The 57,671-nt window shown below is 49.8% G+C and carries 43 protein-coding genes and 1 pseudogene (1 of these 44 running past the window's edge); 7 read left to right on the top strand and 37 right to left on the bottom strand.

Annotated features, from left to right (window positions below):
- Positions 1-874 carry the 5' portion of a M20 family metallopeptidase gene (locus A0U42_RS06570; RefSeq protein WP_065360356.1) on the bottom strand. The gene continues 311 nt to the left of window position 1, outside the view, so only the first 874 of its 1,185 coding nucleotides appear in the window; the start codon lies at positions 872-874; the stop codon falls past the left edge of the window.
- A gap of 197 nt (positions 875-1,071) precedes the next feature.
- Between A0U42_RS06570 and A0U42_RS06565 the strand changes: the two genes are divergently transcribed.
- Complete coding sequence (locus tag A0U42_RS06565; RefSeq protein ID WP_065360355.1) at positions 1,072-2,439, top strand: aminopeptidase; 1,368 nt, start codon at positions 1,072-1,074, stop codon at positions 2,437-2,439.
- Positions 2,440-2,556: 117 nt separating this feature from the next.
- Here A0U42_RS06565 and A0U42_RS06560 read toward each other — a convergent pair whose 3' ends face one another.
- Positions 2,557-3,111 (bottom strand): PadR family transcriptional regulator, encoded by a 555-nt coding sequence (locus A0U42_RS06560; RefSeq protein WP_065360354.1) that lies wholly within the window; start codon positions 3,109-3,111, stop codon positions 2,557-2,559.
- 186 nt (positions 3,112-3,297) lie between these two features.
- Here A0U42_RS06560 and A0U42_RS06555 point away from each other — a divergent pair, with 186 nt between their 5' ends.
- Positions 3,298-3,828 carry a phenolic acid decarboxylase gene (locus tag A0U42_RS06555; protein WP_218055531.1) on the top strand — a complete coding sequence of 177 codons (531 nt, stop codon included), beginning with the start codon at positions 3,298-3,300 and terminating at the stop codon, positions 3,826-3,828.
- A gap of 78 nt (positions 3,829-3,906) precedes the next feature.
- Here the strand turns inward: A0U42_RS06555 and rarD are convergent, their stop codons facing one another.
- Entirely contained in the window at positions 3,907-4,797 is an 891-nt protein-coding gene (gene rarD / locus A0U42_RS06550) for an EamA family transporter RarD (RefSeq protein ID WP_065360352.1), read from the bottom strand.
- Positions 4,798-4,937: 140 nt separating this feature from the next.
- Positions 4,938-5,621: a Crp/Fnr family transcriptional regulator gene (locus A0U42_RS06545; protein ID WP_065360351.1), complete on the bottom strand. Its 684-nt coding sequence runs from the start codon at positions 5,619-5,621 to the stop codon at positions 4,938-4,940.
- A 57-nt stretch (positions 5,622-5,678) separates the two neighbouring features.
- Between A0U42_RS06545 and A0U42_RS06540 the strand changes: the two genes are divergently transcribed.
- Complete coding sequence (locus A0U42_RS06540) at positions 5,679-6,071, top strand: TIGR04076 family protein (RefSeq protein ID WP_065360350.1); 393 nt, start codon at positions 5,679-5,681, stop codon at positions 6,069-6,071.
- Positions 6,072-6,194: 123 nt separating this feature from the next.
- Here the strand turns inward: A0U42_RS06540 and A0U42_RS06535 are convergent, their stop codons facing one another.
- Genes A0U42_RS06535 through A0U42_RS06525 form a run of 3 tightly spaced genes read right to left on the bottom strand, consistent with a single transcriptional unit; the run spans position 6,195 to position 9,149 of the window.
- Positions 6,195-7,187: an electron transfer flavoprotein subunit alpha/FixB family protein gene (locus A0U42_RS06535; RefSeq protein ID WP_065360349.1), complete on the bottom strand. Its 993-nt coding sequence runs from the start codon at positions 7,185-7,187 to the stop codon at positions 6,195-6,197.
- A gap of 15 nt (positions 7,188-7,202) precedes the next feature.
- Positions 7,203-7,994 (bottom strand): electron transfer flavoprotein subunit beta/FixA family protein, encoded by a 792-nt coding sequence (locus tag A0U42_RS06530; RefSeq protein WP_065360348.1) that lies wholly within the window; start codon positions 7,992-7,994, stop codon positions 7,203-7,205.
- Between the two features lie 18 nt (positions 7,995-8,012).
- Positions 8,013-9,149 (bottom strand): acyl-CoA dehydrogenase family protein, encoded by a 1,137-nt coding sequence (locus A0U42_RS06525; protein ID WP_065360347.1) that lies wholly within the window; start codon positions 9,147-9,149, stop codon positions 8,013-8,015.
- A gap of 261 nt (positions 9,150-9,410) precedes the next feature.
- Here A0U42_RS06525 and A0U42_RS06520 point away from each other — a divergent pair, with 261 nt between their 5' ends.
- Positions 9,411-10,010: a TetR/AcrR family transcriptional regulator gene (locus A0U42_RS06520; RefSeq protein WP_065360346.1), complete on the top strand. Its 600-nt coding sequence runs from the start codon at positions 9,411-9,413 to the stop codon at positions 10,008-10,010.
- Positions 10,011-10,082: 72 nt separating this feature from the next.
- Here A0U42_RS06520 and A0U42_RS06515 read toward each other — a convergent pair whose 3' ends face one another.
- The 3 genes from A0U42_RS06515 to A0U42_RS06505 all read right to left on the bottom strand — a co-directional run bounded on the left by A0U42_RS06515 (position 10,083) and on the right by A0U42_RS06505 (position 12,380).
- Positions 10,083-11,429, bottom strand: coding sequence for an acetyl-CoA hydrolase/transferase family protein (locus A0U42_RS06515; RefSeq protein WP_065360345.1), 1,347 nt, complete (start codon positions 11,427-11,429; stop codon positions 10,083-10,085).
- A gap of 180 nt (positions 11,430-11,609) precedes the next feature.
- Positions 11,610-11,825, bottom strand: coding sequence for a twin-arginine translocase TatA/TatE family subunit (tatA, locus tag A0U42_RS06510; protein ID WP_065360344.1), 216 nt, complete (start codon positions 11,823-11,825; stop codon positions 11,610-11,612).
- Positions 11,826-11,870: 45 nt separating this feature from the next.
- The gene (locus A0U42_RS06505) at positions 11,871-12,380 is read right to left on the bottom strand and encodes a cyclophilin-like fold protein (protein ID WP_255304119.1); all 510 of its coding nucleotides are present in this window, start codon (positions 12,378-12,380) and stop codon (positions 11,871-11,873) included.
- A 234-nt stretch (positions 12,381-12,614) separates the two neighbouring features.
- Between A0U42_RS06505 and A0U42_RS06500 the strand changes: the two genes are divergently transcribed.
- Positions 12,615-13,529 (top strand): DMT family transporter, encoded by a 915-nt coding sequence (locus A0U42_RS06500; RefSeq protein WP_065360342.1) that lies wholly within the window; start codon positions 12,615-12,617, stop codon positions 13,527-13,529.
- Positions 13,530-13,684: 155 nt separating this feature from the next.
- On the opposite strand, the gene A0U42_RS06495 is transcribed toward A0U42_RS06500, so the two are convergent.
- The 9 genes from A0U42_RS06495 to iorA all read right to left on the bottom strand — a co-directional run bounded on the left by A0U42_RS06495 (position 13,685) and on the right by iorA (position 22,614).
- The gene (locus A0U42_RS06495; protein ID WP_049917365.1) at positions 13,685-14,170 is read right to left on the bottom strand and encodes a hypothetical protein; all 486 of its coding nucleotides are present in this window, start codon (positions 14,168-14,170) and stop codon (positions 13,685-13,687) included.
- A gap of 202 nt (positions 14,171-14,372) precedes the next feature.
- Positions 14,373-14,858 carry a hypothetical protein gene (locus A0U42_RS06490; protein ID WP_065360341.1) on the bottom strand — a complete coding sequence of 162 codons (486 nt, stop codon included), beginning with the start codon at positions 14,856-14,858 and terminating at the stop codon, positions 14,373-14,375.
- 38 nt (positions 14,859-14,896) lie between these two features.
- Positions 14,897-15,382 carry a chitin-binding domain-containing protein gene (locus A0U42_RS06485; protein WP_065360340.1) on the bottom strand — a complete coding sequence of 162 codons (486 nt, stop codon included), beginning with the start codon at positions 15,380-15,382 and terminating at the stop codon, positions 14,897-14,899.
- 196 nt (positions 15,383-15,578) lie between these two features.
- Positions 15,579-16,064 carry a hypothetical protein gene (locus tag A0U42_RS06480; RefSeq protein WP_065360339.1) on the bottom strand — a complete coding sequence of 162 codons (486 nt, stop codon included), beginning with the start codon at positions 16,062-16,064 and terminating at the stop codon, positions 15,579-15,581.
- A 193-nt stretch (positions 16,065-16,257) separates the two neighbouring features.
- A complete protein-coding gene (locus A0U42_RS06475; RefSeq protein ID WP_065360338.1) occupies positions 16,258-17,595 on the bottom strand; it encodes an acetyl-CoA hydrolase/transferase family protein in 1,338 nt (445 codons plus the stop codon).
- Between the two features lie 6 nt (positions 17,596-17,601).
- Positions 17,602-18,798, bottom strand: a complete 1,197-nt coding sequence (locus tag A0U42_RS06470) for a pyridoxal phosphate-dependent aminotransferase (protein ID WP_065360337.1) — start codon at positions 18,796-18,798, stop codon at positions 17,602-17,604.
- Between the two features lie 28 nt (positions 18,799-18,826).
- Positions 18,827-20,107 carry a hypothetical protein gene (locus tag A0U42_RS06465; RefSeq protein WP_065360363.1) on the bottom strand — a complete coding sequence of 427 codons (1,281 nt, stop codon included), beginning with the start codon at positions 20,105-20,107 and terminating at the stop codon, positions 18,827-18,829.
- Positions 20,108-20,255: 148 nt separating this feature from the next.
- Positions 20,256-20,831, bottom strand: coding sequence for an indolepyruvate oxidoreductase subunit beta (locus A0U42_RS06460; protein WP_044505196.1), 576 nt, complete (start codon positions 20,829-20,831; stop codon positions 20,256-20,258).
- A gap of 1 nt (position 20,832) precedes the next feature.
- Positions 20,833-22,614, bottom strand: coding sequence for an indolepyruvate ferredoxin oxidoreductase subunit alpha (iorA, locus tag A0U42_RS06455; protein WP_065360336.1), 1,782 nt, complete (start codon positions 22,612-22,614; stop codon positions 20,833-20,835).
- A gap of 233 nt (positions 22,615-22,847) precedes the next feature.
- Between iorA and A0U42_RS06450 the strand changes: the two genes are divergently transcribed.
- Positions 22,848-24,728, top strand: a complete 1,881-nt coding sequence (locus A0U42_RS06450) for a sigma-54-dependent Fis family transcriptional regulator (RefSeq protein ID WP_065360335.1) — start codon at positions 22,848-22,850, stop codon at positions 24,726-24,728.
- 5 nt (positions 24,729-24,733) lie between these two features.
- Here the strand turns inward: A0U42_RS06450 and rpoN are convergent, their stop codons facing one another.
- The 14 genes from rpoN to A0U42_RS06380 all read right to left on the bottom strand — a co-directional run bounded on the left by rpoN (position 24,734) and on the right by A0U42_RS06380 (position 40,054).
- Positions 24,734-26,011 carry an RNA polymerase factor sigma-54 gene (gene rpoN / locus A0U42_RS06445; RefSeq protein WP_083122371.1) on the bottom strand — a complete coding sequence of 426 codons (1,278 nt, stop codon included), beginning with the start codon at positions 26,009-26,011 and terminating at the stop codon, positions 24,734-24,736.
- Between the two features lie 52 nt (positions 26,012-26,063).
- Complete coding sequence (hydF, locus tag A0U42_RS06440; RefSeq protein WP_065360334.1) at positions 26,064-27,269, bottom strand: [FeFe] hydrogenase H-cluster maturation GTPase HydF; 1,206 nt, start codon at positions 27,267-27,269, stop codon at positions 26,064-26,066.
- A 16-nt stretch (positions 27,270-27,285) separates the two neighbouring features.
- Positions 27,286-28,032 carry an AAA family ATPase gene (locus A0U42_RS06435; RefSeq protein WP_065360333.1) on the bottom strand — a complete coding sequence of 249 codons (747 nt, stop codon included), beginning with the start codon at positions 28,030-28,032 and terminating at the stop codon, positions 27,286-27,288.
- A 14-nt stretch (positions 28,033-28,046) separates the two neighbouring features.
- Positions 28,047-29,273, bottom strand: a complete 1,227-nt coding sequence (locus tag A0U42_RS06430; RefSeq protein WP_065360332.1) for a nitrogenase component 1 — start codon at positions 29,271-29,273, stop codon at positions 28,047-28,049.
- Positions 29,270-30,628 (bottom strand): hypothetical protein, encoded by a 1,359-nt coding sequence (locus A0U42_RS06425; RefSeq protein ID WP_065360331.1) that lies wholly within the window; start codon positions 30,626-30,628, stop codon positions 29,270-29,272. Before A0U42_RS06425 ends, A0U42_RS06430 begins: the two co-directional genes overlap by 4 nt.
- A 15-nt stretch (positions 30,629-30,643) precedes the next feature.
- Positions 30,644-31,648 (bottom strand): hydrogenase expression/formation protein HypE, encoded by a 1,005-nt coding sequence (gene hypE / locus A0U42_RS06420; RefSeq protein WP_065360330.1) that lies wholly within the window; start codon positions 31,646-31,648, stop codon positions 30,644-30,646.
- Positions 31,641-32,699, bottom strand: a complete 1,059-nt coding sequence (hypD, locus tag A0U42_RS06415; protein WP_065360329.1) for a hydrogenase formation protein HypD — start codon at positions 32,697-32,699, stop codon at positions 31,641-31,643. Before hypD ends, hypE begins: the two co-directional genes overlap by 8 nt.
- Positions 32,699-32,908, bottom strand: a complete 210-nt coding sequence (locus A0U42_RS06410) for a HypC/HybG/HupF family hydrogenase formation chaperone (RefSeq protein ID WP_044505205.1) — start codon at positions 32,906-32,908, stop codon at positions 32,699-32,701. Before A0U42_RS06410 ends, hypD begins: the two co-directional genes overlap by 1 nt.
- Before the next feature lie 21 nt (positions 32,909-32,929).
- The gene (gene hypF / locus A0U42_RS06405) at positions 32,930-35,221 is read right to left on the bottom strand and encodes a carbamoyltransferase HypF (protein WP_065360328.1); all 2,292 of its coding nucleotides are present in this window, start codon (positions 35,219-35,221) and stop codon (positions 32,930-32,932) included.
- Position 35,222: 1 nt separating this feature from the next.
- Positions 35,223-36,257: a nitrogenase component 1 gene (locus A0U42_RS06400; RefSeq protein ID WP_065360327.1), complete on the bottom strand. Its 1,035-nt coding sequence runs from the start codon at positions 36,255-36,257 to the stop codon at positions 35,223-35,225.
- Positions 36,254-37,558: a nitrogenase component 1 gene (locus A0U42_RS06395; RefSeq protein WP_065360326.1), complete on the bottom strand. Its 1,305-nt coding sequence runs from the start codon at positions 37,556-37,558 to the stop codon at positions 36,254-36,256. The genes A0U42_RS06400 and A0U42_RS06395 overlap by 4 nt, the downstream gene beginning before the upstream one ends.
- Before the next feature lie 2 nt (positions 37,559-37,560).
- The gene (locus tag A0U42_RS06390) at positions 37,561-38,316 is read right to left on the bottom strand and encodes an AAA family ATPase (protein ID WP_065360325.1); all 756 of its coding nucleotides are present in this window, start codon (positions 38,314-38,316) and stop codon (positions 37,561-37,563) included.
- Between the two features lie 9 nt (positions 38,317-38,325).
- Complete coding sequence (locus A0U42_RS06385) at positions 38,326-38,577, bottom strand: TM1266 family iron-only hydrogenase system putative regulator (RefSeq protein WP_065360324.1); 252 nt, start codon at positions 38,575-38,577, stop codon at positions 38,326-38,328.
- Positions 38,578-38,797: 220 nt separating this feature from the next.
- On the bottom strand, positions 38,798-40,054 hold the full coding sequence (locus tag A0U42_RS06380; protein ID WP_044505211.1) for a dicarboxylate/amino acid:cation symporter: 1,257 nt from the start codon (positions 40,052-40,054) through the stop codon (positions 38,798-38,800).
- A 170-nt stretch (positions 40,055-40,224) separates the two neighbouring features.
- Here A0U42_RS06380 and A0U42_RS06375 point away from each other — a divergent pair, with 170 nt between their 5' ends.
- The gene (locus tag A0U42_RS06375) at positions 40,225-40,431 is read left to right on the top strand and encodes a zinc-ribbon domain-containing protein (protein ID WP_062412384.1); all 207 of its coding nucleotides are present in this window, start codon (positions 40,225-40,227) and stop codon (positions 40,429-40,431) included.
- A 1-nt stretch (position 40,432) separates the two neighbouring features.
- On the opposite strand, the gene A0U42_RS06370 is transcribed toward A0U42_RS06375, so the two are convergent.
- The 4 genes and pseudogenes from A0U42_RS06370 to A0U42_RS06355 form a co-directional block, all read right to left on the bottom strand.
- Positions 40,433-40,681 (bottom strand): hypothetical protein, encoded by a 249-nt coding sequence (locus tag A0U42_RS06370; protein WP_065360323.1) that lies wholly within the window; start codon positions 40,679-40,681, stop codon positions 40,433-40,435.
- Positions 40,682-40,915: 234 nt separating this feature from the next.
- Positions 40,916-51,169, bottom strand: a complete 10,254-nt coding sequence (locus A0U42_RS06365) for an ESPR-type extended signal peptide-containing protein (protein ID WP_065360322.1) — start codon at positions 51,167-51,169, stop codon at positions 40,916-40,918.
- A 467-nt stretch (positions 51,170-51,636) separates the two neighbouring features.
- A complete protein-coding gene (locus A0U42_RS06360; protein WP_255304118.1) occupies positions 51,637-56,538 on the bottom strand; it encodes a YadA-like family protein in 4,902 nt (1,633 codons plus the stop codon).
- A gap of 98 nt (positions 56,539-56,636) precedes the next feature.
- Positions 56,637-57,671, bottom strand: a pseudogene (locus A0U42_RS06355) (hypothetical protein); the annotation flags it as partial.

Below are 57,671 nucleotides of genomic sequence, written 5' to 3'. Positions count from 1 at the left end.
CCGTCCCGTACATGGCGTCCATGCCCTTCAGCGTATCCTGAAGATACGTTTCGACAGCATCTTGTGCTTCTTCATGATAGGTCCGGCAAGTCCCTTCAATTTCCACGGTGTCGGCAACGACGTTGTACCGCGTACCGCCGGTGATCTTACCGAAGGTCAAGACCGCCGGATACAATGGATTTACCCGACGGCTGACGATGGTCTGGGCCGCTGTCAGGAACTGAGCTGCCGCAACGATGGTATCTACCCCTTTATGAGGCATGGCGGCGTGACTGGTCTTGCCTTTCATGACGATGCGAATGTGATCCGATGCAGCCATCATCGGCCCCGGCAAGACGCCAATCGTGCCGCTGGGCAAGGTCGGCCAGACGTGGAGGCCGTAGACGGCATCGATGCCGTCGAGAGCCCCGGACGCAATCAACCCCTTAGCACCGCCGACAGGTGATTTTTCTTCAGACGGCTGGCAAATGAAGACGACCGTCCCCGAAAGGTCGTCCTTTATCCGGCTCAGCACTTCCGCTGCCCCGAGGAGAATGCTCATGTGGCCGTCGTGGCCGCAGGCATGCATCTTACCGGGAGACTTCGAAGCAAAGGGAAGTCCCGTTTCTTCCGTCATCGGCAGGGCGTCCATATCGGCCCGCAAAGCGATGACCGGGCCCGGCTTTCCCCCTTTTAAATAGCCCAAAACAGCCGTCGTACCGGCGACGTGTTCCTCGACCTCCACGCCGAAAGAGCGGAGTTTTTCCGCCATAAAGGCCGCCGTATTCACTTCTCCACCGGATAGCTCTGGATTTTCATGAATATGACGCCGCATGGCAATAATATCCGGCGTAACTTCGTTTATTATCTTCTTTATACCCCTCTTATCCAGCATCATAAATCCCCCTATTTATGAATTATTATTTATAAAATATGGTTAATAATACCACCGCTTTTATAATAATACAATAGTTTCTTTTATTTTATTCAGTAAAGAATAGTATGCATCAGGGGATAAGCTTTCAATACCCGCGACAAAGTGGACTGATTTGGAGTATAATAGACCATAATATGTTTAAAGGAGGATCACTCATGAAAGCATTTGATACTGAAAACAGTGCCTGGTCCCGCTTTTCAGCCGAACAGCGCTACCAGATGGAAACGTACAGCAACCAATACCGTCAATTTCTCGACACAGCCCGGACGGAACGCCTGGCCAACAAGGAAATACTCCGCCAAGCCAAGGAAGCCGGCTTTAAGCCCCTCAGCGACTATACCAGCCTCAAGGCCGGCGATAAAGTCTATTGGGACCAAAAGGGAAAATCGGTCATCTTAGCCGTCATCGGCTCCTCGCCCATTGCAGAAGGACTCAAGATTGTCGGCTCCCACATTGACTGCCCCCGCCTCGACGTCAAGGCGATTCCAGTCATTGAACAGGATAAAATCGTCTACTTAAAAACCCATTATTACGGCGGCGTCCTGAAGTACCAGTGGGTCTGCATGCCTCTCTCCCTCATCGGCGTCGTCTATAAGGCAGATGGAACGCGAATCGACGTCTCCATCGGCGAAGATCCTAACGACCCGGTCCTCTTCATCAATGACCTCCTGCCCCATCTCGGCAAGGATCAGGCCGCAAAAAAACTGAGCGAAGCCATCAGCGGTGAAATGCTCATGCCCCTCGTCGGCATTCACACGGAAGAAGAAAAGACGAAACCGGCCATCTTGACCCTCTTAAAAGAAAAATACGACATCGAAGAAGAAGACTTCACCAGTGCTGAACTGGAAATCATCCCGGCCGTCAAGAGCCGCGACGTCGGCCTCGACCGCTCGATGATCATGTCCCACGGTCACGACGACCGCGTCTGCTCCTATGCCAACCTGGCCGCTATCCTCGATGCCAAGGCCGGCGAAAAGACACAGGTCGCCCTCTTCGCCGATAAAGAAGAAATCGGCTCCGTCGGCAACACCGGCGTCCAGTCCTCGTACTTCCCGGACTTCATTGCCGAACTCCTGGCCCTTCAAAACCATCCGGAAGAAATCTGGCTTCGCCGGACCATGCGCAATAGTGAAGTCTTGTCGGCCGACGTCTCGGCCGCCTTCGATCCCGTCTTTGCCGACGCTTATGAAAAACAAAACTCGGCCCAATTAGGCTACGGCATCTGCTTGTGCAAATACACCGGCGCCCGCGGTAAGGGCGGCAGCAACGATGCCAATGCCGAATTCATGGCTAAGATTCGCAGCATCTTCAACGAAAACGAAGTGCCCTGGCAGGTCGGCGAACTCGGTAAGGTCGATCAGGGCGGCGGCGGAACCATCGCCTACATCATGGCTGACTGGGGCTGCGACGTCGTCGACTGCGGTGTTGCCATGCACAGCATGCACGCTCCTTTAGAAATCGTAGCCAAGGCCGATGCCTACAGCGGCTACCTCGCCTATAAAGCCTTCTTTGAAAGTAAATAGGCGGCTAACGTAAGAAAAAAAACGACATAAAACGAACGCTCCCTACCGTCAGCGATAAAAAATTTGACGGTAGGGAGCGTTTTTTTGGCCCTTCAGGCCCCTCTTTCGTTACGAACCTTATTGATTTTTACCCGGCAGCCTTTTATAAGCCTCATGGAGCCAGGCTAACAGATCTTGTTCGCGGCGAATGGCCCGCTCTAAAATCAAGGCGTGGCCGAAATGAGTCTCTTCCTTGCCTTTTTCGGCAAATAATGCCTTCCAGCGCGACTGCAAATAATCGAGTTTTTCTTCATGGCGCAAAATTTCTTCCTGAAACAACGCCACCAGCAGCGGATTCTCTGACGAATCCATAAAATAGACCTTCATGGCAAATTCGTCTCGCGTCGGCGGCAGCGAACTCAACGATTCCGCCAGCCATTCATTAAATAAGGCTTTCCCGGCCTCCGTAATGGTGTACTTTTTCTTAGTCAGCTTACTGCCGACAACCTCTTCATGACCGATGATGAAGCCGTCCTGTTCCATGCGACTGAGCTCCGGATAGATTTGGCTGTGATTGGAGTACCAAAAATCACCGATTTCGCCTTCAAAGGCTTTCTTTATATCATAGCCCGCCAGGGGCTCCTTTGACAGTAACCCTAAAATGACATATCTCAATGTATTCTTTTGAGCCACGACAGTTCACCTCTTTCAAATTTCGGATGAGTAAAAATAGTTAAACCAAACCTTGACTTTTCCTATTACTAAGTATATCATATGCAGTGTAAATAAACATGTAATTATTTACATGTTATAGTTTAAGTGTTTATCATACATTGCCCCCATCCTTCGCAGGAGTTCAACATACAGGAGGTTATGACCATGGAATTCAAAGAATTAGACGATTTTTTAGGCACCCATTTTATTTACACCTACGATAACGGCTGGGAGTACGAATGGTATGCCAAAAACGACCACACCGTTGATTACCGCATTCACGGGGGCATGGTCGCCGGCCGTTGGGTAACGGACCAGCCGGCCGATATCGTGAAATTGACCGACGGCGTTTTTAAAGTTACCTGGACGGAACCGACCGGCACCGACGTCGCCCTCGATTTCATGCCCAATGAAAAGAAGATGCACGGCACCATTTTCTTCCCGAAATGGGTCGAAGAACATCCAGAAATTACGGTCTGCTACCAAAATGAACATATCGATCTCATGCATGAATCCCGAGAAAAATACGCCACCTATCCGAAACTGTTAGTCCCGGAATTCGCCATCATTACCTACATCGGCAAGGCCGGCCAAAACAACGAAGACGTCATTGCTGAAGCGCCTTACAAAGGCATGACCGACGATATCCGTGCCGGCCGCTATTTCGACAGCGCCTATAAGCGCATCAAAAAATAATATCCGGAATGCAAAAGAGACTGTGCATAGAATGTGGATTAAAAACCTCATTCCGACACAGCCTCTTTTTTTATGTTGTTATGTCGTAGTTTGACGAAGACGATGAATGGTTTGATAAATTCCGTACATGTAAAGGGCCACAGCCACCCAGGCAAAGCAGAAGGTCAACAGAAGCGGTTCCGTAATGACTTCGCCGGACAAGACGCCGATAATCAAGGTAATGCTCGGTGAAAAATACATTAAGATGCCGCCTGTCGTCATGGGAATGCCTTTGACACCGGCCGAAAAGAGCATCATCGGAACGGCCGTAACGACGCCTGTCGCCGGCAGGAGCAGCCATTGCCAACCGTTGAATGTGCCTGCCGCGCCGATACCATTGGCTTCACTAAAGAGAATAAATGCCAAGGCCAGGGGGACCATGGAAAAGGATTCAATAAAAACCGATACCTGGCTGTCGAGGACGACCTTTTTCTTAATCATACTGTACGTCGCCCAAGTCAGGCAAATGATAAAGGACAGCCAAGGCACGACGCCATAGATAAAAAAGGCCAGGGCCAATCCAAGACCGGCCACAAAGATGGACAGCTTCTGTATGGGCCGCAGTTTTTCCCGGAAAATCAGGCCGCCAAAAAAGACGACGACGATAGGATTGATAAAATAGGCCAGACTTGCTTGCAGAATAAAGCCCCGCGTCGTCGCGTAAATATAAGAACCCCAGTTAAGGGTGATAAAGATACAGGCCCCGGCAATATAAGGCCACTGCCAGCGCTCCTTGGCAACGCCTTTCAGGCCCGGCAGGAGATGTTTTTGGAGAATCAAGAAAAAGCAGAACACCGAAGCCCAAATAATACGAGATGCCAGCGTATACAGCGGCGGCAGCTGACGCAAAAGCAGCCAAAAGGCCGGAAGCACGCCCCAAATGACCTGACTCAGAATAAAGTAAACATAATAGATTTTCGTTCCCTTCATGGCACACCTTCTTCCTGACAAAATGATTACACCATCATCTTGCGCTACGAGTCCCCTGTTTGTCAACCGTTTTTCCGTCAATAAAATTTCCAGTCTGCGTCATTTGATGTAGAGCCACCTGACTGGAATGATCTATAATGCTAAAAAGACAGGGTCTCACCGGAACAAAGGGCCATGAGTCGTTCGGCATCGATGACAGCAATCTGCTTGCGGCTGGTCGTGATGATGCCGGCCCGGCGCAGTTTGGTCAGGTTCCGGGTGACGTTGATCAGGCTGACGCCGAGGATGTCGGCCAAGTCCTCTTGGGTCAGATTATACAGGTTCTGCCCCTGTTCATCCGCTTCTCGCAAGAGGAGCAGATAGAGGAGGTTGCACAGTTTTACAAGGGAGCTGTTAAACTCTTGGTGAGCGCCGTCGTAAATAAATAGGTTGACATAGGCACTGTACCATTCGATGACATGGTGACGCAATGCCTCGCTCTTGCCAAACATAGTCTCAAACTGAGCCATCGTAAACTCCAGTGCCTCCACAGGCGTCAATGCTTGGCTTAAAAGAGATTCCTCGATCTTATAATTCCGGTAGTGAAAACCGGGAAATACCGTCCCGCCGGCATGGAAAGAAAGAATTTTCCGATAGCCCATTTCATGCTCCAAGTAGTTTTGGACAACACCCGTTTTTAAATAATGGATGCGCCCATAAGGCTCGCCGGGCTTCCAAAGATAGTCGCCCTTTTCGAAGGCGACCTCCTTATGAGGGCAAGACAGAAAATAGTCTTCTAAATCGCGGAAATCCTCGGCAAAAATATATTTCGGCGTAATAGCCATGTCCTCACCTCGTTTGTCAATCGATTACCCTTATTTTATCAGAAAAGGAGACTTATCATGAAGCACAAAGTAAAAGTTACTATCCTCGACAAAAAACTATATCCCGAACTCCAGCAGCAGTACTGTGCCGATCCCAATTCCGGTGCCTGTCCCTGTTACCACGTCGGTGACGAGTACATCTTCGAACGGAATGAAGAAAACGACTCCTTCTGGCGTATGGGCCTCGATACCCTGGTCACCTCCCACGGCGACGCGGACACGACAGCCGGCGGCCCCAAGATTCCCCACTGCTCCGAAGCCTGGGATGCCATCTCCCGCTATATCTACGCCGGCCTACAAGGCGGATCGATCATGAAAGGCTGGATGAAGGAAGAAAACACGATGATTGCCTGCTGCAGCGACGGCACCAGACCGGTCCTCTTCAAGATTGAACGGATTGACGAAGAATAAACGATCTACATGGCGTCGCAAAAAAAGGGCGCCTGAACCAATTTCATTATACTCAAAAAATAACGCCCTCTGACTCGAAAAAATCGGGTCAGAGGGCGTTACTACTGTCTTAAAAGAAATTCTTTATGCCTCAAACTGTTCAATCAGTAATTTTATCATTTTATCTGCATCTGAAACGGCACCCACATCGGAATAACGGAACATTTTTGCCTGAGGATCTTTATTTACAGAAACAATGAATTTCGCTTTATTGATTCCGCATACGTGATGGGTAGCACCGGAGACGCCAAAGCCAATATATAAATCGGGCTTAATGCTGATGCCGCTGGCTCCAATCATTCCACTTTCATCCTGCAGGAAACCATTATCCAAGAAGCTGCGCGTATATCCGATGGAAGCATTCAAGACTTTCGCTAATCGTTGCAAATCTTGCCAAGCTTCGTCGGTCATGACGCCGCGACCTGCGCAGACGACAATCTTCGCCTCTTCCAGAGAATCGCCACTTTCTGCATTGGGTTCAAAGCTGACAAAGGTTTCCGTCGAGTTAATTTTACTCAGAATATCGGTATCAAGGGAAATAAGTTCAACATGTTCTTTGGCTGAAAGAGATTTATTGTCTAAAATCCCAGGGCGTACCGATGCCATTTGCGGTTTATGCGTAGGGGTAAGGATTTCACTTACGACTTTACCGCCAAAAGCAGGAACGCTCGTACCCAGCGTGCCATCGGCACCAATCGAAATGTCGACGCCGTGAGCAGCAAGGCCCGTCTTCAGCTTGGCTGCAACGGTGGGAGCAATTTCGGCACCGCGTCCGGTCGCCCCAAAAAGGAAGATATCCGGTGCATACGTTTCTGCCGCCTTGACAATCACTTCACTGTAGTTCTGACAATTATAATCTTTCAGCCGTTCATCATCTGCCACGTAAATTTTATCCGCACCGGACTGCTTCAAAAGATCGATAACCGGGTTCAGGGAGTCCCCTGCAACAAGAGCGCAAATCTCTGCATGTTCTACTCCATGGGTTTCTTCTGCCGCCTTTGACAACAGTTCATAATAGACAGATGCCGGCCGATTATCCTTTACTTCGGCATAAATCCAGATTTTTACTTTCTCCATTTTACTTCCTCCGTCTTAATCCATATGCTGTCGAATTTGTTTTGCCAGTTCCTGAGCCGCTTCAGCCGCACTTCCGCCCAAGATTTTACCCGCTCTGGATAATTCAATCGTTTTCAGTTCCCCGGACTGCGTCGGAGACCCTGCCAATCCGATAAACCACTGGTCAAGATCAATATCATCAGCAGAATAAACGGTAATTTCTTTTTTCACAGCTCGTGAAATCCCGGCTGCCGTCGTGTACCGCACCTTATTTACCGAACTTGTCACGGCAACAACACAAGGCATGGTTAAGTCATAGGTACCGATGCCATCTTCAAATTGACGTTTTACCCGGACTGTATGATCATCTAAAACGTGAAGGCCAATGACATTCATGGCATGAGCAATCCCCAGCCAGGTTCCGATCTGTGTAGGGACATGGCCTGTGGCCCCGTCCGGAGTATCATTCCCACACAAGACGAGATCATATTGTCCGGAAGATTTCAGAAGCTGGCCCAGCGTATAAGAAGTAGCCAGTGTATCGGCGCCGCCAACGCGTCGATCGCTCAATAAGTAGGCATGATCCGCTCCGAGAGCCAGGCATTCCCGCATCTGTTCCGTCGCCGAAGGCGGGGCCATCGTAAAGACATCAACAGAACCACCGCGTTCGTTTTTCAACACCAATGCAGCTTCTAAGGCATGTAAATCAGCCTCATTCGTAACCGCTGGAATCCCTGCACGATTTAAGGTTTTCCGGACGGGATCCAGGGTAATCTGGTCATAATAAGCCGGATCCGGAACCGCTTTAATGCAAACTGCAATTTTCATCTTATTCTTAAATCCTCCTTATAACTGACTACTAATCAGACCGGTCAATGTTTTCGTACTGCCGCAGACCATAGAGTACATTTTGGCATCACGGTAGAAACGTTCGATCCCCGTTTCTTTTACCAAGCCAAGGCCGCCGTAAAGGCTCATGCATTCACTGCACACATGTTCCATCAACTGTTCACCGTCATGCTTCAAGGCAATCATGGAAAGATACATGTCTGTGCCGTTATTCATACCCACCAAAGCTCCGTAAAGGGAATTGCGATACGTATCAATAGCCTGCCATAATTTTCCGATATCGAAACGGATGGTTTCATGGGATTCCCAAAGAGATTTGCCTCCCGACAGACGCTGTTTCAGATAACCGACAGTCTGTTCAAAAACAGTTTCCATACCGCCCAGCATAGCCGCTGCATAACCGCAGTAACCTAAGAACATGTGGTAATTAAAAAGTTCCGTTCCCAAGCCCAAATCATTTTCTTTCGGCACGCGAACGTCATTCAAATAAATCTGACCGGTGCGGGATCCGTTGAAGCCGACCTTGTTTTCAATATGACCGGGAACAAACCCAACCGCATCTTTAGGCACTATAATATAGCGAATGTTGTCAGCAGACGGCACTTCATCGACAGGGCCGCAGGCAACGACAGCCAGATCCATGCTATCCGCATTCGTAGCAAATATTTTTCCGCCATTGATTACCCATTCGTCGCCATCCAGCTGAGCTTTCGTTTCAAAGCTTCCCAAATCATTGATACCGCCTGGTTCAGTTACCCAGCCTCCCAGAAGGTATTCCCCCCGTAAGGCCGGTTTTAGAAATTTTTCAACCTGTTGTTCATTAGCGAGTGAAGCCATAAAACCGGCAAAGACTTCACCTTGGAGCAAAGCGATGAAAGCCATGTTGCCACTGACCTTGCCTAATTCTTCGATGACAATACCATAATTGACCCAGTCAACGCCGCTTCCCCCTTTTTCTTCGGGAATCGTATAACCTAGGAAACCAAGTTTCGTCAAAGCCAAGACCAGTTCTTTAGGACTTTTGTCTTCATCTTCCATTGCGGAGATAAAAGGCCGTACTTCTTTTTCCGCAAAAGTTTTCACGGCTTTTTCAATCAATCTCCGTTCCTCATTCATGTACCATTTCGACCACATAACAGTCCTCCTAAAAACATTAAAATAATTAGTTCGGAACATGTTCCGTTTATGTTCCAATTATATGGCCTTATGAGTTCATTGTCAATCTTTTTTTCCTGATAGTTATACGATCCATAACAAAAACGCCATCAGCGGGCCTTGTTTATGCCCTTTGACGGCTAAAATTTCTTTTGCTATAATCGAACCGATACAAAAAGGATGTTTGAAGCATTCCCTGTTAGATTCCGGATAAAATAAAAGAAAGCGGGAAGTGTTGTAATGTCAGAAAAAAGAACAGAAAAATTAACCAAAACGAATAAAATCAAGAATACCAAGGAACTCGTTTTTGATCTCGTCGTAAAAGATATTAAAGATTATGGATATGATGAAGTAACGGTCCGTACGATCTGCGAGAAAGCAGAAATTTCTACGGGCATGTTTTATCGCCTCTTCGGCTCAAAAGAAGGGGTTTTAAACTACTATTATGAGCGGATGAAAATGCGATTTGATCAAGAGGTTCGTCCGAAATTAGAAGGACTTCCTGTAAAAGAGCAACTGCTTCACTATTACGTCTGGCTATGCCAATTTACGGCTGAACTGGGCTCCGATTTTACCAAACACTTTATGTCCCCGACAAATGATATTATGAATACTGAAATTTTCGCAAACCAGGTGCGAAAAATCACTGAATATTACTTAGAAAATGCAATTGCCGACGGCTTCCAGCTATCTCCCGGGCGTACACCATATATGGTATCCAAAGATTTATGTATCATCACCAAAGGTTGCATGTTTGACTGGTCAGCCCAAGACGGAGACTATGACCTGCCGGATTTTATTTCAAAAATGCTGAATCGCACCTTAGAAACCCTTCTATAAAAAATCATTAAGATTCCACGAAAAAAAGGCTCACACCGAGGTGTGAGCCTTTTGAGCTTAGTTAAACATTCATTACATGGTAACTTTACTGGTCTGTGTCCAGATACCCATTTTTTCAGCCTGTTTGATCAGGTCTTCACGGAAATCCGGATGAGCGACGTTAATCAGTGCTTCTGCACGTTCCCACGTCGATTTGCCTTTTAAGAGGGCCGTGCCGTATTCGGTAACGATGTAGTGGACAGCCGAGCGCGGCGTCGTGATGACCGTGCCCTGGGGCAGGGTCGGTTTAATCAGGGATTCGACGTGACCGTCTTTAAATTTACGCGTCGAATGGACGCAGATGAAGCTCTTGCCGCCTTCCGAGGCGAAAGCGCCCTGTGCAAAGTCGAGCTGGCCGCCGGTACCGCTGATCTGCTGGTAGCCTGCCGTTTCAGCGTTGACCTGGCCATAGAGGTCGAGGTCGATGCAGCCGTTGATGGAGATAAATTTATCGATGCTGGCAACGACGCCGATGTTGTTGATGTAGCTTACCGGTGCGTTGAATACGATCTGGTTGTCATCGATGAAATCATAGAGGCGCTGTGTACCGCCGGCGAAAGCGTACATGATTTTACCCTTATCACGGTTCTTCTTGCCCGTAATCTTACCGGCTTCATAAAGGTCTACATAGGAGTCGACAAGCATTTCCGTATGACCGCTCAAATCTTTGACGTCCGATTCAGCCAGCTTCTTGCCGACAGCCGACGGAATGCCGCCGATGCCGAGCTGCAGCGTGCTGCCGTCTTCGATGAGGGGAATGATGTGGTCCGCGATCTTATCATCGAGTTCCGTTCCCGGACGATTCGGGATCTGCGGCATCTGGTGGTTCGAGCCTTCGACGACATAGTCGACGTCGCAGAGGTTCAGTTCCGTTTCATAGCCCAAAGCTTTCGGCATGTTCTGGTTGACTTCGAGGATGATCGTCTTAGCTGCGCGAATGAGGCCGCGAAGGTCAGCAGCCTGAGGCCCGATGTTGAAGTTGCCCCATTTATCCATGGGATGGACCTGGATGATCAATTTATCGATATGCTGCCAGTACTTCGGCAATTCGTTAAACAAGATCGGCAGGAACCAGCAGCGGCCGTCTTTGCACATCTTACGTTCAAAGCCGTTCATATGGCCCGTAGCGAAGCGGATTTGATCGTTAGAGTCACTGTTTAAATATGCCGCATAAGGTTCGTCTTTAACGATGGTCGAAGCGACGATTTCGACGCCGTGCAATTCTTTTGCCCGTTTACCGATTTCGATGTCGATATCATACGGAGCCGAGCAGCCGAGACCATAAGAAACGCGTTCGCCGTCTCGTACGAGGGCCGCTGCCTGTTCAGCAGTAATCAGTTTCTTCTTATACTCTTCTGGAACTTGTGAAAGCTTGTACATTATAAAGTCTCCTCCTTCATGACTTTGCAATAGTAGTATGAGATAACCTTATATATAGTATAAAGCTTTCGGCCTTTAACTGCAATCATATTTTGTGAAAATTATTACAAGAGGCAGTCTTTTTATGCAATAGCCAAAAGAGTTTCTTGCGGAAAACGAAAAAGCATAGCTCATGAGGGGCTATGCTTTCCGGTCGGATTCTGTATTGTTCTTTTTTTCAGTCTTTTCTTCATCAACGGATTTGTCATCACTCGTTTCAGCCGAGTTGACGGCATCTTTAAATTCCCTCAGGCTCTTTCCCAAGGCGCTGCCGATGGTCGGCAGTTTCCCCGGTCCGAAGACGATGAGGGCAATGACTAAAATGAGCAGTAATTCCGGAGCTCCTAAGCCAAACATATTCTTCCTCCTAAAATAAATGCATGAATCCTAAAATAAATTTCCCTATTCATTCATAAGGTACCCGGCAAATTCACCGTCCGTCTGCAGCAAATAATTCATGCCCCCAATGACGCGCCCGACGGGGATCAAGGTAGACACGGTATCTTCCGGCTGGCAGAAGATGACCAGCTCCTGCGTCGTCGTATCAAAGGCAATATCGCCGATTTTAGGCGTCATGTCCGTTTTATCCGCATCGGACAAGACGACAGGCGGCATGTCAGGCAGGACGATTCGTCCGTCTTTTCGCTGCAGCGGTACGACCAGGGGCTGCCGTTCGGCCAATTCCAAGGCCGCCGGCGTATCGTATAACCCCAGGACGGCATGACCGCCTTCAAAAGAGAGCCGCGTCTTAGCCGCATAAGGCCCGGCATCGCCAAAAATAAAAGAACTATTATGGGAAGACCCTTGCAGACTTGCCTGCAGGCAGTTCATATACCCCGTTAAAAAGAATAAAAAAACACCGACCGCCAATCCGAGTACAGCCAAACTCATTCGTTTTCTTGTCAGTCTCATCACCCTCACTACCCTTCTAAAAAACGGTATGGCCATACAAAGACCATGTAACACTGTATCTGTGCGGCTGCCAAATCTACTGTTTCAAAACAGTCTTGCCGTCGCTCCTTTAACGTATCTCGAGGATACACCTTGGAGTCAACACGAAGTCAAGTTTTTTTATTTACTTTTTGCTAATATTATTATATTATAGTACTATTGTTTTTTCCATATTTTATGAAAGGATTTATCAAAATGTATCAAACAGAAGCCAAGGGCACGATTTTTCTCCTAATCACAGCCCTCATCTGGGGATCGGCCTTTGTCGCCCAAAGCATCGGCATGGACTATATCGGTCCCTTCACCTTCAGCGCCGCCCGTAACGTCATCGCCATCATCGTCCTCATGCCGGTCATCCTCTTATTTACCGATAAAAGAGATGACGGGACGTATCCGCCCATATGGCAGCAACTGAAGCCAGATGCCATCACCCTCACCGGCGGCGCCTGGTGCGGCCTCACCTTAGGCATCGCCGATACCCTGCAGCAGGTCGGCATCTCCATGACGACGGCCGGAAAGGCCGGATTCATTACGGCCATCTACATCGTCCTGGTCCCCCTCATGGGCTTCTTCATCGGCCGAAAGGTGCGCCGCATCATCGTCTTCTGCGTCGCCTTGGCCATGATTGGCTTTTATTTTCTCTGCATCAACGGCGATTTTGAAATTGCCTTCGGTGACCTCCTGGTCTTCTTCTGCGCCATCTTCTTCGCCCTTCACATCTTGGTCATCGATCATTTTCTCTTAAAAAAAGCCCACAGCATCAAAATGTCCTGGGTCCAGTTCGCCATGGCCTTCCTCTTTTCAGCAACCTTAACGGTTCTCTTTGAAAGTCCGACGGCCTCGATGCTCTGGGATGCCAAATGGCCGATTTTATACGCCGGCGGCCTCTCAAGCGGCGTCGCCTACACCCTTCAAATCGTCGGCCAGAAATACACTGAACCGACGACGGCAACCCTCATCTTGAGTTTAGAAGCCGTCTTCGCCGTCCTGGCCGGCTGGCTCATCTTAGGCGAAGTCATGACCGGAAAAGAAATTGTCGGCTGCGTCCTCGTCTTTGTAGCCGTCATCTTGGCCCAAATTCCATTGCCCGCTCGTTTATTCGGCAAGTAAGCACTATAAATCCTTCAACATACGACAAGACCGTCAGACTGTCCTCCATCCCTCGACAGTCCGGCGGTCTTATTTATGCGCCTATAAAAACGTTTTTGAGGCACAAAAAAACTGCCCATGTCTCAGACACAGGCAGTACGTATTCTATGAACAGCTTACTCAGGGAATCTCATCGTGATGGACGTAACTACCAGAACGCCATTAGCATCACGGCCATACGTGATTTTAATCAAGGCCCCATTCTGCGTCATATAGCTAGTATATCCGTTTCCGGACCGCCCTCCGCTATACAATGCATCCACCGTAGACTTGGGAACGCCAACCGTAATCCCCATGGGCGTTGCAATCCCATTATTAGCACTGGTCATCAGTTCTGCGACGGTATTGTCATAGAGCCTCTCGAGGATAAAAAATCCCTTGCCGTAGCGATATGACTTAGCATCTTGGTTGAGACGGTCCTTGCCCCAAGCAGTCTCTGTCGGGTCACCATAAACACTGCGGACATAACTGATGGGACTTCCTAAGGTAATGCCGCCCAAGGAGGCTTCACTGGCAGGAACCGGACCAAAGGTATAGGCTAAGCAGGTACTCACCACCATCATGGAAAGAGCAAAAACCATGACTGCAACTTTTTTAAACATAATACCAACTCCCTCCGTATTCTCGTTCGTTTTATCAATCTACGTTTATATTATCATACCGATTCTCTTGGTAGCAATATTTTCACAGAAACAACAGGCCGGCAATTCGGATCGACGTTCCATTTCCCGTCGCTTACATCCCATCCATTCTGCAAAAAACTGCCCGTATCGTCTGACACGAGCAGTTTCAAGCCAAAAAAGCTTACGCCGGATAACGAACGTAAATGGACTTAACGACCATAACGCCCTTGGCATCCGCTTCATATTTGATTTCAATGCGTTTCCCCTGGTCCGTCAGGTAAAGATAGGCACCGTTCCAAAGACGCCCTTCACCATATAATGTATCGACGGTGGACTTGGGAACGCCGACGGTAACTCCCATGGGCGTCGAAATCCCGTTATTGGCATTGGTCAAAATCTCCTCGACCGTATAGTTATAGAGATTTTCAAGGATAAAAAATCCCTTGCCGTAGCGATACAAGATTGCATTTTCATTCAATACCGTCTTCGCCCGTCTCTGTTCCGTCGGTTCACCATAAATACTGCGGACATAAGTCATCTTATTGCCCAAGGTAATCCCTCCCAGAGAAGCTTCACTGTCGGGAACGTTGCCAACCATGGCGGCAAAGGAGCTTCCCACAACCATCGTGGAAAGGGCAAAGATCATAAGGGCTATTTTCTTAAACATAATACAAAATCCTCCTCTATCATCCTTTGTTTAATTTATTACGCCGAATAGCGAATATAGATAGATTTAACGACAGGCATATCATTGTCATCAGTTACGTATTTGATTTGAATGACTTTTCCCTCCTGCGTCAGATAGCGATAGGATCCCTGGACAAAGCTGCCTTCACCATACAGCTTATCGACGGTCGACTTAGGAATGCCGACGGTAATCCCCAGGGGCGTGGCAAGGCCGTTGTTGGCCGTCACATAGAGTTCTTCTACACTGCTGTTCTTGGGATATTCGATGACGTAAAAGCTGTTGCCATAGATGTTGCTGAAGGCATCTTGCCGGATGTAATCCTTGGTCGGGACTCGATTCGTCGGAGCGCCGTAAATACTGCGCACATAACTCATGGTGCTTCCTAAGGTGATGCCGCCGAGCGACGCCTCGCTGTCCGGAACGGGGCCGGTCATAATAGCCAAACAGGAGCTCGCCAGCAGGGTAGTAAGGGAAAATGCCAGAACTGCCACTTTTTTGAACATGATAGAAAATTCCTCCTCTATTATCGGTTTGTTTCTCAATATAACTGAATCGTATCATAAAAAAATAATTCTATCAATATGTTTACAGCACCGGCAGTTTAATTATAAACACAATTCTCCAACCGGGTTTCATCGCCCCGATGCGACGCAAAAAAACTGCCCATGATAACGACATAGGCAGTCATGATTGAGCCTGTTACGACTGGTACTGTATATTGATGGATTTAACCACCGTGACCCCATTGGTGTCGTTTCCGTAAACGATCATAATGGCTATGGCATTCCGGGTATAGTAATAGTACTTGCCCTGCGAATACGTACTACTGCCATACAGTCTGTCGACAGTCGATTTGGGAACGCCCACAGCGATCCCCATGGGTGTGGCAATCCCATTATGGGCATTTACATAGAGTTCTAATACCTTCGGCTTATCGGGATATTCAACGATGTAAAACCCCTTTCCATAGAGATTAGCAATCGTCCCATTGGTGAAACGAGCCCGGACCCATCCCCGCTCCGTCGGAGACCCGTAAATACTTTTAACATAACTCATGGGGCTACCTAAGGTAATTCCGCCAAGGGAGGCTTCACTGGCCGGAAGGGGACCTGCCTTATCGGCCATACAAAGGCCGCCCAAAAGGACAGAAAAAGCAACAATCAGTACTGCCATCTTTTTAAACATAAGCTGAATACCTCCTCTCTCATCGATGATTCAGTCATGTTTTACTATACCTGCATAGTAGCATAAAAGATTATTTTTATCAACATTATAACAAATTTAAGGCAGTACGCAGACAAAAAGAGTCCCTCATCACACTGCATGATGAGAGACTCTTCGCTTATAGAAATGCCCTTGCAAGGCAAGCTACACCAAATTATCGTTTGTTGCTTCTCCGCCAAATACGCTGTTCTTCGGCGGCTTGAATCAATTCTTCCCGAACTTCCGGATGAGCGATGTCAATCAAGGCTTCGGCCCGCTGCCACGTGGCCAGGCCCGACAGGTTGGCCACGCCGCACTCCGTTACGATGTACGGGGCCTGGGTCCGGGGCGTCGTGATGATGTCGCCGCCCGTAAATTTCGGCAGGATGTTGGAATGGCGTTTGCCCTTGCGGTCGACGCGGCTGGACTGCATGGCCAGGAAGGCCTTGCCGTGTTCGGCAGCATAAGCACCGGTGACGAAGTCGAGCTGGCCGCCCGTACCGCTGATGTGCCGTGTGCCGGCCGATTCGGAACAGACCTGTCCGTAAAGGTCGACGGCAATACAGCTGTTGATAGAAATGAAATCGTCGAGTTGGCGAATCGTTTCCGGGTTGTTGACGTAGTACATCGGTGCTGACAGGATGTCCTGGTTGTGATCCAGGAAGTCGTACAGCTCCTGGGACCCCATGCAGATGGAGAAGACACCTTTGCCCCGCTGGAAGGGTTTCTTATCATTGGTGATCTTCCCGGCCTTATAGAGGTTGAGATAGCCGTCACTCATGAGTTCCGTATGCATCCCGAGATCCTTTAAGTCCGATTCGGCGATGAGGATGCCTAAGGCATTGGGCATGCCGCCGATACCGAGCTGGAGGGTAATGCCGTCATGGAGATAGGGGAAGATTTTACCGGCAATTTCCTTATCGATCTCTGCCGGTTCACGGTTCGGGGCAAGCCCTACCGGTTCATCGCTTTCGATGACGGCGTCGACGTTCGAAATATGGATGTGGTCGTTGCCCATGCCGAAGACGGTCGGCATCTTAGGATTGACTTCGACGATGATGTGTTCCGCTGCATCGAGCATTTCCTGCTGACAGCCGTTGGTGAGGCCAAAGGAGAAATTGCCCTGCTTATCCATAGGCGCTACGGTAATCATGGCCACGTTGACCGGCGCAAAGCCGCGGCGGTAGTAGGAGCCGCAGTCGCGGAAGAGCATCGGTTCGTGATAAGCCCGGCCGGCATCGAGATACTGCCGGTCGACACCGGAGCAGTGCCACAGGTTGTACGTAAAGGTCTTGTTCTCCGGATCGGCTTCCAAAATAGCGACGGGATGGCAGGAAATGGCGTTGCGCACCTTGATGTCCTGTAATTCGTCACGGCGCCGGGCCAAGGCCTTGTCGAGGGCCGTCGGATAGGCACAGCTCATGCTGTAATCGACCCAGTCACCGTCGTTTACCAGCTTGACAGCCTGGTCGGCACTGCAGCATTTCGCTTTGTACTCGTCGTATACGTTCATAGTCTGTTACCTCTTTTCTTGGTATTGAGCGATGAGCTGCCGGAATGCCGGGAAGGAGCGCTTAATCATGTCGGCTTCGACACAGTAGGAAATCCGTACATAGCCCGGGCAGCCAAAGCTGTCTGCCGGTACGATGAGGAGGTTCAAAGCTTTAGCCTTGTCGGAGAAAGCCTTGGCATCAGCCTCGGGCGACTTAACGAATAAATAAAACGCGCCGCTGGGATACACACAGTCATAGCCCATTTCTTTAAGTCCATTATATAACAATTTACGGTTTTCATCATAGACGTTCATATCCGACGTCTGGCCCATGCATTTCAAAATGACATCCTGGAAGAGATGGGGTGCGCAGACGAAGCCCATGGACCGGCCGGCACCACAGACAGCCGTATAGACTTCAGCCGCTTTTTCAGCACTGGGCGGTACGAGGATGTAGCCGATACGTTCGCCGGGAAGGCTCAGGGATTTACTGTAGGAATAGCAGACGATGGTATTCTTATAGATATGAGGGACGTATAAAATGGGAAGTCCGTCATAGATGATTTCACGGTACGGTTCATCGGCGATGAGGTAGATGGCATGGCCGACGTCTGCCGATTTCTTAGTCAATAAAGAGCTGAGTTTTTCAAAGGTTTCTTTCGAATAAACGACGCCTGACGGGTTGTTCGGCGAATTGACGATAATGGCCCGTGTATGCGGCGTAATCGCCTTTTCAAGTTCATCCATGGGAATCTGGAAGTGTTCCGTATCAGGCGGAACGACGACGGCTTTCGCACCGGCATTAGCGATGAATACCGAGTATTCCGGGAAGAAGGGCGCAATGACGATGACTTCATCGTCCGGGCCTTCGACGAGGGCCTTTAAGGTAACCGTCAAAGAGGCTGCTGCGCCGCAGGTCATATAGAAATGAGAGGCTTCGACGCCGGCCTGATAGGTTTTGTTCATGTAGTCGGCCAAGCCCTGGCGGACGCTGAGGTCGCCGGAGGCTGCCGTATAGCCGTGGATGGCTGCCGACTCACGGGTGGCGAGGATATCTTCAATCGCTTCTTTAATACAGGACGGTGCCGGAACGGTAGGATTGCCGATACTGAAGTCAAACACTTTATCTTTACCGACGATTTTACTCTGTTCCTGACCATAAGCAAAGAGTTCGCGGATAACCGAACTTTGGGAACCTAAACGGTACATTTCTTGGGAAGCCATAAGAGTCACTCCTTTATACAATGAGAGGTTATAATAATGAAATGAGCGGGGAAATGAGGAGAATGAACCCCATAAACACGATGGGAACTAACCGCCATGTACGGTATTTCTTAAAGATATCGAGTTTCATGACGAGGTAGGTCGGAAGGAAACAGGCGATGATGCCGATGAGGCCGCCTAAAATCGGTGTAAATTTCAAGATTGGAACATTGAGGACGATGACGCCCCAGCAAAGGATGATGCAGCACAGGCTGGTAGCATAGGTAATCGCCTTTTTCGGGATGGTATCGGCATTCATGAATCGGTTCAACAGATTCAAAACGATCCCCGTACAGGCATCGCGGAAGCTGAGGAACATGGCAAAGAAAGCCGTAACCACTGCGAAGATGTTCAAAATCAGATTCAAGACCTTGATCAAGGCGCCGTCCATATTCTGCGCAGCCAGGGCCAGGGCGGAAATATTGGCCGTATAGGCGACGACAGCCTGGTCATGATCGATAGCCAGATTGAAAGAAATGGTGTAGAAAACGACCAATCCGACTAAGAATAAGTACGCCCTGTTATAAACCCTCATAGCTCGATAATGGGCGACGACCTTATTATCCGTTTTGGAGCGGAAATAGATGACCACCGGACCGAGGGCTACGAAAAATTCAATCGACATGGCGATGAAGGGCAGCATGATGATAAAGTTTTTAATGACGTACCAGGCATCGGGCGGAATCAGGATATTCGCCAGATCCCAGTGGGAAATCATGATGATGCCGAGCGCCAAGATGACCATGGCTTTGGTAAAGACCATGCCCGACGAGATCTTCATGAGCAGTTTTTCCCCTTGGGACGCGATGAGGACCAAGAAGGAAATGAGGGCTACGCCATAAAACATATTATCGACCAGGGGCGATTCCGTAACGCCGAAAGTCATTAAGAAGGACGAACTGTCATTCGTCAACGCTGTAGAATACAAGAAGAGGAGAATCGTCGTAAAGACGAAATATAGAGCACCCAGGAAGAAACCCCAATTTTTCCCCAAATAACCGGAGATAATACCTGCAAAATCCTCACATTTAGGAGCTTCTGCCAAAACGTTCAAATACAATTTCTGATGAGCATAGGCAATCGGATAACCGACGATAGCGACGAGAGCAAAGATAAGCAAACCGGATAGCCCGACTTGGATGGGCAGAAAAACGATTCCCGCCCCTAAAGACATACCGACACACAGGATGACCCAACCGAGGTCAATGCCGCTGAATTTCGTTTCTGCTTTCCATTCGTCAACGGTGATGCCCGCCGCCTGTGCGTACATTTCATAGGATTTGCCGAATAAACGTGAACGAAGAGATGCTGCTTCTGGTACTTTTGTCGTAGGTTGCATGGTGTTTCTTCCTCCTTGGGTGCCAAAAATGCCAGGCACTTCATTTCATGCCTGGCATTTTACTCTAGCACACACTCTATTATACAGCGGCCATACCGGCATCGAAAGCCTTTAAATTAATATCGACAAAAGCAGGTTTTACTACCTTGGCAATAATCGCCTTCCAATCGATATTATGCAGTCCCAAGGATCCGATGAGAGACCCTAAGAGGACGACGTTGGCGCTTTTTGGATTCCCGAGGTCCGTCGCAATTTTCGTTGCATCGACAATGGTAATCGGTACGCGTTTTTGTAATTCTTCTAAAATTCCTTCCGGATACGAACAGGCACCGGACAGGATGGGCAGGGACGGAATCTGCATCTTATTGACGACCATCTTGCCGTCTTTCTTGAGGAACTTGGCATAGCGAGCCGCTTCCATTTCCTCGAAAGAAATGAGGATATCTGCCGAGCCTTCACCGATGATGGGCGAATAAACTTTTTTACCGAAGCGGACCTGCGTGCTGACGCTGCCGCCGCGCTGGCTCATGCCGTGGACTTCGGACATTTTTACATCGTAGCCGTTTTCAATGAGGCCGATGGTTAAAATCTTACTGGCTAATATAGTACCCTGACCGCCGACACCGACGAAGAGTACGCTCTTTACGTCTGACATATTATTTATCCCCCTTCTTGTAAATGGCATGAACCGGGCAGACCTGCATGCAGACCGTACAGCCGACGCAGTCCGTTTCAGAAATACCGGATTTCTTCGCTTCATTGTCGAAGCGCAGAGCCGGGCAGCCTGTCGATAAGCACTTCTTGCAGCCGATGCAGACTTCCGTATCGACGGCGCAGGGTGTCATATCGAGGTCGAATTCTTCTTTATCTTCTTTGGAGAACTTCTTGAGGACGCAGGGCCACTTGGTGATGATAACCGACGGTCCATCTTCAATCGCATATGCCCAGTCGAGGGTTTCTTTCATAACTTTGAGGTCCAGCGGATTGACCGTGCGAACGTTCTTGATACCCAAGGCTTTGACGACCGTTTCGATATCGATGAGCGTAGCCGGTTCGCCTTTGATATTGTAGCCCGTGCCCGGATTTTCCTGGTGACCCGTCATGCCCGTAATACGGTTGTCCAAGATGACGCAGATCGTGTTGGATCCGTTGTAGGCAACTTCGGTCAGGGAGTTGATGCCCGTGTGGAAGAAGGTCGAGTCGCCCATACAGCCGACGACGCGTTTCTTCTGATCACTCAGTTCAAAGCCGTGGCTGAATCCGTGGCCGACGGAGAAGGCACTGCCCATGCAGACCGCCAGGTCTTTGGCATTGAGGGGCGCCGCGCCGCCTAAGGCGTAACAGCCGATATCGCCGATCATGACCGTATCTTTCCGTTTGCCCAGTTCGTAGAAGAAGCCGCGGTGCGGACAGCCTGCGCAGAGAGCCGGCGGACGGGGAACGAACAAGGTATCGGGAACGTCGAAGCCTTCTGCCTTTTCTTTCAAAATGCCTTCAGCAACGATATTCGGGTTTAGTTCGTCGATCTTGGGGATGACATCCTTGCCATGGCAGGCGATGCCGGCCTGGCGAATCTGTTCTTCCATGAAAGGATCGAGTTCTTCGACGACGTACAGTTCATCGACGGAATCGGCAAAGGCTTTGATTTTCTTCATCGGCAAGGGGTAGGTAAAGCCGAGTTTCAAGTAAGAAGCCTTGTCGCCTAAAGCGTCTTTGGCATACATATAGGCCGAGCCGGCAGAGATGATGCCGATCTTCGTATCGTGCATTTCGACGACGTTAAAAGGACATTCTTCAGCGTATTCTTTCAGTTTCTGTTCCCGTTCTTCGACGACGTAGCGGCGCTGTTTGGAAATGGCCGGAACGGCATCCATCTTTTCGCGCTGTTTCTTATAGGGAACGGCCGGAACCTCTACACGATCACTTTCTTCAACGAGGCTCTTCGAATGACAGACACGAGTCGTCATGCGGATCATCATGGGAACACCGTACTTTTCGCTGACGCGGTACGCTTCTTTCGTCATGTCGATGCATTCCTGGGAGTCCGACGGTTCAAACATAGCGATTTTAGCGAATTTAGCATAGTTGCGGTTGTCCTGTTCATTCTGGGACGAATGCATGCCCGGATCGTCAGCCGATACGAAGGCAAAACCGCCGTTCATGCCTAAGTAGGAGAACGTAAACAGCGGGTCAGCTGCTACGTTTACACCGACCATCTTCATGGCTGCGAAGGAGCGGACACCGGACATAGAAGCGCCGATAGCCGCTTCCATAGCAACTTTTTCATTCGGTGCCCATTCAGAGTACATGCCATCATAAGTCGAGACGTTTTCCAAGATTTCCGTACTCGGCGTACCGGGATAAGCCGAAGCAAAGGAAACGCCGGCTTCATATAAGCCTCTGGCGATGGCTTCGTCACCGGACAATAATTTTTTCATAATTCATACCTCCTCATTCGTTGAATCAGCTCATTTATCTGTTCGACAATATATATGAAATAATCATGCCAACTATGATATTATCGAATTTAAGCCATTTTTTCATATTGATAAGCTAATTGATATTCAAAATATGTAAAAAATTCGTTACATACTTTACATTCTCTTCATATTTTTTTATGATAGAAGGAGAACTTTTCGGTAATTTTTAATGAAATATAAAGGAGAAACTTATGGATAGAATCGCCTTCCTGATTTCCGACCTTTCCATGCAGCAGATGGTTCACACCATCTTAGACACATATAAGGAGAAATTAGAACAACATCACTTCATCATCGACGTCGAAATCATCGACTTTCCCAACCTCGTCGCCCAAGCCCATGCCTTGGTCGAAAAAGGAACCAAGGTCATCATCACCACCAGCGGCGCCCACCAGATACTGACCAAGGCCATCGACACCATCCCCATCCTCTGTCTGTACAGCTCGACCAACGACGCCCTCTATGCCCTGCGGGCCATTGCCCCGAATTACAAAAAAATTCACTTGCTGCTCAATGAAAACTTCATGTTCAACAAGGAAGCCTGTCCGCCGGAATTGTCGGAAAAAATCGTATTTTACCCCCGCTACAGCCTCGATAAGACCCACCTCGAACTCCTCGAACGGGTGCGGCAGATACCGGTTACGGCCGACACGGCCATCGTCGGCTGTCCCCTCCTGCCCCAAATCGCCAATCCCAGCCCGATGCCGATTTACTCCATCAAACCCAGCGAATCGACGATGCTGTCGGTCCTGCTCTACGCCCAAGAACTCCTGTCATTCAAAGAAAAGGACAATCAGCAGCTGTCCATGATGTCGTCCATCTTGTCCCACGTCACGGACGGCATCATCCTCTATTCCACAGGCGGCTCCATTTCCCATATCAACAAAAGGGCTGCCGACTTCCTCGGCGTATCGATGACGACGAAAAATATCCGCGACATCTTCCCCGACTGGGTCGAAGGTTCCAAACCATCCTTCCATGAAACGATCATCCGCCGTCCACCCTACACCCTCATCGCCAACTCGGACTTCTTCCTCATGGACAGCCGATCCCACTACATCATGACCCTCCGAGACGTCACGGAGCTGCAGCGGCTGGAAAAAAATATCCGCTACAAACTGACCAAAACCGGCATGACGGCCATTCACCACTTCGAAGATATCAAGACCGTCGACGGAAACATGAAAAAAGTCATACAACGAGCCGCCACCATGGCCGAACACAACGCCCCCATCCTCATCCAAGGCGAAAGCGGCACTGGGAAAGAACTCTTCGCCCAGAGCATCCACAACGCCAGCGACCGCCGCAACGGCCCTTTCGTGGCCATCAACTGCGCCGCCCTGACGACGGACCTCCTCGAAAGCGAACTCTTCGGCTACGTCAGCGGCTCCTTCACGGGGGCCCGCAAAGAAGGCAAGGCCGGCCTCTTTGAAATGGCCCACAAGGGAACGATTTTCCTTGACGAAATCAACAGCATGGCCCCCAGCATCCAATCGAAACTGCTGCGCGTCTTGGAGACGAAACAGGTCATGCGCCTCGGTTCGGACTACGTCATCCCCCTCGACATCCGCATCATCTCGGCCGGCAACGCCGACCTCATCGCCTCCGTCGAAGCCGGCGAATTCCGCCGCGACTTATACTTCCGCATCAACACCTTGCGCCTCAATCTGCCGCCTTTAAACGATCGGCCCGACGACATCCTCTACTTATTCACCCACTTCGTCGAAACTATGAGCCATGAAAAATGCCATCTCAGTCCGGCCTTAAAAAAAGTCCTCGTCCAGCATAACTGGTGGGGCAACATCCGCGAGCTCCACAGCGTCGCCCTGCGCTACTTCATCTTCGGCGACACCCTCGACAAGTCCTACGACGCCCTCTTCGACATTGCCGACCAACATAAAAAAGACGCCCTCCTCGACACGGCGTCTTTGACCCTCAACATGAAGCATTTAGAGGTGACCATCCAGCAAATCCTCATCGAAGAGCTTCAAGAAAAAGGCTATAGCCAGAAGGATATAGCCAAATTGCTCAACGTATCGCGGCAGACCATCTTCAATAAGATGCGTCCGTAACGGCCCTATCGGCAGCGCCGCCGGATATTGCTGTTGGGAATATTTAATTTTTGACGGAACTTGGTAATCGTCCGCCTGGCAATGGTAACGTGAATCGCCGCAAAGTAATCGGCAAAATCCTGATCCGAATAGGGATGCTCCTTGTCTTCACAATCGACGAGGGCCTGAATTTTCTTCATGATGGCCTTATCAGAAACAAAGTCCTCTTCCTCGCGCTGACGGCTGTAAGCCGTAGCTAAAAAAGACTGCAGCCCGTATACCTTACCGCCAAACAGGGCGTACCGGTTGCGGCAGACGCGGCTTACCGTCGCCGTACTGAGGCCCGTTTCCTCAGCAATGTCCTTTTGGCGCAGGGGCGCCAAAGGCTGACCGTGGAGAAAATAGCCTTCCTGACGAGTCAAGAGACAGTTCATGACCTGTTCAATGGACAGGCGGCGATAGGCCAAAGCCGACGCCAGATCGTTAAAAGCCCGCCGGGCTTTGCGGATATAAGCCAGAGTCTTCTTATCTTTCTGGGCTCCATACTCGGCGTATAAGTCGTCGCGAAAATAGACGTCGGGAAGCTCTTCCAGCCAACGGAAAGCTAATGTCCCGCCCGCTTCAAGATAAATCTCGACGTCAGGCCGGATGTACACTTCATCCTGCTCGATCTGACCGGCCGGCTGCAGGGACAAGGTCTTCAAAAAATCCCGAATGTCGCGCAAATCTCCATCTGACAAATCGAGGTCATGCTGGATTTTCGACCACTTCCCCCGCAGGAAATCGTCATAGTGCGTGGTCAAGAGTTCTTCCGTCTTGGCCGGCCCGTCACTGCGGCGCCGCGTCTGGATGAGCAGGGCTTCACAAATATTGCGGGCTCCGATACCCGGCGGATCAAAGGTCTGGACCAGTTCCAGGCCTTTTTTTATATCCTCTTCCGCAAGGCCGTAGCCATCGCCTAAGGACGACAAATCGCCTTGAAAAAAGCCTTTCTCGTCGAGAGAACCGATGACCAGTCCCGCCGCCAAGAGAATCGGCCGCGGCACGGACACGACGCGGAGCTGAGCCATGAGCTGCGATTCGAGGGATGCACTGCGGCTTTTAATGTTGTCGATGGGCTTTTCAGTTTTATCCCCGGCTCCGCGGACGTCGTGATAGCGGATGTCCAGGAGAGGATTATCCGTTACCTGTTCCTGGAGAAAGTCCATCAACTCCTGACCGTGGAGGGCCAAAAGCTGAATCGTCAGGCGCTGGACCTGCATCAATTTAGTTTTTTGTTCAAGTTTAAGCGATAAGTTTGCCATAAATCCACCTCACAGCCCGCCTTTCACGGGCTGCTTTTTTCGTCTTGTTCGCCTAATGTGCTGACAGCAGTTCCTGTAAATCGGGGAAGACACTCAGACTCCGCCGCAGGATGCCTTTCATATAGGCGATGGCAATACCGTAGTTGGTAATGGGAACGGCCTGATCGGCAGCCGTTTTCATGCGGTACCCGACTTCCCGACCGTTTAGCATGCAGCCGCCGCAGTGAATGACCATGGCATAGGGCGACAAATCTTCAGGAAAATCGCGGCCGCTGGCCGTTTCAATCGAGATATCTTTACCCGTATACTCCTTCAACCAGCGAGGAATCTTGACCGTACCGATGTCGTCGCATTGGCGATGGTGTGTACAGCCTTCGGCAATGAGGACCGTATCTCCGTCTTTCAGTTTGTCGACGGCGGTGACGCCGCGGACAGCCGATTCCAAGAGGCCCTTATGGCGGGCCATCAAAATCGAAAAGGACGTCAGGCGGATATCGTCGGGCGTATCGGCCGAGACCCGTCCAAAGACCTGACTGTCCGTAATGACCAACGACGGCTTTTCTTTAAAACAGGACAGGGTATGAGGCAATTCATCTTCTTTGACGACGATGGCCGCACTGTTGCTGTCGAGGATTTCCCGAATCGTCTGCTGCTGCGGCAGGATGAGGCGACCCTTAGGCGCTGCCGAATCGATGGGCACGACGAGAACAACCATGTCGCCGCTATGAATGAGGTCGCTGACGATGGGAGCCTCGGCGTCAGCCGGCTTCAACCGGGCCAGTTTTTCCTTCAATTCGTAAATGCCGTCGCCGGTCAAGGCGCTGACATGAATTGCATGATCATCGGCCTCAGCCGCATGCTTCACCAGGTCGGCCTTATTATAGACGATAAGATAAGGCAGGCCTTTACTCCGAATGAGGGCCAATACCTCTTCATCAGCCGGAGCTAAACCTTCCGTCCCATCGACGATGACGACGGCAATATCGGTCTTATTGAGGACCTGCTTCGTCCGGCGCACCCGTTCTTCCCCGAGAGCGCCGACGTCGTCGATACCCGGCGTATCGATGATGACTACCGGACCCAGGGGCAGGAGCTCCATAGCCTTATAAACAGGGTCCGTCGTCGTCCCCTTGGTATCCGATACGATGGACAGATTCTGGCCGGTGACGGCATTGACGACACTGGACTTCCCGGCATTGCGGCGGCCGAAAAATCCGATATGGACGCGTTCGCCTGACGGCGTATCGTTCATTCCCATAACCCTTACTTCCTTTCTATACTTCCAGCAGCCGCTGTGCCAAATCGCGATAGATTCGGCTTACAGGCAGTTCGGGATCGCCTTCGACGACGGTCATTCCCTTGTTTTCATAAAACTGGATTTCCTTGCTGCGGGGAATGTCGGCCACGATAGGCAGGCCGTGTTCATCGGCAAAAGCCTTGACTGTTTCATATTCATCGTCGACGTTGCGGCGATTGAGGATCAGCCCTTTTACTTGGGCATAACCGCGGCTCTTAAAATTTTCTACGGCTTTAAAGATATTGGCCGCCGCATAGAGGGCCATCTTTTCCCCCGACGTGACGATGAAGATTTCATCGGCATAGCCATCGCGGATCGGTGCCGAAAAACCGCCGCAGACGACGTCGCCCAAGACGTCATACATGACGACATCGGGGGCTACTTTTTCAAAGACTTCCAATTCGTCGATGAGGTCAAAGGTAGCGATGATACCGCGGCCGGCACAGCCGAGTCCCGGCGTCGGTCCGCCCGTTTCGATGCAGAAGACGCCGCCGTAGCCTTCCCGTCCGATATGATCGAAGTCCGGGCCTTCCGTATATTGGCGATAGTAATCCATGACCGGCATGACCGGCTCGCCGTGGAGCAGATTCAAGGTCGAATCGGCTTTCGGGTCGCAGCCGATTTGGACGACTTTTTTCCCGATCGACGCCAAGGCCGCCGACACGTTCGCCGTCGTCGTCGATTTCCCAATGCCGCCCTTTCCATAAATGGCAAATTTCCGCATAGTCAGTCTCCTTCTTATTTCAGTTTATCTTTCATCCATGCCGTAAACGACGGGCCGACAAAAATGGGCATATCGTCGTGATAATGACGGCCGGAATAGGCTTCGTGAGGCATGGAAATAAATTTATCAGGCTCATCCGGCAGTAACCGAGCATAAATCGGATCGGCAATGACCCGCCGCGCCTTGCGGCATTCCTGACGGATGACGGCTTCGACGCTGGCCACTTCCATGCCCTTCAAGAGCCACTGCGGGGCATCGGACAAGGGGCATAGCAGGCGAACTTTTTCAACGCCCATTTCCTTTTCAAGGAAGGCCTTCATCGACTGGAGGTAGACCGGTTCTCCGATGACCAGCACGTCACAAGGCGTGTCGTCATAAGCCTGTTCCGTCTTCCAGGCATTGAGGTCGGCCAAGGCGTACTGCGCCTTGACGTATTCTTCGTCTCCCGTAAGACCGGTTACATAGGACGAATCGCCCTTCCGCAGGGCTTCGAGCCAATCAGCCGTCCCCTTCTCGCCCATAGGAATGCCGACGACGTAGGGAATCCCATAGGTATCGCGAAGGTACTGGGCCAGGTAAAAGGCCGTCGACGAGACGACAACATTGACATCGGCATCCGCCGCCGTCGAAAGGCCGGCCAGGGTATCGCCCATGGACCAGGAACTCTGAATGGTAAATCCGGCGTCAGTCACGATCTGTTTCAACGTCGTAGCGTTGCCGACGACGGAAAAATCGAGGGGCGTCAAGCCCAAGATGTTGACTCGTTTCGCCGGAAGCTCGGGCTTTTTCGAAGCCGGTTTGACAAACTGCTTGGCCAGCCAAACATAGGCTCCGCCGGCACCGGGCAGATAACTGTGGATGCCGTCCGTACGAAAGCCTAAGGTCGGAAGGCCGGTCCGATCGGCTACCAGTCGCTGGATGGCCTTAAAGTCAGTCCCGATAGCGTTTGGCATGGGGCTGCCGCCGATGGCGATGAAATAAGGTTGTGCCGCTTCGGCAGCTTCGGCAATGTCGTCGATGAGCCGCTGGTCATTTCCTTGAATAGTATCGATTTCATTGAGGCCGGAAATATAGACCATGCTCTGCGTATCGTAGGACCGCGGTTCGTCGTGCGTATCGTATGTCGAATTGCAGCCCGACGCATCGTGCATGACGATGAGGCCGCCTAATTCATAGAGCGACGACGCGATGCCGAACATGTCGACGGCATACGTCGATAAGACTCGCTGTGCTTGTTTCAACCGTGACACCCCCAGGCTTTTATCTGTATGATTTCCCGCATCTTGGGATTTTCTGCGGCATTGGCTTCACCGATCCAGTCGAGGATTTTCGAAAGGCCGACGTAGCCGTAGAGGCCGCTGTTTTCGATGAGGTTGACGAAATACTTCGTATCCGTAAAATAAGCCGCCATCTGACCGATGGCCAAGACCTTGCCCAGCTTTTTACTGTCATCCCGCGGCAGAAGGCCCCGCTTAAAGTGCATGGCCGACCGCAGTTCGAGGTCGGGATATTCCTTCTGCAAGAAGTCAAAGGCATCCTTTTCGCCCGGCAGAATCGTATCCAAATAGACGGCATAGACGTTAAAGCCGTGGGTCAAGAGGAACTTCGCCAGTCCCAAGGGACGAGGCGTTGCCGTATAGTCGATGGCAATGGGCGTCGAGCCCACTTCTTCGAGGAGGGCCTTAGCCTTGGCTTCGATTTCCTGTTCATAAGCATCGCAGTCAGGCATGGAGAGACCTAATTCATCGGCTGCGGTCTGCAAATTTTTCCGCAGGACGGCGTAGTCATAGGAATAAGTCAGATAGAGGGCTTCTTGTTTCAAGCGCCGCTTCATGTCCTTGGCCGCTGGCTCGGAATTTTCCAGAAAATAAATATTGGCTTCCGATTCGCCCATGGCCTTATACTGCTCATAGGTCTTGCAGTCAGCGAAATCGTGGATGTCGTAGCCGCCGTCGCGGAGCATTTGGCTCAATTCATTATCCTCATCGACGGGATAATAATTGACGACGTAATTGACAGCCTTCTTTCGCGGCAAGGGCTGGACGGCCCGCATGAGCTGACGGCGACCGAGGACGTCCGGCGAATAGCGCCGCTGCAGGGTCGGTATCATATATCCGTCGATGAAGTCGATATCGGGATAGCGCTCGCGAAGTGTCCCGTAGACGACGTTGAGGTCGATGTGCAGGAAATGCTGCATGCAGCTCGTAAAGCCTTCGACGCACTTCGGCCGCTCCGGCAGTTCGTCGATGATATGGGCAATGCCGTCGATCATCATTTCTTCTAAGTTGCCCTTGATCAAATTTTCATTGGTCAGGGTAACCATGGAGAAGCGGCCGGCCCCTTCGGGCACTTCATCGGCCGACAAGACGACGCCGTGGAGGCAGCAGGCACAGCAGACGTAGATTTCATGGCAGCCGGGAATGAGCATCGGCGAATGAGCAATGGTCCAATGGCCACGAGCCGGCGAAGCGAACTGCAGGCCGATATAGAAGGGCTTGGGGAAGGACGCCTTGCCAATGGCAATATTTGCCCCATCGGGCGTTACATGGTTATACCGCCGCGCCTGGGGCGGATTCGCTTCATTTTCGTATATCATTCCCGTACCTCCCTCTTAACAAATGCGGGGCAGCAATTCACCGCCCGGCGGCGGCAGCAGCGTTTCGGCGCCGATTTCTGTGCGCATGACGACGCGGCCCGGCTGGTCGGCCGTGACTTCGCCGATAATGGCTGCATTTTGCGAATATTTTCCCTTACGCAGGACGGCGACGAGATCGTCAGCCACATCCCGCGGAGCGAAGATGACCAAACGGCCTTCGCAGGCCAGATACAACGGTTCCAAGCCCAACATGCCGCAGACGCCGCGGACGGCCGGATCGACAGGAATAGCCTGGCTGTCCAAGTGAATGCCGACATTACTTTGAGCGGCAATTTCATAGAGGACCGTGCCGACGCCGCCGCGGGTTGCATCGCGGATGACGTGAATATCCTTGGTCGTATTGAGCATGCTTTCGACAGTCCCCCAAAGAGGTGCGCAGTCACTGGTTACATCGGCGTCAATGCCGAATTGGTTCCGTTCGAGAAGAATCGTGCAACCGTGACGACCGACGTCGCCGCTGACGATGATGGCATCGCCCGGTTTGGCCAAGGTCCCCGAAGTTTGGACGCCGTCCATGATCTGACCGATGCCGGTCGTCGTGATGAAGAGGTGGTCGACCTGTCCCTTCCCGGCAACCTTAGTGTCACCGGCAACGATGCGGACGCCGGCTTCAGCAGCCGTTTCAGCCATAGCCTTGGCGTAGGCTTCGACTTTTTCCATGGGGAAGCCTTCTTCAATGACGAAGGCGCACGATAAGTAAAGCGGTTTCGCCCCCATGCAGGACAAGTCGTTGACCGTCCCGCAGATACTTAGTTTACCGATGTTACCGCCGGGAAATTCAGGCGGCGACACGATGAAGCCGTCCGTCGTAAAAGCCAGATTCGTTCCGCCAATGGGCAAAACAGCGGCATCGTCCCCGGTAAACTGGGGATTTGAAAAATGAGCTTTAAAGACGCGGTCGATGAGTTCCGCCGTCTGCTTGCCGCCGGCGCCGTGTGCTAAGGTAATAAGATCACTCATGTGCATTTCCTCCATATAAATAATAGGCCGAGCAAGCACCTTCGTGAGACACCATGCAGGCGCCGACCGGGTGTTCCGGCGTACATAATTTACCGAACAGCGGGCATTCCGGCGGTTTGCACTGGCCTTTCAGGATATCGCCGCAGCGGCAGCCCGGATTGGCTCTGCCGTCCATTTCCGGAATGCTGTACTTCTTGCGGGCATCGCAGGCAGAAAATTCGTCCCGCAGCTGTAAGCCCGACTTGGGGATGACGCCTAAGCCGCGCCACTCCGAATCGCAGGGTTCCATGTATTCCGCCATCAAGGCCTGGGCCGAGAGGCTCCCCGTTTCGGTGACGACGCGAGGGTAGCAGTTTTTAAAGAAAGGCTTCCCTTCGGGGAATTTCGCCAGGATGACGGCAAAGGCCGTGAGCAGTTCCTTGGCCGTAAAGCCGGCGACGACGCCGGACATCCCTTCTTTTACCATGGCTTCGCCGGCCTTGGTGCCCACGACGGCATCGACGTGACCGGGATAGAGGAAGGCATCGGCACTGCCCTTCATGGCTTCATAGGCCATGGGCATGGTCTTATTGGCCGTCAGCAGCGAGAAGTTGGTCAGTCCGTCAGCCAAGGCCTGTTTGACCGCCAGGCACGACGGAGGCGTCGTCGTTTCAAAGCCGACAGCTAAGAACACGACTTCCTCGTCACGATGGGCCTTGGCGTATTCATAGGCATCAATGGGCGAGTAAACGATTTCAACGTGAGCGCCTTTACTGCGGGCGTCGGCCAAGCTCATGGAGGTGCCGGGAACGCGGACCAAGTCGCCAAAGGTACAAATGGTAACCCCTTTTTCAAGAGCCAGCCACAAGGCCTGGTCGATATAGCCGACGGGCGTAACGCAGACCGGGCAGCCCGGTCCGGAAATGACGTCGACCTGCTTCGGCAAAATCTGCCGGATGCCGAGTCGGAAGATTTCGTGGGTATGCGTCCCGCAGACTTCCATAATGCGGATTTTCGGCCCGTCGTAATTCTGAATGATATCCAGGGCCGTCCGCTTCTTCCCTTCTGCCATCAATCCAAATCCTCCAGAATGTCATCGGTTTCGTCGGCATCGTTGTCGGTAATCTTGGCAATGGCCATGCCGGCGTGGACCATGACGTAATCGCCGGGATCCAATTCATCGATCAAAGCAGCCGATACTTCCCGTTTCGCTCCGGACGCATCGACGAGCGCCATTCCATTTTGAATTTTCATAACACGTGCGGGTAAACCTACACACATGATAACCCCTCCTTCATCTATCTAAACATTTTCATGGTACATCGCATATATAGCCTGTCCCAAGGCAATGCCGCCGTCATTGGGCGGCACCAGGCTGTGCCGTAAGACCGTAAAGCCTCGCTGCTGCAGGGCCTCGTCACAAAGGCGCAAAAGCAGTCGATTTTGGAAAACACCGCCGCTTAAGGCAACCCTTTCAAGGCCGGTATCACGGCGAACATTTTCGCAGATGCCGACAGCCATGCCGGCCAATCGGCAGTGAAATTCATAGGCCAATTTATCGGGATCGTCGCCGGAAAGGCGTTGTTCGACGAGGTTTTTGACGAGAGACGACGTCGGCAGCAGCCATCGTCCGTCGCCTTCAATGGGCTCAACAGGTACGACTTCCATCGCCCCGTGATCCCTTTCCCAGCGTTCAGCGGCAAACTGCAGCGTCATAGCCGCCTGGCCTTCAAAGGTCGACGACCGGCAAAGGCCCAAGATGGCACTGACACCGTCAAAGAGGCGGCCGGCACTGGTCGAGATGACGCTGTTGATCTGCTGATCGGCCAGGAAAAACTGAGCCGCCAATTCCTTGGATCCGCAGAGTTTTAAATCCTCAACCATCGACGCCACACGCTGACGATCCTTCCATAGTCCGTCGATCAGACTGACGGCAATGCGCCAGCCCTCCTTAGCCGAAACGTCGCCGCCGCGCTGCCAAAATGGCTCGATGGAAGCGGCCCGTTCAAAGCCTTGAAGGCTGCTGATGAGGATTTCACCGCCCCAAATCGTCCCGTCGCTGCCGTACCCCGTCCCGTCAAAGGAAACACCGATGACGGGCTGTTCACAGTCGTTTTCGGCCATACAGGACAGGATGTGTGCGTAGTGATGCTGGACGGTCACGACGGGAAGGCCTAATTCGCGGGCCACGGCCGCCGTATTGTAGGCCGGATGGAGATCACAGGCCACGACCGACGGCGACGCTTCCAATAAAGACGCCATGCGCTGAACCGAATCGCGCAGGGCCTGAACGGTCCGTATATCGCTCATGTCGCCGATATAGGGCGACGGATAGAATAAATTATTGCGGCCGATGCAGAAGCAATTCTTCAGCTCGCCGCCAATGGCCAGGACATCCTTTCCCTGACCGCTGCCGTAGAAAAAAGGCAAGGGCGCATAGCCCCGCGAACGGCGTATCATATAGGGCTTGCCGTCGTACCAGTCCATGACCGAATCGTCAGCCCGCAGGCGGATGCGCCGGTTATGAGACAAGACGAGGTCGGCCAATCCGGAAAGTTCCTGCCGCGCTTCTTCATCGTTATGGCAGATGGGCGCCCCCGACTCATTGGCACTGGTCATGACCAAGCTGTCGGGAACCTCCAAGCCGTCGTCATAGGTAAACAGCAAGAGATGAAGCGGCGTATAGGGCAGCATGACGCCAATGGACGGATTTCCCGGAGCCACCGACGGCGCCAGGGTCAGACCGTCTCTTTTAGCCAATAAGATAATCGGTTTCTGATGGCCGTCGAGAACATCTTCTGCCCCATCGGGAATGAGGCATTCCCGGCGAACGGCGTCGACGTCCTTCATCATGACGGCAAAGGGCTTCACCGGCCGACCTTTGCGTTCGCGAAGAGCACTGACGGCCTCTTCATTGCGAGCGTCGCAGCAGAGGTGGAAGCCGCCAATGCCCTTGATGGCGACGATTTTCCCGTCGACGATGGCTTTCCGGATTGTCGTAATGGCCTCCCGTCCCCGCTCTTTACGGTCGAGAAGGTAAACTTCGGGCCCGCAGTCGTTGCAGCAGACAGGCTGGGCATCGTAACGCCGCGTCTCAGCGTGGGTGTATTCGTACTCGCACTGAGGGCACATGGGAAACTCGCCCATGCTCGTCCGCTCCCTGTCATAGGGCATGGAGTCAAGAATCGTCAGCCGCGGCCCGCAGGCCGTGCAGTTGATAAAGGGATGGAGATAGCGGCGGTCGTTCTTGTCAAAGAGCTCCTTCTGGCAAGCCTTGCAGATGGCAATGTCCGGCGACACGAAAATATCGCCTTTTTCCCTGGCGCTCTCGATAATCGAAAAATCATCATAGGCCGGAATTTCGACAGCCGTCGTAACGACCTTCAAGATTGACGAGCGCTCAGGCGCCTTCTTTTCCAGGTCTTCATGAAAAGCGGCCAGCTGCGCATCATCACCTTGAGCAATGATTTCCACATAAGAGCCCTTATTGCAGACCGAACCGAAAATCCCATTGGCATCGGCAATGCGGCTGACAAAAGGGCGAAAGCCGACGCCTTGGACGATGCCGAAGACACAGATCCGTTCGCTCCTCATCTTATCCCCTCCCGGATACGGCAAAATGCGGAAAATCTACGTATTGGCCGTGGAAGTTCGGCAGAGCCCGGCGATAGTACAAGTCGCCGAGGATGAGGTCAAAATTGTCATTGTCGGCAAGATCGCGCAAATCGTCTTCTTCCTTCAAGACGACGTGATTTTCATACCGCGCTTCGGCCTTATCCATAAACCACGACGCCGTCGTCACCCGAGCCGCACCGGCTTCTTCGGCCATGGCTGCCATGGCTGAGGCCGCCGCCTGCTGATGGATGATGAGGACGTTCTTTCCGGCAAATAAATTATCGTCGAAGTCGACGACGGCATCGAGGCCGAAATAATGGAGCTCATAAGGCGTGCCGAAGGTTTCCTTCAAGTACTGCGCCGCCTTAAGGCCTGCCGGGGATACGACCATATTGAGGGTCGCCTTGCCGGCATTCTTATAATCATCGATTTCATCGAACAATAAAATCTGCTTCCAGCCTTCTTCAGCCAGACTCTGGCTGATCCATTCGATGTCGCCGGGATGCATGAGCTCTAAGGGGACGGCGCCGAGGATACCGACCGTATCGGCCTCCGGTTTCAGGCTCTTATCGGCAAAAGCCGGAAACAAAGCTTCATAAGCATGTTCAATGCCCTTATCGTAATAATCCATGCCCGTCGTATCGATGGTGATGACCGGCAGATCGATTTTCTTTTCTGCCATCCGCTTCAAGGCCTTGTAGTCCGTTCCGATGACGGCCGGCACCGGCGTGCCGACGATGGCCGCAAAGGAGGCATCGATTGTTTCGGCAGCATCGCAGAGTTTTTCAACGAGTCGATCGTCCCGGCCGAGGATGGCATCCATGTCGCGCAGACCGGCGCTGAATACGGCACTCTTTCGGCCGCTGAACCAGCGCGGTTCGTCAAAGCCGCAGATATTACCGGCACAACCGCCGGCGTCACAGATGACGACGATACCGTTTAACCCGTAGAGAACGGCTGCCGCGCCGGACTGATCCGGCGCAAAGGGCGATATATATTTCCATAAACCTCTCATCGTTTCTTCCTTTCCAAGAGGACTTCTTCCAAACGGTTCAGCAGGGAAACGACCCCGGCATAGCCGAAGGGCTGAATATCCTCATCCCAATGAAGGTGGGCAGCCTGTTCGTGATAGTATGCAGCATCCTTGCCGATGGTCACATCGATGGACACATCATCGCCTTCGTAATACAGCATGGACGGCGATAAGTTGGAGTACACCTTCGTTTCCGGACTCAGTTCAGCCAAATGGCGGAGGTAAACGAAATCATCGGGACCAAGGTTGGCATAGATTTCGCGGACGACGAAACCGTATCGCGTCAGAGCCAGGGCCATTTCATAGGCGTTGCCGTTCTGCATCTCGCCGATGGCAACGGTCGTACCGCTGTAATTTTCCTGCATCCGATGGACGACGGCCCGTGCCTTTTCCAGCCATACCTGATCGTCAATGGTTACGTCCAGGGCTTTAGCCAAGGCCTGATACTGCTTATGGATCTGGCTGACCTGATAGAGACGGGTCACTTCGATGCTGGGAATGCCAAGGCGCTGTTCCAAGTCCTGGGCCGCGAGGCGCGATTCGGGATTGAGGACAAAGTTTACATTGGCCCGAGACATGGCCTTGTACGAGGCAAAATCGGGACAGCGGGAAATTTCATTGATCTGAGTAAAACCGATGGCCCGCAAAATATCGTAGAACTCGCAGTCATCCTGCAAGGGAGAAAAATATCCCAAGAGGTTGACCGTCCGTCGCTGGCGCGGTTCCTTTTCCAAGAGGGAATAAATGGCCCGCCGGACATCGACCATAGGCGGCTTTCGCCCTTCACGGGTCAAGGCGTACATATAACAGGGCACGACGGGAAGTCCCGCAGCCTGTTCCGCCTTGCGGCAAACCCGTTCCATATCGGTTCCCAGCAAGGCGTCGACACAGGTCATGCAGACCATGACGACCGACGGTTTTTCCGGCAGGCTGTCGACGACTTCACAGACGGCCTGAGGCATTTTCTTCAAGTGACGACCTGTTACGATGTCCGTTTCATCCATGATGTAGAAGAAAAATCGGTCGCTGTAGCCACCCATTTCACTGAGAATCGTCGTATTGCGTCCGCAGCAGCCGGGGCCGATGAGAATCATGACCGAGCCGGGAATCGAGAGCCCCGCCCGTTTTACACCGAAGCCCTGAGCCCCCGGCGAGTTAAAGGCCAGCGCTGCCGGCGAATTATAGATGAGGTGCGTCGACGTGATGAGCTCCGCCGGAATATCATTCCGACCGCGGGCGACCAAGTCCTGCACCGTAATGGCAAAAGGTTTTCTTTCTGTCATAATCAATCCTTGTCTTCTAATAATTTTCGAGCCAAATCGAGGAAGGTCTTGCTGATGGGAAGGTCCGGATTGCCTTCGATAACGGTCTGACCCAATTCTTCATAACGGTTGATATCGTCGCTTCGAGGAATATCACCGACGATAGAGAGACCCGCCTTTTCGGCAAAGGCCCGAACTTTGGCATCTTCATCGGGAATATTGCGCCGATTGAAAATGATGCCTTCCACCTTGGCGTAGCTGCGGTCAGCAAAATTGGTGACCGCCGTATTGATGTTGTTGGCCGCATAGAGGGCCATCTTTTCACCGGACGTGACGATGAGGACCTTTTCCGCATAGCCCTCGCGAATGGGGGCCGCAAAACCGCCGCAGACGACGTCGCCCAAGACATCATACAAGACGACATCGGGCTTATACTCTTCAAAGAGACCCAAATCTTCGAGGAGGGAAAAGGTTGCGATGATGCCCCGGCCGGCACAGCCCAGGCCCGGCGTCGGTCCGCCCGTTTCAATACAGAGGATGCCGCCGTAGCCGATACGGGAAATGTCTTCGATCGACTCCGGATCTTCGTCGTGCTCCCTGAGATAATTCATGACCGGCAGCAAGGGTTCGCCGCCGAGGAGATTGAACGTCGAATCGGCCTTGGGGTCACAGCCGATCTGAATGACCCGCTTCCCCAAATAGGCAAAAGCAGCAGCCAGATTGCTGGTCATGGTCGACTTGCCGATGCCGCCCTTACCGTAAATTGCAATTTTGAGCATACGTCCCTCCTACTGCGGCAGAGGCGGATAAATCGTCTTGGTGCTGACTTCCGGAATCATGCCGATCTTGCCCGACATGGCGCTGATGACGTCTTGAGGCGCATCGACGATGATGCTGATGACGTTGATGTCTTTATCCTTGTAGGGGACGCCCATGCGGCCGATGACGTACTGACCGTATTCATGCAAAATTTCATTCAATTTCGTTGATTCATTGCGGTTGCCGACAATAATACCGATTAAAGCGACTCGCGTTTCCATAAGGTCTCCTCCTTAATAAACAAAAAAGGTTCTGTGTGAAAGCACAGAACCTTAGGATAATCACTATGTGCTTTCGCCTCGCCTGCGCAGACAGTCCTTTGCAGAAGAGCACGGAGGCTCATCGATGAAGTTTTCCGTCAGACATGCCTTACGGATCACTTGTTTACCCCATTATTATAACAGATTTAGTCTAGTATTGCTATTGAAACTCTCGGCAAGTTTAGGCTTCTTTGTCCTCTAGAAACGCACGATAATTTTTATAGAAATCAGCCTTGGTCAAATCCTTTTCCCAAAAGGCAACGACGACCGTCGCCATGCAGTTGCCGCAGACGTTGCAGATCGTACGGATCATGTCCAAGATACGGTCGATGCCGAGCAAAATGGCGACGCCTTCCGTCGGAAGGTTGAAAGCCGCAGCCGTGGCAGCGACGACGATGATACCGGCACCGGGAACGCCGGCAATCCCCTTCGTCGACAGCATGAGGGTGACCATGACCAAGAGCTGCTGTTCAATGGGCATTTGAATGCCATAGAGCTGGGCGATAAACAAGATGCCGGCCGAACTGTACAGCGTCGAGCCGTCGAGGTTGAAAGAATAGCCCGTCGGCATGACAAAGGTAACGATCGGCTTAGGAACCCCCAGGGCTTCCAAACGCTTCATAGCACCGGGAAGGGCAGCTTCACTGCTGGCCGTCGAAAAGGCTAAGAAGAGGATGTCTTTCAAAGCGTGGATGACGCAGAAAAAATTGATTCGCGTAAAAGCACTGGCGATGAGTGCCACGATACAGATAAACAAGGTCGTCGCACCGGCTACCGCTACGATGAGTTCGCCCAAAGGAATGAGCATGGCAATGCCGTAACTCCCGACAGTGTAGGCAATCATGGCAAAGACGCCGAGGGGCGCAAAGTGCATGACATAGGCCGTTACCTTGAACATCGCTTCGGCCACGCTCTGACAAAAATCGACGATCAGCTCGCCCTTTTCACCGATATGAGCGACGGCAACGCCAAAGAAGCAGGCGAAGAAAATGATTTGCAGCATATCTTGACGAGCCATGGCGTCGATGATATTACTGGGCACGATATGAACGGCATAGTCGACGAGGTCGACGCTGTGTTGACTGGCCGCTGCTGCATGAGACGCATTAGCTGCCGAAGCCGACAAGGTAACGCCCACACCGGGCTCTGCTAAATTCATGACCAACAGGCCGATGGCCAGGGCAATGGTTGTCGCAAACTCAAACCAAATGATGGCCTTGCCCCCAAGGCGTCCGAGCTTCTTAAAATCACCCGTGCCGGCAATCCCCATGACGAGGGTGCTGAAAATAAGGGGGACGACAATCATTTTAATCATCCGTAAAAAAGCGTCGCCAACAGGCTTCAGCTTGTCTCCAAAATCAGGAAACAAATATCCGACTAAGGCCCCAATGGCCAACCCAATCAAAATCTGTGTACTCAAACCAATTTTTCGTTTCAAACCGCTATTCTCCTTCTTTCTTACAATATTTTGTTCTAAATAATTAAAAGTATATCCCCATCGACCGGGTTGTGCAAGTTATATTATATACCGTTTTTATTATTAGAATATAACTTCTTGACATAGAGAATCGAGCCAACTATAGTAGAGAGAGAATAGGAGTTGATACCATGATTTGCCCAACCTGCGGAACAGAACTGCGTGACGGCGTCCTCATGTGCCCCATCTGCGGTACCAAACAGGAAGTACCGGCACCGGTCCCGCCAAAAAACATACAAAATAACCCGAAGATCTTTACCAAGACTCGGGTTATCAGTGTCGTGATCGTCCTTGCACTCATCATCATCGGATTGTGCAAAGTATTCTTATTTAACTAATTTATATGCGAAAAAGAACGGCGTCATCGTCAATGAAAACTCCGTTGTTTTCCATTTCTCCGGAAAAACGGTCCATTCCGATGGCAGCCTGAACCCCCATCAGGGTATTGCGGAAATGAAGGGTCCCTTGACTGTATCGTTCGCCGTCAGCCCCGTTAAACGTATCGAGGTCAGCGCGTTCCAACAGCATTTGCCGAACATCATCCGATAAATCGCCCCATCTCATCCCCAACAAGGTTAGAAACAACATAGCCAATCAATCCTTTCGTATAAGTTTATAATCATATCCCGTGAATAAGGGCAAGGTGTGTTCTCACAAAGCACCTTTGTCCTTATTCCTCTTTGTATTCATTATATAATTTCACAATAAGAAAAGTCAATCCGTTAAGTGAAATTTCAACGTGATTCATGCATACAAATTTAGTATAGCAAAAGGCCCTGCTTCCCAAAAGAAGCAGGGCCTTTCACAAAGAGGGAGGAAATACTATTTGTTGATTAAGGAGTTGACGAGTTTCTTCAATTCTTCAATCTGATCTTGCTGTTCCGATACGACAGTTTTCAGATCGTCAATTTCCTGAGCCATGACCGTCTTGGACGGATAAGCCTTCGTTTCCCCTTCACCAATTCTCCAAGTTACGCCGGCATTGATCATGTTTTCACCGCCGCCGTAAGACGTACCGATGCTGAACATCGTGTCGAAGTTCGGACGATAGAAAGCGCCGAGGGCGATAGCATTGGCGCCGCGGTAATTACCGACACCGGCCGTGACTTCCCATTTCGCATCCGGGCTGAATTCCAGCGGATGGAGAGCTGCCAAGGCGGCTGCACCGGCACCGACACGGTTTACACGATTATCCAACTTATTGACACGGTTGTTGATCTGATTCATACCCGTGCCAAGGTTGTTGATTGCGCGGTCGAACTGACCTTTGTTGATGGCATCGGTCGGTTCGGAACCTTCGCCGATGTTCTTAATGACATTGCCACCCATGTTGACGTTGTTGTTATTGATGGTGATGTTCTTCGACGAATCTTCGTTTACAATCGTCAGGCCATTGTTGTTGATCGTCGTGTTGCCCGTCGTGACCGAGCCCGTATTGATCGTGTCGCCTTCGATGATGGTCTGTTTATCCCCAGTACCGATCTTAATGCTGTTGTTTACTTCGATACTGTTCAGACCCTTGATATCTTTGGACAACTTGATGTCAAAGCCGGTCTTATCACTGTTGTTTACAACGCCGATGTTGTTATCGGAGAGGTTGTTTGCGTCAGCTCCGCCTTTCAGTTTCATCGGATCCGTGCTCTTACGCGTTACTTGAGCATCGGCACCGCTGTCACTTTCAAAGACGCGGCTCGTAGATTTAACAGCCGTATCAATGTCGCTGATTTGTTTAGAGATGTTGTCAGCAACGTTCTTCAACTGACCTTCTGTCGCTGCACGGTCGGCTACATAACCTTCACCAGTCGGATTCCAAGTGGTGTTTTCAAGGCCGGTAATGTATTTACCGGTTTTAGCTGTGCCATCCGTTTCGGTACCATCAGCACCTACAACCTTCGGAGTAACCGTTTGGTTACCGATAGAGATTGCGCCCTTAGTGGTATCACCTACTGTTACCAGGCCACTGTTACCATCTACCGTTACCTTGTTATCACCGGTGCCTGCAGTAATTGTAGAGTTAGTGCCATCAATAGCAACTTTGTTAGAGCCACCATCACCGGCAGTGATTGTGCCGTTTGTGCCACTAATAGCTACGTTTGTACCGTTTTTATTGCCAAGAGTAATATCATTGTTCAACGATACAACATTATCATCACTAACGGTAATATTATCGCTGCCTTTTACCTTATTAGCTTCGATGCTAGTGTTGATAGCTTCATATACAGAGTTCAACTGATCTTCAGTTGCTGCACGGCCACTTACATAACCATTTTTGGTTGGATCCCATGTTTTATTATCCAAGCCAGTGATGTAGTTACCCTTGTCAAGAGTAACACCATCTTTAGTAGATGTAACGTCTTGGTTAGCAATGTAGATGCCTTTACCTTCTTCGGAACCGCCGACGCGGACGCTGTTGAGACCGTTCAAGTCTTTAGCCAATCTAACCTTTAAGCCACTGTCGCTAGCCACCACGCCGATATTATCTACCGTGGTAAGTTGATTTGCATCGGTAATGCCGCCGGTAATCGACAAGGTTTCATTCAGCTTCTTAGCAATCGTTACATTTTCCGTATCTCCCGTGAAGTTCAGGCCATCATCCATCGTGGCGATTTCATGGTCTTTATCGTCTTCATCTTTATAAACGATACGCGTGATTCCATCTGTGCCATCGAGGCCGTTCTTCCCGTCTTTGACCGTAATATTGGCACTCGTGTTCTTGCCATCGGTCCCGTCTTTCCCCGGTTCACCAATGATGGTGATGCTGCCGGCTTCGCCGTTCTTACCATCTGCACCAGGCTTAGTGCCGGCTACCAGATCCTTACTCATCTTCAAATCATAAACCTTCTGACCGTCAACGTCTTTCACAGCCATGGTAAGGTTGCTGTCGCCGATGTATTCGCCTAAAGCACCATCTTTGCCTGCAGTCGGATCTACCTTATTTAAAGTAATTGCCGTATGCTTACCGCTTACGTTGGTAATATCATTCATCGTTGCAATATCATTAACAACAAACGGCTTGCCAGCATTTTGCGTAATGGTCAACGTATGGTCCTTCAAGGTAACGTCTGTTACATAGGTATCCTGCAAACCACTTACAGTTACAGTACCCGTCGTACCATTGGCGTCAGTATTCAATGTGATCGTTCCAGCACCAGTAGTTGCATTATAGCTAGCAGAACCGCCGGTTACCTTAGTATCAATAGCATTTACGGTATAAGTAGTACCATTAGCAGTTGTCTCAGAATCAACTGTCGTGTTAGTTCCTTTGACCACAGTTACTTTATTAGCATTCAACTGCGATACGTTAACTGCGTCAGTATCGGCTGTACCAGCCTTCACATTGGTAATTACTTTACTACCAGCATTGATGCCCGTAGTGGTTACGGACGGACCATCGGTGATGACTAAACCTGTTGTCCCGAGGGTTACGGCATCGCCGACGGTAACACTGTTCAGGCCGGTAAGGTCTTTAGCCAAACGCACTTTCAGTGCATTGTCGCCGTCTTTTACGACACCGATGTTGTTATCAGTCAATAAGCTGTTGCCATTGGCATCAGTTGCTTTTGCACCACCGATAATGTTCAAGGTCTGACCATTGCTACGAGCGATAGTCGCATCTTCAGAGGCATCATCACCAGTGAACTTCAGTGTCGTCTTTCCTGCTTCAGTTGCCGCTTCGGCAACTTTCTTCAACTGGGCAACGTTTACAGCATCCGTGTCTTCCATACCGGCAGCTACTCCCGTAATCTGACGGGTAATATTATTCGCCACATCTCCTACAGATACTGCAGCCGATGTAGATTTCCAAGTTGCCGTTGTATTTGTAGATGCCTTTTCAGTGTCTACATCATAGCCGGCAACACCTGCATCAACACTGGCTACAGAGCCGGAACCTAAGGCCACACCATTAGCTACGGTTACATTAGCATCATGACCAATCGCCGTCGCATCCGCTACCGAGGTTGCCATATTTTCATCTGCAGATCCTAAAATCACACTATTAGATGCATTGGTTAATTGTCTCTTATCCCCGAGAACAATGGCACTGTTAGTATTAGCGACCGTGTTTCCGCTACCGATAACGGTAACATTATTAATGTTGGTACCGGTATTGGCAAAGCCATCAATCATATTAAGCTGGCTTTCATTGCCTTCCGTACCTTTCAAGGTATTACCTACACCGACTACCTTCGAAAGTAATGCATAGTCAACAGTATTGGCTCCGCCGATAGCAAGTACGGCACCCCCACTTTTTTGTACCATACCGCCTAAAGCAGTAATCATGTCATCGGTATTACCGGTCACAATTGCTTTTTGTAATGCGTCTGCCAAAGGCGCCGCCGTGGCCATATCCACCGGGCGATAGGAATTGGTTACCTTATTGCCTGCGCCAAATACTAAGGCCGCATTGGTATTTTCTGTTTTATTGGCTACACCAATAATGCTGTTAGCTACACCGTCAAAGGCTACGCCATCTTTCGCCCCGACAACGTTGAATGAGCCATATGCAGCTGCTGTTGCACCTTGGAAACCGTTAGTCATGCCGCTCGTACCATCTCCATCAATACGAGAGAAGGCACCGGTTACCGTGGAGGCTGTGCCATTAGCCGTTGAGCCAGCACCTGCTGCTAAGGACATGCCGCCTTTGGCACCAGTATTATCATAGTTTGCGGCGCGATAGTTTACATCATTTACACTGTAGTAATGGGTTGCACTGCCAGATACATCGTCTTTAGTTGCAAGGTTTGAAATAGCCCATTTTTCATCGTCATTACGTTTAATAGTCAAGGTGTTATCTGCAAAGGTAACTGCATCTACATATTTATCAGTAAGACCAGTTACTGTTACAGTCCCTTTAGTACCATTAGCATCGGTATTCAAGGTAATAGTGCCTGTACCGTCAGCATTGTAAGCTGCAGAGCCCTCAGTTATCGTGGTATCGATAGCATTTACAGTGTACTTCGTGTACCCCTCCGTGGTATCGGCATCTACACTGCTGATATTTTTACCGGCCACCACTTCAACTTTAGCGGCTTTGAGCTGTGCTACGTTGACAGCATCCGTATCGGCAGTACCGGCTGCTACATCGGTAATCTGCCGAGTGATGCCTTTAGAAACATCGCCTACTGATACCGAACCCGCCGTGGACTGCCAGGTGTACAGAGCTTTACCTGCTTCAGCCAATGCACTTTGTTTGCTATCCAAATCAGCCTGAGCTGTTGATAAGTCATTTTGTGTAGTTGCAAGTAATGCTTGTATACCCTGATAAGCTTCCATTTGTTCATAGGTATCTGGGAACAGAGTCTTAAGCTCATCGATATTCGCTTGATATTGAGCTGCCTGAGCCGTTAAATTACTTACAGTCGTTTGTGCATCAGCAACTTCTGTTTGCAAGGTTTGATACTGTGTATTATTGCCTAGAATACTATCAGCATCGGTAATTCTGCCGGACGGATCATAGCCAACGACACCTTTATCCGTGTCGGCAATAGAACTCTGGCCCAGAGCCACACCACCATCAACTGTTACATTTGTATTTCGGCCGATAGCAACAGCATTATTGGCCGTTGTTTCGATAGTAGAATCAGCAGAGCCGATTACAATTGTATTATCTACGCCAGTCAAGGTGCGATTCGTACCAATAATCGTCGTGTTATCTCCACCAGTAGAAGTATTGTTATACCCGGAAACAAAATTGTACTGGCTCACATTGCCTCTTACACCGGAAACCGTATTATTGACGCCGATAATAGCCGTGTTCCGCGTATAATCGGCCGTATTGCCACCGCCGACAGCTAATGTAGAACCGCCACCGCCGGAACGTTGAATACCTTGGCGGATAGCATCCGTCATCTGATCAACGGTCAAGTTGCTTGTTAAGGTATCGATACCAGTAATACTTTGTACCGAGTTAGTAATCTTATTACCCGCGCCATAAATGAGTGCACCATTAGCATTTTCAGCAATATTGCCGACACCGACGATGCTGTTAGCCACACCACTGGCTCCGGAATATCCGGCAGAGCGAATACTATTTAAGGAGCCCACTATATTAGCGCCAAAATTTTGCGAACCATATAGGTAACTATTAACTCCGCCTGCACCGGTGAAGTCACCAGTCATAACCGAGTATGCTCCTAACATGCTACCCATAGCACCTTTGTTATAGGAGTTAGAGCCAATTGTGGTCATACCTACCAAGTTAGCCTGAGACTGATCTGTAATTTCAGAGCCGCCCATGATATAACCTTTCATGGTATGATTACCAATTTGGACGCTGGCCGTACGAGCATAGGCATTGGTACCAATAGCAATGCCTCCAGGAGATACGTCGGCATTAATCGGAAGATCACTACCAGATGCATAGTTATCAGGGGTGAAGCTCAAGGCTTTATCCTGTTTACCACTACCATTCAACACAACTGCATTTTTACCAATAGCAATACTTGTCAAATCAAGCCCATTAGTAGTAACAACTGCTTTGTCACCAATAGCAATACTGCTGGTGCCGGTAGAATTACCACCATTGCCTAAGATTTGAGCGCTATTACCAATAGCAATTGAATTTTGGGTATTAGCCACAGCCCCTACACCAGCTGCAAGTGCATTAGATCCCTTAGCGCCATCGTTGTTATAGTTACCGGCTTTTTCATCAGTCGAGTTAACACTGTAGAAATGGGTTTTGTTGGATGCAAGATCAGAGGTCGTAGCAATGCCTGTTACCTTAATAGGAACGCCATCATTTCTCGTAAGTGTTAAGGTGTGTGTATCGGTATCCAAAGCTGCGCTTTCTACAAAAGTGTTCTTTAAGCCGGTTACAGTAACAGGGTTATTATCAGAATCCGTTAAGACTAAAGTACCATCAGTACCGTTAGTGCTATATGTAATTTCACCTTTCGCCAAGACTGTATTCGTATCAGTCGATGCAATTGTATAAATAGTAGAACCATCATCATCTGTAGTAGATGTAATTGTTACATTGTCACCTTTTTTCAAGGTCACCTGAGATGCTTTCAACTGTGCTACGTTAACGGCATCCGTATCCTGCATGCCCGCTGCTACACCTGTAATCTGACGAGTAGCAGTTGCTGCACTATTATCAGTAGGAACACCAACAGATACAGCACCTAAGGTCGACTGCCAAGTTGCTGATGTGTCTGTAGAGGCCAATTTAGTAGTCGGATTATAGCCAGCTACACCTTTATCAACATTAGCCACAGAATTAGAACCCAAAGCTACGCCGTCAGCTACCGTTGCATTGGCATTATAGCCCATAACGACTACGTTATCCGCCGTCGTCGTCAAGGTCGTATCAGCGGCTGCACGGAAGGTTGTTGTCGCTTCCTTATTCGCACGACCTAAGATGATGCTGTTGTCAGAGCCGGATACAGTACGATTATCGCCTAACAGGATGGTATTGTTTGATTCAGATACAGCATTTTCATTACCTAAGTTAACGATAGATGTAGAGTCATTAACCGTATTGTTTGTCCCGGTTACCGTTACATTCGTTACACCGGTTGCCTCATTGTTAAAACCGGTTAATGCATTATATTGAGCAATGGAACTTTCAGTACCTTCCAAGGTGTTGTTAACACCGATAAGAGCTGATTGCTGCGTATAGTTCGCCTTATTAGCACCACCAATAGCAAGCGTCGAACCGCCACTATTAGAAGACTTAATAGAATTCATCAATAGAGTTTGCATGCCTTTAGCTGAATCAGGAGCCGATGCAATAGGTACACTAATATTAGTAATAGAGTTTTTAATTTCATTACCCGCACCAAAGATTAATGCACCATTGGAATTAGACGTTCTATTGGCTAAACCAATAACACTGTTACCAATACCGGACGATTCATTATCAGAAGTCGAAGATTCAACGCTATTAAATGCACCGTTAATCGTTGCACCAAAATTCTTAGTTGCATTAGCCGTACCACCACTATAATTGGAAGACGCAATCGAATATGCACCAGTTAAAGTAGAGAATAAACCGTTAGAGTAACTATTCGCACCCAATGTTGTCGAGAAAATAGTCATATTAGGAGCTTTGGAATTAGCACTATCTACCGTTACATCCCCTAATGCTCCTTTATAATTATGGGTGCCTAACATGATTGCACCGGACCGAGCATACGTATTCTGACCAATAGCTACACCGGTTGTCATTCTGCTAGGATCTTTTGCAGCACCATAAGGAGTACCAATAAATGGAAGTTTATCATATCCGGCTTGCCCGAAGTCAAATGTACGTTCCAAGCCACCGGACATATTTTCAACAAACGAATTAGCACCAATAGCAATACCGCCCGGTTGATTTGAATAGCTATTCATTTTAGCGCCGTTACCCATTACAATACTATTGCTTGCATTCGTAGTAGCTTTACCAATAGCAATGGAATCCGTCCCCTTAGCACCATCATTATCATAGTTAGTACCACTGGTCGAGTTTACTTGGAAGAAATGAATCTTATTGGCATTTACAGTATTTGATAAGCTGGTATTTACTGCATTAAGCTGGGCCACGTTCACCGCATCAGTAGCCTGTGTACCGGCAGCAACGCCTGTAATCTGACGAGTCTGTGTAGCTGCTGCATTGGTTCCCGGCACACCAACAGAGACGGCACCTAACGTAGATTTCCATGTTGGGGTCGCTTTATCAGTATCAGAAACAGTTGCTCCGGTCGGAACGGCACCTGCAACACCGGCAGCTACGCTGGCAACGGAATTAGAGCCCAAGGCTACACTGTCAGCTACCGTTGTATTGGCATTATGGCCGACACTAACCGTATCGGATACAGTGACTTCTTTCGTCGTATCCGCAGAGCCAAGAATAACGTTGTTATTGGCACCGGTGACAGTGTGATTATCACCAGTCACAATGTTATTCGTAGCATTTTCTACAACATTCCGATTGCCCGTAACAATATTGTAGTCAGCCGAGGTTGTATCCGAGCCGACGATCTGGTTATTCGTCCCGGAAATCTGAGAGAAGGTAGCATTCTTAACATAGTTGCCATCGCCGTTGACGGAAACATGGCTCCCCAGTTTCTCGTAAACGTCACCCGCCGGAGTCCCCATAAACATTTGAGCTGCAAGTTTTTGTTGATCTTCTGTCGTCAACGTTTCCTGTTTATAAGAATTATCTACAATATTCCCCTGACCTCTTACAAAGACACCGTTCGATTCGTTTACACGGTTCGAGCCACCAAGAATCACATCTGACGATGCACCGGCCTCTTTATCACCGGCAATATCAGCGGATTCTGAACCAATAATAACGGTACCTATCCCTTGTCCGGCATTGGGTGCATTTGCTATGGAAGACTCACCGATTACCGTGCTGCTTCCTCCAGCGTTCGCATTAAAGCCCAATGCAATAGCTGTGCCGCCTGTCGCTTGAGAAATATGACCGATAGCAATGCCTCCATTTTGGGTTGCGCTTGCACCGGTACCAATGGCAACAGCATTAGTACCCGTTGCCCCGTCATTATTATAGTTGCCCTGAGTTTCATCACCGTTTACAGAGAAGAAATGAACAGAACTTCCACCCGAACTATTACCGGCAACAGCCATAAGCTGTGCTACGTTGACCGCATCAGTAGCATTTGTGCCTGCAGCTACTCCGGTAATCTGACGGGTAACATTATTCGATGCATCCCCGACAGAAACGGCACCTGCCGTAGATTTCCAGGCAATGGCCGATGAGGTAGAGTTAGCTTTCGTCGAAGGATCATAGCCTTGCAGTCCCAAAGCGGTTGCTGCAACAGAACCGGTACCTAAGGCTACACCGCCGGTTGCCGTAGTCTTGCTATTATGACCGATGGCCACGGCATCGGATACAGTCGTTTCAATTTCACTATCAGCCGTGCCTAAAATAATATTATTCGACGCCCCGGTAAGTTTCTGCTTATTCCCTACAATAACGTTGTTTATACCATTTGTTATCGTATTCAAAGTACCAATCATGGTAGCATAAGAGGTCGTCGTTCCCTTATTCCGATATCCATTCAGCATATTATAGGAGGCTCTGCTAGAGGATGTCCCGGTCAAGGTGTTACCGACACCGGACAATTGAGAGCGGGTAGCGTAATCTGCTTTATTACCACCGCCGATAGCAAGAACAGCACCGCCAGGCGTGCCGTTGCCATCAGTACCGCGAATATTACTGCGCAACGTATCTGCCAAATCTTTCGCATCGGATGGAGTATAGCCTAAAAGTGGTACCGAAATATTCTCAACAGAGTTGGTAACTTCATTGCCGGCCCCAAAAATCAGAGTACCATTGGAATTATTGACTCTATTGACCGTCCCAACTACAGAGTTAGCGATTCCGGAATACATGTTGCTCGAAGTTTTTGATTCAATACTATTAAAAGAACCATTAATAACGGCACCAAAGTTCTGGCCTACCATCATTGCATTGCCAGTTTCATAACCATTGGTCATGATGGAAAAAGCGCCAGTATTCGTAGTAAAAGCCCCATTGGAGTAACTGTTGTGACCGAGCGTTGTCGTTCCCATGACAATAGCAAGATGTCGTTTTCCATCGTCCGTCGTAGGATCAACGGTAGTATCACCTAAACGACCAATATACTTATGGTCACCAATTTGGATGCCACTGCGAGCATAAGTATTTTGCCCAATGGCAATCCCAGCCATTAAATCCTTATTTTCAGTCATGCCAAAACGAAAGGTTCTTTCCTGTCCGCCCCACATATTTTCAACAAAGGCATTTGTCCCGATGGCCACACTGCCCTGCTGCATGACGTAGTCATCGACCTGTACATGGTCACCAATAGCCACGGTACCATTCTGCCCGTTGTTATTGCGAAGGGAAATGCCATTTCCCATCTTAATATTCTTATTCGTCGGATCGACAAAAGTATTAACCCCGTCCTGGGCATATACTCCGGCAGGAACAGACAATAACGCCAATACAGCCAAAACAGCTGCTGCAGAAACGCACTGACGAGAGCCCTTCGATACGGGCTTACTGTGACTCTTTGCTATTTCAGAAACTACGATATAGCAATTCTTTACTTTGCTCCAAATGACTTTGTAAATCCTATTCATATCGGTTCCTCCTATTAGATTGATAATTAACTTTCACTTAATTACTTAGAAATAGACACGATACTGCCACTTTCATTCAGCAGACTTGTTGTTACGTTCTTAATCACGATTTTTCAATCAGACGTATAACCGTAACGATAAAAATATAAACCCCTCTCGTTCATCCCTCCATAAAATCCGATTTATCGCATTCGTCAGCTAACTGAACTTATATAGTCCAATTGTTGCAGATAACGAATAACATATATCCTTATGTTATCATTCTATATATTATTCAAATTTTTGTCAATGAAGTTACTTAGATATAACAGTATAAAAACGTTATACTTGAAATTTAGACTATTCTTTTACCGATTATTTACGATTTAACCGTAACAAATCGAAGTCTTTCAATAGAAAACAAAAGGCCCTCTTTATGCAAGAGAGCCTTTCGTGTCTACGTCCATCCTTCGATAGACTTTGCTATTTTATTTTTTCAATTCTTCAATGGCCTTCATCAACTGTTCAATCTTCTTGTTTTGTTCTTCCAGTTGCTGGCTCTGGGCTTCAATCTTGCTGTTCTGAGCTTGGAGCTGACTGCTCTGATCGGATACGACCGATTTCAAGCTGCTAATTTCCTGGGCCATGGCTTGCTTCGACGAGTAGTTACCCGTTTCGCCTTCGCCAACGCGCCAGGTTACACCGGCGTTGACCATGTTTTCACCGCCGCCATAAGAAGTACCGAGGCTGACCAAGGTGTTGCCATTGGGCCGATAGAAGGCACCGACAGCAACAGCACTGGCACCGCGGTAATTACCGACACCGGCCGAAATTTCCCACTTTTCATCCGCGTTGTATTCCAAGGGATGGAGGGCAGCCAAGGCTGCGGCACCGGCACCGACGCGATCGACGCGAGTATCCAACTTGCTGATGCGGTTGTTCATCTGATTCATGCCCGTACCGATGGCATTGACCGTTCTGTCGAACTGTCCCTTATTGATGGCGTCCGTTGCTTCCACACCATCGCCGACATTGTGAATGACGTTGCCGCCCATGCTGACGTTGTTGTTTTGGACGGTGATGTTCTTCGACGAATCTTCATTTTTAACCGTAAGGCCGTCGTTGTTGATCGTCGTGTTGCCCGTCGTGACCGAGCTCGTCGCAACCTTTTCGTTGGTGATGATAGTCTGGCTGTCGCCAGTCCCGATGGTGACGTTGTCATTGCTGATGGAGACGTTGCCGATATTGGCTTTTTCCGAAACCGTCAGTTCCTTCGTCGTCACCGTATTCGATGTAACCGAATTGAGACCCTTGAGGTCTTTTGCCAGTTTAACATCAAAACCACTGCCTGCAGCGTTGTTGACAACACCGATGTTGCCTTCAGACAATTCGCCTTTAGCACCACCTTTAATATCCAAGACGTCGTCTTTACCGAGTTTGATGACTTCACCGGTATCACTGTTAAAGCTTCGTTTAGCATTGTTGATGGTTTCAATATCCTTATTGATGCCGTCGATTTTGGTATCAACCTGACCAACAACATCCTTCAACTGACCTTCTGTAGCGGCACGATTGGGAACGTAGCCATTTTCAGCCGGATTCCAAGTCGTATTGTCGAGGCCGGTGATGTACTTGCCGGAATCTGTTACGGCATTACCATCGGCATCAACCTTGTCCGTGCCGTCAGCATTCTTAACAGCCACGTCCTGGTTACCCATGACAAGGCCTTTGCCGGCTTCACCAATAGTTACTTGACCCTTGGTGCCGTCAACCGCTACTTGATTTTTGCCTTCACCGGCTGTAATGGCTGCCTTTGTACCGTCAACAGTGACTTGATTAGCACCAGTCCCTGCTGTTACCGTTGAATTAGCTCCATCAACTACAACTTTATTGGAGCCGCCATCGCCGGTACTGATGATACCATCGTTGCCCTTAATAGCGACATTATTACCATCTTCCTTACCAAAAGAAAGGTCATCACTCAAAGAAACCGTTGTGCCATCACCATTTTCATTAGGCGTTACTACAATATTTTTACCGGCTACAATCTTGTTAGCTGTAATAGTTGTCGAAAGTCCGTCATAAGCAGCTTTCAACTGATCTTCTGTAGCAGCTCGGCCACTTACGATACCATCCGTATTCGGATTCCAGGCCGTATTGGTCAAACCAGTAATGTATAAACCGCTTTCGGTCTTCTTGGCACTGCCATTGTAAGTAACGGACTGGTTGGCAATGTAAATGCCACCGGTAGCTGCACCATCTGCTACGGTCCCGCCGATACGAGCAGAGTCGATACCGGCTAAGTTCTTAGCAAGCTTAATCTGTAAACCGTCGTCGGTCTTTACGACCCCCACATTGTTGACGTCGGACAACAAGCTGTTGCCATCAGCATCCGTCGCAGCAACACCACCATAGATGGACAAGGTTTCGCCGTTTTTCTTAGTGAGCGTAGCTTCATCAGACGTATCGTCACCGGTAAACTTCAAGTTGGCATTGCTAACGGCAGAATCCATATCGGTCTTAGAGGCGATGTCGCCGACTTCAAAGGATGTATCGTCGTTACGAGTGATGGTCAAGGTATTGTCCTTGAAGGTCGCACCCGTAACGTATTTGTCCTGCAAGCCGTTAATCTTAACTTCTTTGCCGTCCTGCATGGTCAAGGTAATGGTGCCTGCACCGGCGTCGGTGTATTCAACCTTGCTGGAGCCAATGGTACTGCCTTTGAGCTGACCTAAGTTTACAATGTCCGTGTCTTCCGTACCGGCAGCAACGTTGGTGATCTTGTTACCGCCATTGTCGAGACCAGTATTGGACAACTTAACTTCCGAAACCGTCGGATTTTCTACGGCATCGATAGTCGTACCGTCGGCGTTGGTATAAACATTATTGGTTGCATCATAGGTAGCGTCGGTCAAGTCAGAATACCACTTGCCGTCCTGACCTTGAACCAAGGTATTACCAGCATTATCTTTCGCGTTTGCAAAGGTAACGCTGCCGTTACCCATATTGATGTCTTTCGCAAGCTTCACTCTCAGGGCATCGCCGTCTTTGACGACACCGATGTTATTGGCTGTCGTAAATTCAGTGGCTCCGCCAAGAACATTGAGGGTAGCGCCGTTTATCTTAGTAATCGTACCATCTTCAGTAGTATCATCACCGGTGAATTTCAGGTTAACTTTGCTGTTTTCACCTACGATATCAGCGGTAGTCGCAATGTTATCAACTTCAAATTTTTTATCGTCATTACGAGTAATGGTCAGCTTATTCCCATCAAGGCTGGCATCTTTAATGTACTTATCCTGCAAGCCGCCAATTTCAACTTTACTGCCATCTTGCATCGTCAACGTCATCGTACCTACACCGGCATCGGTGTATTCCAACTTGCTGGATTCAATCGTGCTGCCTTTGAGCTGACCGAGGTTGACGATATCTGTATCAACCGTACCGGCTGCAACATTGGTGATCTTATTGCCACCGTTGTCGAGACCGGTATTGGACAACTTAACCTGCGAGACCGTCGGATTTTCTACGGCATCGATCGTCGTGCCGTCAGCCTTAGTGTAAACATTGTTGGTTGCATCGTAGGTAGCATCGGTCAAGTCAGAGTACCACTTGCCGTCCTGACCTTGAACAAGGCTGTTGCCGTCACCGTCTTTGGCGTTTGCAAAGGTAACGCTGCCATTACCCATATTGATGTCTTTTGCAAGCTTCACTCTCAGAGCGTCGCCGTCTTTTACGACACCGATGTTATTGGCTGTCGTGAATTCATTAGCACCGCCAAGAACATTGAGGGTAGCCCCATTGATCTTCGTAATCGTACCATCTTCAGACGTATCATCACCGGTGAACTTCAGGTTAACTTTGCTGTTTTCACCTATGATGTCATCGGTTGTCGCAATCTTATCGACTTCAAACTTTTCATTGTCATTGCGAGTGATGGTCAGCTTATTCCCATCGAGGCTGGCCCCGGTAACGTATTTGTCCTGCAAGCCGTTAATCTTAACTTCTTTGCCGTCTTGCATGGTTAAGGTAATAGTGCCTGCACCGGCGTCGGTGTATTCTACCTTGCTGGAGCCAATCGTGCTGCCTTTGAGCTGACCGAGGTTAACGATATCCGTATCATTTGTACCGGCGGCTACGTTGGTGATCTTATTGCCGCCATTGTCGAGGCCGGTATTGGACAACTTAACCTGCGATACCGTCGGATTTTCTACGGCATCGATCGTCGTTCCGTCTGCTTTGGTGTAGACATTGTTGGTTGCGTCATAAGTAGCATCGGTCAAATCAGAGTACCACTTGCCATCCTGACCTTGAACCAAGGTATTGCCGTCACCATCTTTGGCGTTTGCGAAGGTAACGCTGCCGTTACCCATATTGATGTCTTTTGCAAGTTTTACTCTCAGGGCTTCCCCGTCTTTGACGACACCGATGTTGTTGGCCGTCGTAAATTCTCTGGCTCCTCCCAATACATTTAGGGTAGCACCGTTTATCTTGGTGATTGTGCCATCTTCAGACGTATCATCACCGGTGAACTTCAGGTTAACTTTACTGTTTTCACCTACGATGTCGTCGGTTGTCGCAATCTTATCGACTTCAAATTTTTCATTGTCATTGCGAGTGATGGTCAACTTATTGCCATCGAGGCTGGCTCCGGTAACGTATTTATCCTGCAAGCCATTGATCTTAACTTCCTTGCCGTCTTGCATGGTTAAGATAATAGTGCCTGCACCGGCGTCGGTGTATTCTACTTTACTGGAACCGATAGTGCTGCCTTTTAATTGACCCAAGTTAACGATATCTGTATCTACCGTACCGGCAGCGACGTTGGTGATCTTATTGCCGCCATTGTCGAGGCCGGTATTGGACAACTTAACCTGCGATACCGTCGGATTTTCTACGGCATCGATCGTCGTTCCGTCTGCTTTGGTGTAAACATTGTTGGTTGCGTCATAAGTAGCATCGGTCAAATCAGAGTACCACTTGCCATCCTGACCTTGAACCAAGGTATTGCCGTCACCATCTTTGGCGTTTGCGAAGGTAACGCTGCCGTTACCCATATTGATGTCTTTCGCAAGTTTCACTCTCAGAGCGTCACCGTCTTTGACGACACCGATGTTGTCGGCTGTCGTAAATTCAGTAGCACCGCCAAGGATGTTGAGGGTTGCCCCGTTTATCTTGGTGATTGTGCCATCTTCAGACGTATCATCACCGGTGAATTTCAGATTAGCATCTGCCACAGCTTTATCCATTTCACTCTTAGACGCAATGTCACCGACTTCAAAGGATGTATTGTCGTTACGGGTAAATTTCAACGTATTGTTTTCAAGTTTCCCTTCTTTAACATAGGTATCCTTCAAGCTATTAATCTTAACAGTACTGCCATCCTGCATGGTCAAGGTGATGGTACCCGAGCCGTCAGCAGCATAGGTTACGGCGCTGGATTCAATCGTACTGCCTTTGAGCTGACCGAGGTTAACGATATCCGTGTCTACCGTGCCGGCTGCAACGTTGGTGATCTTATTCCCGCCATTGTCGAGACCGGTATTGGATAATTTAACCTGCGAAACAGTCGATTTTCTACGGCATCGACAGTCGTACCGTCAGCCTTGGTGTAGACGTTGTTGATTGCGTCATAGGTAGCGTCGGTCAAGTCAGAGTACCACTTACCGTCCTGACCTTGTACCAGAGCCTTGCCTTCAGCATCTTTGGCACCGGTAGGAGCAAAAGTAACGCTGCCATCACCCATAGAAATGGCTTTTGCCAATTTTACTTTAAGGGCGTCACCATCTTTTACCACGCCAATGTTATCGGCAGTCGTAAATTCAGTAGCACCGCCAAGGATGTTAAGTGTTTCACCGTTTTTCTTGGTAAGGGTAGCTGCTTCCTCTGTATTATCACCGGTAAACTTCAGGCTAGCATTGCTTACGGCAGAATCCATATCGGTCTTCGAGGCAATGTCTCCCACTTCGAAGGACGTATTGTCGTTACGGGTAAACGTCAACGTATTGTTTTCAAGTTTCCCTTCTTTAACGTATATATCTTTCAGGCTGTCAATCGTAACTTTGCTACCATCCTGCATCGTCAGGGTAATGGTACCCGAACCATCAGCACCATAGGTTACGGCGCTGGATTCAATTGTACTGCCTTTTAATTGACCCAAGTTGACGATATCCGTGTCTACCGTACCTGCTGCTACGTTGGTGATCTTATTCCCGCCATTGTCGAGACCGGTATTGGATAATTTAACCTGCGAAACAGTCGGATTTTCTACGGCATCGACAGTCGTACCGTCTGCTTTGGTGTAGACATTATTCGTCGCATCATAGGTAGCGTCGGATAGGTCAGAGTACCACTTGCCGTCTTGACCTTGTACCAGAGCCTTGCCTTCAGCATCTTTGGCACCGGTAGGAGCAAAAGTAACGCTGCCGTCACCCATGGAGATGTTCTTAGCCAATTTAACTTTCAGAGCTTCGCCGTCTTTAACGACACCGATGTTATTGGCCGTCGTAAATTCAGTAGCACC

This window comes from Megasphaera sp. DISK 18 (assembly GCF_001682955.1).
Lineage (GTDB): Bacteria > Bacillota > Negativicutes > Veillonellales > Megasphaeraceae > Megasphaera > Megasphaera massiliensis.
This window is presented reverse-complemented; position numbering and strand designations above follow the sequence as displayed.

What these genes read in the sequence shown, in the direction of transcription:
- A0U42_RS06565 (WP_065360355.1), top strand. Translation starts at nt 1,072, where the DNA reads ATGAAAGCATTTGATACTGAAAACAGTGCCTGGTCCCGCTTTTCAGCC.
- A0U42_RS06555 (WP_218055531.1), top strand. Translation starts at nt 3,298, where the DNA reads ATGGAATTCAAAGAATTAGACGATTTTTTAGGCACCCATTTTATTTAC.
- rarD (WP_065360352.1), bottom strand. Translation starts at nt 4,797, where the DNA reads ATGAAGGGAACGAAAATCTATTATGTTTACTTTATTCTGAGTCAGGTC.
- A0U42_RS06545 (WP_065360351.1), bottom strand. Translation starts at nt 5,621, where the DNA reads ATGGCTATTACGCCGAAATATATTTTTGCCGAGGATTTCCGCGATTTA.
- A0U42_RS06540 (WP_065360350.1), top strand. Translation starts at nt 5,679, where the DNA reads ATGAAGCACAAAGTAAAAGTTACTATCCTCGACAAAAAACTATATCCC.
- A0U42_RS06535 (WP_065360349.1), bottom strand. Translation starts at nt 7,187, where the DNA reads ATGGAGAAAGTAAAAATCTGGATTTATGCCGAAGTAAAGGATAATCGG.
- A0U42_RS06530 (WP_065360348.1), bottom strand. Translation starts at nt 7,994, where the DNA reads ATGAAAATTGCAGTTTGCATTAAAGCGGTTCCGGATCCGGCTTATTAT.
- A0U42_RS06525 (WP_065360347.1), bottom strand. Translation starts at nt 9,149, where the DNA reads ATGTGGTCGAAATGGTACATGAATGAGGAACGGAGATTGATTGAAAAA.
- A0U42_RS06520 (WP_065360346.1), top strand. Translation starts at nt 9,411, where the DNA reads ATGTCAGAAAAAAGAACAGAAAAATTAACCAAAACGAATAAAATCAAG.
- A0U42_RS06515 (WP_065360345.1), bottom strand. Translation starts at nt 11,429, where the DNA reads ATGTACAAGCTTTCACAAGTTCCAGAAGAGTATAAGAAGAAACTGATT.
- tatA (WP_065360344.1), bottom strand. Translation starts at nt 11,825, where the DNA reads ATGTTTGGCTTAGGAGCTCCGGAATTACTGCTCATTTTAGTCATTGCC.
- A0U42_RS06505 (WP_255304119.1), bottom strand. Translation starts at nt 12,380, where the DNA reads ATGAGACTGACAAGAAAACGAATGAGTTTGGCTGTACTCGGATTGGCG.
- A0U42_RS06500 (WP_065360342.1), top strand. Translation starts at nt 12,615, where the DNA reads ATGTATCAAACAGAAGCCAAGGGCACGATTTTTCTCCTAATCACAGCC.
- A0U42_RS06495 (WP_049917365.1), bottom strand. Translation starts at nt 14,170, where the DNA reads ATGTTTAAAAAAGTTGCAGTCATGGTTTTTGCTCTTTCCATGATGGTG.
- A0U42_RS06490 (WP_065360341.1), bottom strand. Translation starts at nt 14,858, where the DNA reads ATGTTTAAGAAAATAGCCCTTATGATCTTTGCCCTTTCCACGATGGTT.
- A0U42_RS06485 (WP_065360340.1), bottom strand. Translation starts at nt 15,382, where the DNA reads ATGTTCAAAAAAGTGGCAGTTCTGGCATTTTCCCTTACTACCCTGCTG.
- A0U42_RS06480 (WP_065360339.1), bottom strand. Translation starts at nt 16,064, where the DNA reads ATGTTTAAAAAGATGGCAGTACTGATTGTTGCTTTTTCTGTCCTTTTG.
- A0U42_RS06475 (WP_065360338.1), bottom strand. Translation starts at nt 17,595, where the DNA reads ATGAACGTATACGACGAGTACAAAGCGAAATGCTGCAGTGCCGACCAG.
- A0U42_RS06470 (WP_065360337.1), bottom strand. Translation starts at nt 18,798, where the DNA reads ATGGCTTCCCAAGAAATGTACCGTTTAGGTTCCCAAAGTTCGGTTATC.
- A0U42_RS06465 (WP_065360363.1), bottom strand. Translation starts at nt 20,107, where the DNA reads ATGTACGCACAGGCGGCGGGCATCACCGTTGACGAATGGAAAGCAGAA.
- A0U42_RS06460 (WP_044505196.1), bottom strand. Translation starts at nt 20,831, where the DNA reads ATGTCAGACGTAAAGAGCGTACTCTTCGTCGGTGTCGGCGGTCAGGGT.
- iorA (WP_065360336.1), bottom strand. Translation starts at nt 22,614, where the DNA reads ATGAAAAAATTATTGTCCGGTGACGAAGCCATCGCCAGAGGCTTATAT.
- A0U42_RS06450 (WP_065360335.1), top strand. Translation starts at nt 22,848, where the DNA reads ATGGATAGAATCGCCTTCCTGATTTCCGACCTTTCCATGCAGCAGATG.
- rpoN (WP_083122371.1), bottom strand. Translation starts at nt 26,011, where the DNA reads ATGGCAAACTTATCGCTTAAACTTGAACAAAAAACTAAATTGATGCAG.
- hydF (WP_065360334.1), bottom strand. Translation starts at nt 27,269, where the DNA reads ATGGGAATGAACGATACGCCGTCAGGCGAACGCGTCCATATCGGATTT.
- A0U42_RS06435 (WP_065360333.1), bottom strand. Translation starts at nt 28,032, where the DNA reads ATGCGGAAATTTGCCATTTATGGAAAGGGCGGCATTGGGAAATCGACG.
- A0U42_RS06425 (WP_065360331.1), bottom strand. Translation starts at nt 30,628, where the DNA reads ATGATATACGAAAATGAAGCGAATCCGCCCCAGGCGCGGCGGTATAAC.
- hypE (WP_065360330.1), bottom strand. Translation starts at nt 31,648, where the DNA reads ATGAGTGATCTTATTACCTTAGCACACGGCGCCGGCGGCAAGCAGACG.
- hypD (WP_065360329.1), bottom strand. Translation starts at nt 32,699, where the DNA reads ATGGCAGAAGGGAAGAAGCGGACGGCCCTGGATATCATTCAGAATTAC.
- A0U42_RS06410 (WP_044505205.1), bottom strand. Translation starts at nt 32,908, where the DNA reads ATGTGTGTAGGTTTACCCGCACGTGTTATGAAAATTCAAAATGGAATG.
- hypF (WP_065360328.1), bottom strand. Translation starts at nt 35,221, where the DNA reads ATGAGGAGCGAACGGATCTGTGTCTTCGGCATCGTCCAAGGCGTCGGC.
- A0U42_RS06400 (WP_065360327.1), bottom strand. Translation starts at nt 36,257, where the DNA reads ATGAGAGGTTTATGGAAATATATATCGCCCTTTGCGCCGGATCAGTCC.
- A0U42_RS06395 (WP_065360326.1), bottom strand. Translation starts at nt 37,558, where the DNA reads ATGACAGAAAGAAAACCTTTTGCCATTACGGTGCAGGACTTGGTCGCC.
- A0U42_RS06390 (WP_065360325.1), bottom strand. Translation starts at nt 38,316, where the DNA reads ATGCTCAAAATTGCAATTTACGGTAAGGGCGGCATCGGCAAGTCGACC.
- A0U42_RS06385 (WP_065360324.1), bottom strand. Translation starts at nt 38,577, where the DNA reads ATGGAAACGCGAGTCGCTTTAATCGGTATTATTGTCGGCAACCGCAAT.
- A0U42_RS06375 (WP_062412384.1), top strand. Translation starts at nt 40,225, where the DNA reads ATGATTTGCCCAACCTGCGGAACAGAACTGCGTGACGGCGTCCTCATG.
- A0U42_RS06370 (WP_065360323.1), bottom strand. Translation starts at nt 40,681, where the DNA reads ATGTTGTTTCTAACCTTGTTGGGGATGAGATGGGGCGATTTATCGGAT.
- A0U42_RS06365 (WP_065360322.1), bottom strand. Translation starts at nt 51,169, where the DNA reads ATGAATAGGATTTACAAAGTCATTTGGAGCAAAGTAAAGAATTGCTAT.
- A0U42_RS06360 (WP_255304118.1), bottom strand. Translation starts at nt 56,538, where the DNA reads ATGCAGGATGGCAGTACTGTTAAGATTAATAGCTTGAAGGATACCTAT.